Source organism: Flagellimonas halotolerans, from assembly GCF_035818535.1.
Lineage (GTDB): Bacteria > Bacteroidota > Bacteroidia > Flavobacteriales > Flavobacteriaceae > Flagellimonas > Flagellimonas halotolerans.
The window spans coordinates 56,434-106,510 of record NZ_JAYKYV010000011.1; the positions used below are offsets into that span (position 1 = coordinate 56,434).

At 41.2% G+C, this 50,077-nt stretch carries 41 protein-coding genes and 1 tRNA gene (1 of these 42 cut by a window edge); 15 read left to right on the top strand and 27 right to left on the bottom strand.

The features are described 5' to 3' along the window. The 5 genes from gcvP to VM932_RS12675 form a co-directional block, all read left to right on the top strand. A protein-coding gene (gene gcvP, locus VM932_RS12655) for an aminomethyl-transferring glycine dehydrogenase (RefSeq protein ID WP_326279167.1) crosses the window boundary here: on the top strand, positions 1 to 480 show its final stretch. Its footprint begins 2,373 nt before the window's first position; the window shows 480 of its 2,853 coding nt (coding positions 2,374–2,853); its start codon lies beyond the left edge, outside the window; the stop codon is at positions 478 to 480. A 168-nt stretch (positions 481 to 648) separates the two neighbouring features. Continuing rightward, a complete protein-coding gene (locus VM932_RS12660; protein WP_326279127.1) occupies positions 649 to 1,707 on the top strand; it encodes a 3-oxoacyl-ACP synthase III family protein in 1,059 nt (352 codons plus the stop codon). Positions 1,708 to 1,813: 106 nt separating this feature from the next. Beyond that, on the top strand, positions 1,814 to 2,338 hold the full coding sequence (locus tag VM932_RS12665; RefSeq protein WP_326279128.1) for a class I SAM-dependent methyltransferase: 525 nt from the start codon (positions 1,814 to 1,816) through the stop codon (positions 2,336 to 2,338). Positions 2,339 to 2,530: 192 nt separating this feature from the next. Next, positions 2,531 to 3,376: a glycosyltransferase family 2 protein gene (locus VM932_RS12670; RefSeq protein WP_326279129.1), complete on the top strand. Its 846-nt coding sequence runs from the start codon at positions 2,531 to 2,533 to the stop codon at positions 3,374 to 3,376. 146 nt (positions 3,377 to 3,522) lie between these two features. Beyond that, positions 3,523 to 3,960 (top strand): hypothetical protein, encoded by a 438-nt coding sequence (locus VM932_RS12675; protein ID WP_326279130.1) that lies wholly within the window; start codon positions 3,523 to 3,525, stop codon positions 3,958 to 3,960. Positions 3,961 to 4,300: 340 nt separating this feature from the next. Here VM932_RS12675 and pafA read toward each other — a convergent pair whose 3' ends face one another. Then, complete coding sequence (gene pafA, locus VM932_RS12680) at positions 4,301 to 5,971, bottom strand: alkaline phosphatase PafA (RefSeq protein WP_326279131.1); 1,671 nt, start codon at positions 5,969 to 5,971, stop codon at positions 4,301 to 4,303. A gap of 117 nt (positions 5,972 to 6,088) precedes the next feature. On the opposite strand from pafA, the gene VM932_RS12685 reads away from it, so the two are divergent. Together VM932_RS12685 and VM932_RS12690 are read left to right on the top strand one after the other, a co-directional pair. After that, the gene (locus VM932_RS12685; protein ID WP_163626185.1) at positions 6,089 to 6,826 is read left to right on the top strand and encodes an MlaE family ABC transporter permease; all 738 of its coding nucleotides are present in this window, start codon (positions 6,089 to 6,091) and stop codon (positions 6,824 to 6,826) included. Then, positions 6,826 to 7,593, top strand: coding sequence for an ABC transporter ATP-binding protein (locus VM932_RS12690; RefSeq protein WP_326279132.1), 768 nt, complete (start codon positions 6,826 to 6,828; stop codon positions 7,591 to 7,593). The genes VM932_RS12685 and VM932_RS12690 overlap by 1 nt, the downstream gene beginning before the upstream one ends. Positions 7,594 to 7,769: 176 nt before the next feature. Here VM932_RS12690 and VM932_RS12695 read toward each other — a convergent pair whose 3' ends face one another. From VM932_RS12695 to porV, 9 genes are all read right to left on the bottom strand, one after another. After that, a complete protein-coding gene (locus VM932_RS12695) occupies positions 7,770 to 9,227 on the bottom strand; it encodes a DUF389 domain-containing protein (protein ID WP_326279133.1) in 1,458 nt (485 codons plus the stop codon). 3 nt (positions 9,228 to 9,230) lie between these two features. Continuing rightward, a complete protein-coding gene (locus tag VM932_RS12700; protein WP_326279134.1) occupies positions 9,231 to 10,310 on the bottom strand; it encodes a mannose-1-phosphate guanylyltransferase in 1,080 nt (359 codons plus the stop codon). A 105-nt stretch (positions 10,311 to 10,415) separates the two neighbouring features. Next, a complete protein-coding gene (locus VM932_RS12705; protein WP_326279135.1) occupies positions 10,416 to 11,015 on the bottom strand; it encodes a SprT-like domain-containing protein in 600 nt (199 codons plus the stop codon). A 48-nt stretch (positions 11,016 to 11,063) separates the two neighbouring features. Beyond that, the gene (locus VM932_RS12710; RefSeq protein ID WP_326279136.1) at positions 11,064 to 11,741 is read right to left on the bottom strand and encodes an SDR family NAD(P)-dependent oxidoreductase; all 678 of its coding nucleotides are present in this window, start codon (positions 11,739 to 11,741) and stop codon (positions 11,064 to 11,066) included. A gap of 90 nt (positions 11,742 to 11,831) precedes the next feature. Further along, complete coding sequence (locus VM932_RS12715; RefSeq protein ID WP_326279137.1) at positions 11,832 to 12,821, bottom strand: M20/M25/M40 family metallo-hydrolase; 990 nt, start codon at positions 12,819 to 12,821, stop codon at positions 11,832 to 11,834. 111 nt (positions 12,822 to 12,932) lie between these two features. Next, positions 12,933 to 14,573: a pyruvate dehydrogenase complex dihydrolipoamide acetyltransferase gene (locus tag VM932_RS12720; protein WP_326279138.1), complete on the bottom strand. Its 1,641-nt coding sequence runs from the start codon at positions 14,571 to 14,573 to the stop codon at positions 12,933 to 12,935. A gap of 4 nt (positions 14,574 to 14,577) precedes the next feature. Beyond that, a complete protein-coding gene (gene pdhA / locus VM932_RS12725) occupies positions 14,578 to 15,576 on the bottom strand; it encodes a pyruvate dehydrogenase (acetyl-transferring) E1 component subunit alpha (RefSeq protein ID WP_326279139.1) in 999 nt (332 codons plus the stop codon). A gap of 81 nt (positions 15,577 to 15,657) precedes the next feature. Further along, a complete protein-coding gene (gene cdd / locus VM932_RS12730; protein WP_326279140.1) occupies positions 15,658 to 16,149 on the bottom strand; it encodes a cytidine deaminase in 492 nt (163 codons plus the stop codon). Between the two features lie 75 nt (positions 16,150 to 16,224). Continuing rightward, positions 16,225 to 17,370, bottom strand: a complete 1,146-nt coding sequence (gene porV / locus VM932_RS12735) for a type IX secretion system outer membrane channel protein PorV (protein WP_326279141.1) — start codon at positions 17,368 to 17,370, stop codon at positions 16,225 to 16,227. Between the two features lie 365 nt (positions 17,371 to 17,735). Between porV and gldJ the strand changes: the two genes are divergently transcribed. After that, the gene (gldJ, locus tag VM932_RS12740) at positions 17,736 to 19,385 is read left to right on the top strand and encodes a gliding motility lipoprotein GldJ (RefSeq protein WP_326279142.1); all 1,650 of its coding nucleotides are present in this window, start codon (positions 17,736 to 17,738) and stop codon (positions 19,383 to 19,385) included. 65 nt (positions 19,386 to 19,450) lie between these two features. Continuing rightward, positions 19,451 to 20,725 carry a UDP-N-acetylmuramoyl-tripeptide--D-alanyl-D-alanine ligase gene (locus tag VM932_RS12745; protein WP_326279143.1) on the top strand — a complete coding sequence of 425 codons (1,275 nt, stop codon included), beginning with the start codon at positions 19,451 to 19,453 and terminating at the stop codon, positions 20,723 to 20,725. A 12-nt stretch (positions 20,726 to 20,737) separates the two neighbouring features. On the opposite strand, the gene VM932_RS12750 is transcribed toward VM932_RS12745, so the two are convergent. Both VM932_RS12750 and VM932_RS12755 read right to left on the bottom strand, forming a co-directional pair. Continuing rightward, positions 20,738 to 20,812 (bottom strand) — tRNA-Val (locus VM932_RS12750). Positions 20,813 to 20,840: 28 nt separating this feature from the next. Then, entirely contained in the window at positions 20,841 to 21,254 is a 414-nt protein-coding gene (locus tag VM932_RS12755) for a 6-pyruvoyl trahydropterin synthase family protein (protein ID WP_326279144.1), read from the bottom strand. Between the two features lie 163 nt (positions 21,255 to 21,417). On the opposite strand from VM932_RS12755, the gene VM932_RS12760 reads away from it, so the two are divergent. Further along, on the top strand, positions 21,418 to 22,101 hold the full coding sequence (locus tag VM932_RS12760; RefSeq protein WP_326279145.1) for a metal-dependent hydrolase: 684 nt from the start codon (positions 21,418 to 21,420) through the stop codon (positions 22,099 to 22,101). Positions 22,102 to 22,642: 541 nt separating this feature from the next. On the opposite strand, the gene VM932_RS12765 is transcribed toward VM932_RS12760, so the two are convergent. From VM932_RS12765 to VM932_RS12805, 9 genes are all read right to left on the bottom strand, one after another. Continuing rightward, complete coding sequence (locus VM932_RS12765; RefSeq protein ID WP_326279146.1) at positions 22,643 to 23,878, bottom strand: MFS transporter; 1,236 nt, start codon at positions 23,876 to 23,878, stop codon at positions 22,643 to 22,645. Between the two features lie 184 nt (positions 23,879 to 24,062). Beyond that, positions 24,063 to 26,627 carry a phosphoenolpyruvate synthase gene (ppsA, locus tag VM932_RS12770; RefSeq protein WP_326279147.1) on the bottom strand — a complete coding sequence of 855 codons (2,565 nt, stop codon included), beginning with the start codon at positions 26,625 to 26,627 and terminating at the stop codon, positions 24,063 to 24,065. Positions 26,628 to 26,655: 28 nt separating this feature from the next. After that, on the bottom strand, positions 26,656 to 27,804 hold the full coding sequence (locus VM932_RS12775) for an alpha-hydroxy acid oxidase (protein WP_326279148.1): 1,149 nt from the start codon (positions 27,802 to 27,804) through the stop codon (positions 26,656 to 26,658). Positions 27,805 to 27,814: 10 nt separating this feature from the next. Next, the gene (locus tag VM932_RS12780) at positions 27,815 to 28,669 is read right to left on the bottom strand and encodes a fumarylacetoacetate hydrolase family protein (RefSeq protein WP_326279149.1); all 855 of its coding nucleotides are present in this window, start codon (positions 28,667 to 28,669) and stop codon (positions 27,815 to 27,817) included. Positions 28,670 to 28,719: 50 nt separating this feature from the next. Continuing rightward, on the bottom strand, positions 28,720 to 29,532 hold the full coding sequence (locus VM932_RS12785; protein WP_428979749.1) for an SDR family NAD(P)-dependent oxidoreductase: 813 nt from the start codon (positions 29,530 to 29,532) through the stop codon (positions 28,720 to 28,722). 60 nt (positions 29,533 to 29,592) lie between these two features. After that, entirely contained in the window at positions 29,593 to 31,332 is a 1,740-nt protein-coding gene (locus VM932_RS12790) for a PQQ-dependent sugar dehydrogenase (protein WP_326279151.1), read from the bottom strand. Positions 31,333 to 31,867: 535 nt separating this feature from the next. After that, a complete protein-coding gene (locus VM932_RS12795) occupies positions 31,868 to 33,442 on the bottom strand; it encodes a RagB/SusD family nutrient uptake outer membrane protein (protein WP_293168103.1) in 1,575 nt (524 codons plus the stop codon). 12 nt (positions 33,443 to 33,454) lie between these two features. After that, positions 33,455 to 36,832 (bottom strand): TonB-dependent receptor, encoded by a 3,378-nt coding sequence (locus tag VM932_RS12800; RefSeq protein WP_326279152.1) that lies wholly within the window; start codon positions 36,830 to 36,832, stop codon positions 33,455 to 33,457. Positions 36,833 to 37,012: 180 nt separating this feature from the next. Beyond that, positions 37,013 to 38,167, bottom strand: coding sequence for a FecR family protein (locus tag VM932_RS12805; RefSeq protein ID WP_326279153.1), 1,155 nt, complete (start codon positions 38,165 to 38,167; stop codon positions 37,013 to 37,015). Positions 38,168 to 38,309: 142 nt separating this feature from the next. Between VM932_RS12805 and VM932_RS12810 the strand changes: the two genes are divergently transcribed. After that, the gene (locus VM932_RS12810) at positions 38,310 to 38,867 is read left to right on the top strand and encodes an RNA polymerase sigma factor (RefSeq protein WP_326279154.1); all 558 of its coding nucleotides are present in this window, start codon (positions 38,310 to 38,312) and stop codon (positions 38,865 to 38,867) included. Between the two features lie 246 nt (positions 38,868 to 39,113). Here the strand turns inward: VM932_RS12810 and VM932_RS12815 are convergent, their stop codons facing one another. The 6 genes from VM932_RS12815 to VM932_RS12840 form a co-directional block, all read right to left on the bottom strand. Further along, complete coding sequence (locus tag VM932_RS12815) at positions 39,114 to 40,112, bottom strand: PKD domain-containing protein (protein WP_326279155.1); 999 nt, start codon at positions 40,110 to 40,112, stop codon at positions 39,114 to 39,116. A gap of 224 nt (positions 40,113 to 40,336) precedes the next feature. After that, positions 40,337 to 41,272 carry an SMP-30/gluconolactonase/LRE family protein gene (locus VM932_RS12820; protein ID WP_326279156.1) on the bottom strand — a complete coding sequence of 312 codons (936 nt, stop codon included), beginning with the start codon at positions 41,270 to 41,272 and terminating at the stop codon, positions 40,337 to 40,339. A 33-nt stretch (positions 41,273 to 41,305) separates the two neighbouring features. Then, positions 41,306 to 42,448: a lactonase family protein gene (locus VM932_RS12825; protein WP_326279157.1), complete on the bottom strand. Its 1,143-nt coding sequence runs from the start codon at positions 42,446 to 42,448 to the stop codon at positions 41,306 to 41,308. A 256-nt stretch (positions 42,449 to 42,704) separates the two neighbouring features. Continuing rightward, positions 42,705 to 43,418: a ThuA domain-containing protein gene (locus VM932_RS12830; protein WP_326279158.1), complete on the bottom strand. Its 714-nt coding sequence runs from the start codon at positions 43,416 to 43,418 to the stop codon at positions 42,705 to 42,707. Between the two features lie 387 nt (positions 43,419 to 43,805). After that, a complete protein-coding gene (locus VM932_RS12835; protein ID WP_326279159.1) occupies positions 43,806 to 45,008 on the bottom strand; it encodes a serine hydrolase domain-containing protein in 1,203 nt (400 codons plus the stop codon). Between the two features lie 46 nt (positions 45,009 to 45,054). Further along, positions 45,055 to 45,861, bottom strand: coding sequence for a ThuA domain-containing protein (locus VM932_RS12840; protein WP_326279160.1), 807 nt, complete (start codon positions 45,859 to 45,861; stop codon positions 45,055 to 45,057). A 284-nt stretch (positions 45,862 to 46,145) separates the two neighbouring features. Here VM932_RS12840 and VM932_RS12845 point away from each other — a divergent pair, with 284 nt between their 5' ends. The 4 genes from VM932_RS12845 (at position 46,146) to istB (ending at position 49,869) form a co-directional block, all read left to right on the top strand. Continuing rightward, complete coding sequence (locus tag VM932_RS12845) at positions 46,146 to 46,715, top strand: Crp/Fnr family transcriptional regulator (RefSeq protein ID WP_326279161.1); 570 nt, start codon at positions 46,146 to 46,148, stop codon at positions 46,713 to 46,715. A 116-nt stretch (positions 46,716 to 46,831) separates the two neighbouring features. Next, positions 46,832 to 47,320 (top strand): cupin domain-containing protein, encoded by a 489-nt coding sequence (locus VM932_RS12850; RefSeq protein ID WP_326279162.1) that lies wholly within the window; start codon positions 46,832 to 46,834, stop codon positions 47,318 to 47,320. A gap of 242 nt (positions 47,321 to 47,562) precedes the next feature. Further along, positions 47,563 to 49,107 carry an IS21 family transposase gene (gene istA, locus VM932_RS12855; RefSeq protein WP_326279163.1) on the top strand — a complete coding sequence of 515 codons (1,545 nt, stop codon included), beginning with the start codon at positions 47,563 to 47,565 and terminating at the stop codon, positions 49,105 to 49,107. A gap of 24 nt (positions 49,108 to 49,131) precedes the next feature. After that, positions 49,132 to 49,869 carry an IS21-like element helper ATPase IstB gene (istB, locus tag VM932_RS12860; RefSeq protein WP_326279164.1) on the top strand — a complete coding sequence of 246 codons (738 nt, stop codon included), beginning with the start codon at positions 49,132 to 49,134 and terminating at the stop codon, positions 49,867 to 49,869. Positions 49,870 to 50,077 lie beyond the last annotated feature (208 nt).

Here is a 50,077-nt window from a genome sequence, read left to right on the forward strand (position 1 = left end):
TTTGATGTACTTTATACCGGCGAGCGTGGACGTGCGGCCCACGAAATGATCATTGACTGCAGACCTTTTAAAGCCAATGGAATTGAAGTGACCGATATTGCCAAACGTCTTATTGATTACGGATTCCATGCACCAACCGTTTCTTTTCCCGTTGCTGGCACAATGATGATAGAGCCCACCGAAAGTGAAAGTCGTGCAGAGTTGGACCGTTTTTGTGATGCCTTGCTATCCATCAGAACAGAGATTGATGAAGCTTCTGCCGACGAAACGGATAATGTTTTGAAAAATGCTCCGCATACCTTGGGTATGTTAACAAGTGATGCCTGGGGCCATCCGTACAGTAGGGAAAAAGCCGCCTTTCCATTGCCTTATGTGGCCGAAAATAAGTTTTGGCCCAGCATTAGAAGAACTGATGAAGCATTTGGGGATCGTAATTTGATGTGCACTTGTGCGCCTATAGAAGATTACATAGAAGCCTGAAAACCATTATAAACATTAGAAAAAAGCCTTGGTTCCAAAATAAGACCAAGGCTTTTTTCATATCCTGCAATATATAAGGTATCTTTTGAACATTGTACTATTTATTATGCATGCATAGCATTGTTGACTATATATCTTAACTTGTTATGATTAAAACCTCCAGATAAGATGAAAATTGGCATTACAGGTACCGGAAGCTATATTCCATCCATTGTAACCAAAAACGAAGATTTTTTGCATCATAAGTTTATGGAGACCGATGGATCTCCATTTGAACAACAGAACAATGTAATCATTGAAAAGTTTAAGGCCATAACAGGCATCGCCAACCGAAGGTATGCCAAACCCGATTTAAAAACTTCGGACATCGGTTTTTTGGCGGCTGAAGAAGCCATTGGCAATGCTGGGATTGATAAAGAAGAACTTGATTACATCATATTTGCCCACAATTTTGGTGACCTCACTCCTGGAAAAATCCAAGGGGACACTTTACCCAGTCTAGCAACCCGTGTGAAGCGTTTGTTGCGTATCAAAAATCCTAAATGTGTGGCCTACGACCTAATTTTTGGTTGCCCAGGATGGATTGAGGGTATGATTCAGGCTACCGCATTCATCAAAAGTGGTATGGCCAAAAAATGTTTGGTAATCGGCGGGGAAACCCTTTCCAGAGTAGTGGATCAACACGACCGTGATAGTATGATTTTCTCCGATGGCGCCGGAGCTGCCATTTTAGAGGCCAATTCGTCAAACGGTGAAATATTGTCCCATGCCTCGGCAACTTACGCCAACGAAGAGGCCTATTATCTATATTTTGATAAATCCAACAGCTCCGAAGCGTGCAAGGATACCCGGTACATAAAAATGCAAGGACGTAAAATATATGAGTTTGCCTGTATCAACGTACCCAATGCGATGGCTTCTTGTTTAGACGATAGTAGGGTTAGCATAGATGATGTCAAAAAAGTCTTCATTCATCAAGCCAATGAAAAAATGGATCAGGCCATCATCAAAAGATTTTATAAAATCTATGGGAAAACGGTTCCCGAAAATGTAATGCCCATGAGTATTCAAGATTTGGGCAATAGTTCCGTAGCCACCGTCCCTACCCTTTACGATATGGTACTTAAAGGCAAACTGCCCGAACATGAAGTGAAAAAAGGAGATGTTGTTATATTTGCGAGTGTTGGTGCAGGAATGAACATCAACGCTATTGTTTACAGATGTTGAAATGTTTGGAAAACATGTTCCAGTATCAAGTTCAAACTCAAGTATCAAACCCAATAACATAAAAACTAATTTGGGATATATGATTTGTTTTTTGGAATTTTAGCGCATGTACGAAAACAACTTTCCCAACAAACGCTACAAGCACACCTTGGCGTTTCTGCAAAAGCATATCGATATTTCTGAATCTATTTTGGATCTTGGGGTAGAGAATCCCTTTGCTGAAATAATGAAATCCAATGGATATAATGTAGAAAACACCTCGGGTGAAGATTTGGATATAGATTTTCAAAACGTTGCACAATCAGATGCTGATGTGGTGACCGCTTTTGAAATATTTGAGCATTTGGTGGCCCCCTTTAATGTTTTGAAAGCGATAAAAGCCGAAAAATTGGTAGCGAGCATTCCCATGCGATTATGGTTTTCACCGGCATACCGAAGCAAGACCGACCCTTGGGACCGTCATTATCACGAATTTGAAGATTGGCAATTTGATTGGCTTTTGGATAAAGCGGGTTGGACCATAAAAGACTCCGCCAAATGGACGAACCCGACCAAAAAAATTGGGGTGCGGCCCATACTCCGGTATTTCACAAACCGATATTACATTGTTTATGCTGAACGTGTGCGATAGAAAGATAAAGGGTAAAGGGCCAAAAGGTAAATAAAGTACAAGTTCAAGCATCAAGTGCAAAAACAAAGAGAAAAGAAAGAAGAGCAAAGAATCAAGACACAAGACTTCGTCCATCGTGCTTCGGACATCAGACATCTAAAACTAGACCAAACTTCTTTGGGATAAGTGACCATATTTTTGGAATTTTAGCAAATGCGAATCAGTATCGTTATTCCCGCGCACAATGAGGCTGCTTTTTTAAAAGATTGCCTGGATTCTTTTGTGGCTCAAACCTATTTGCCCAATGAAATTATTGTGGTGGACGACAATTCTTCGGACGATACTTTTAAAATTGCCCAAAGCTATGCGCAAAAATACAACTGGATCAAAGTTTTGCAACGCAACTCAACTGATAAGCATGTTCCCGGAAAAAAAGTAATTGACACCTTTAATTTTGGTTTGGAACACACCTTGGAATACGACTTCATCGGAAAGTTTGATGCCGATATCATCCTGCCAAACAACTACTTTGAGCTTATAGTCAATCAATTTAAGGCCAATTGGAAACTGGGCATGTGCTCAGGGCTTTTATACATCAAAAAAGCGGGTGATTGGGTGTATGAAAACATTGCGGACAAAAACCATATTCGAGGCCCCATAAAATTATATCGCAAAGCCTGTTTCAACAAAATTGGCAGATTACGCCCTGATGTAGGCTGGGACACCGTGGATACCCTTTTGGCAAAATACCACGACTTTGATACCTTAACCCTACCCGAACTAAAGGTAAAACACCTCCGCCCTACCGGACATGGTTACAGTTCCAAAAATCATCAAACCAAAGGCGTGGCCATGTATAAAATGCGTTACGGGATTGTTCTCACCAAAATAGCCGCTTTAAAAATGGCTTGGCAGACCAAAAACCCAGGTTTGTACTTCCAAGCAGTTTTTGGGTACTTCAAAGCATTCTTCCAAAAACAACCTCGGTATGTTTCCAAGCAAGAGGGAAAATTCATCAGGAGCTATCGTTGGAAGGGCATTTGGTCTAAATTTTCATAAAAACTAACTGTACACCTTCATCCATCAATTGAAAACGGGCCTTCGTCAATCAACAAGGCTTTGCTATAGGTGAAACTAGTATTTTGTTGGCGCAAAAGAATTTGCATAAAGTAAATCCATTTATAAACCAAACAATACTATAGCGTATGTATCCTTCTATCCCCAACCCAGTTGACTTAAAAAGAATATGCAAAGCTTATACGGCTTTGGAAGCCATTCTTATACTCAACCAAATGATAGGAAATAGCAGATACAAAAAAAATCACGACAACCCCAAGGGGGAGAATTTTTCTTTCTTCCTAGAATTCAATATGCACATGGGGATCGTTTTTGGTGAACAGGGAACCTGCATTGTTGGCTTCTATTACGATTGTGACCTTATCGACCGTTTTGAAGACGCCCATAAAGAAATCCTTAGGAAAGAGGAAGAACTCGAAAGAAAAAAACATAAATGGTGGATGTTTAAAAAATTTGAACCTAAACCCGTGTGGGATATTTTCTATAATGTGGATGATTTGTCCGTAGAGATTGAAAAATTGATGGAAGAACCCGTGATTGACCGAACATCATTTTGCGCTTGGTAGACCAAAACAGATACCAAGTGGCAAAAGGGGCGTATTACATGTTCCAAAGTTGAACTTGACGAAGATGTTTCCGAACTGGAAAATGGTTCAGATTTTTTCCTCCGCGATTTTGATGGGAACCCTGTTACGGTTAAAAATACTCTGAATAACGGTATTCAAAGAGATTTGGACCTGAAAACCATAGAAAAGGTTATCAATGGGGAAGCAATCACAAAAGAATTTGTTCCAAAAGCTAAACCCTGAACGCCAGGGTTTCGAAAAATTAAAATCTGATTTGGATGAAATTGGGTTTCCCCATAAACTATAATGGCCCGTTTACTTAATCTGCAAAATCATAAACTTAATCCAACACCTCCCCAATCGGATGTCCCGTAGTTCCACTTGGGAATGCAATTCCCAACAAAGCCGCAAGGGTCGGGGCAATATCTGGTATTTCGGTGCGATTTACGGTACTACCCTGCTTAATACCTTTTCCGTAAAACAATAAAGGCACATGAGTGTCATATATTTGGGCTGATCCATGGGTGGAACCTGTTCTGCTGTACGAAATGTACCCCACATTTGGCACAATAAGCACATCGCCCGAACGCTTTTGATTATAACCGTTCTGCAATATGTAAGGTATGCCTTCCAAATACTCGTTTTCCCACATTTGATGGGCCGTGTACACTTGACCTATTCCTTCGTAAGACAACAATTCTTTAGCGATATCCTCTTGGGCATCATCAAGGTCTATGTCTAAATTTGCCAAAATCTTATGGTCCAAAAACAATTGGTAATTGGAAAGATCTCGTACCACATCCGTTGTCCCATATTTATACTGAAGAAATTCGGCAAACTTTGTTTGCACACCCTTCATATCCAAATAACCTGCTGGAATCTTGGAATCCATCAAATAAGAAGGCACATTAATGGCAGCATGGTCGGCAGTCAGGAAAACGGTGTACGCCCCCTCACCCACTTTTTCGTCCAAAGTTGAAAAAATACGGGCCAAATCTTGATCCAGCCTTAAGTAGGTATCTTCTACCTCTTTGGAATTAACTCCATAAAAATGCCCCACATAATCGGTACTGGAAAAACTTATGGCCAAGAAATCCGTGATGGTGTCGCCCCCTAAATCCTCGCCTTCCAAAGCAGCCAACGCAAAATCTGTCGTGATGCTGTTTCCGTAAGGAGTAGCTCGCAACAGGCCAAACTGACCGTTGGTATCCCACAAGCTAGGTATATCGTGCGGGAAGGTGTTACTTGTCTCCCCTTTTTGCAAACCTTCATAATTATTGGCATCCAATCCGCTTTCCGCATAAGTTTCAATGGGTTTTAAGGTGTTCCAAGGTTTTTTATAGGCTTCAACCGCGTTTGAATTGTTGAAATCGGTCACCCATTGGGGTAAGGTTTCCATGTAGTAGGAACTGGTAATCCAGTTTCCCGTTGCCCCTCCTTCAAACCAATAGGCTGCATTGGCTGTGTGACCCACAGGTAACACTGCCCCTCTGTCTTTTAGTGCCACGCCTATTACCTTTCCTCTTTTTTGAGTGTGTAAGCGCAACTGATCGGTAATGGTGGTTGTAAGCATCCTGTGGGGGGACATTTGCCCTGCATCGGAGATCGTTCCTACGGATGTGTAACTATCATCCCCTGCACAATACACGTCTTGTCCAGATTCCTTATCGAACCAATCATTGCCAATAATACCGTGCATGGAAGGTGTTGTACCGGTATAAACCGATGCATGACCGGGCCCTGTACTTGTTGGGGCATAGTTAAAATGATTGTTTTTACAATTAAAGCCCTCGTTTACCAATCTTTTAAATCCTCCTTCTCCATATTGGTTCCAAAAACGGGTAAGGTAATCGTACCGCATTTGGTCCACTACAATGCCCACGACCAATTTTGGAGTTTGAGCAATGGGTTCTGGCTGTATTTCTGCATCGTTCTTTTTTCTTCGTTGTCCGTATGAAATACTGATGATGCACAATGCTAAGATGGAAACTATAAGGTTGGTCTTTTTCATGGTATGGATTTAATCAAATAACAGCAAAACTATTGATTTCTGTCGTTTAAAAATTTAAATGAAGGTTAAATGCTGCACAATATTCTTATTTTTATCAACTCAAGTCCAAAAAAACGCATGAAATACCTAGAAGCGATCGGGAAATACTTCATCATGATTTGGGAAGTATTTAAAAAACCTACCAAGTGGCGCATTATGAAAACCTTGATCTTCAAGGAAATTGATGAGCTTATCTATGGCGCCATGGGCATCATTATATTCATCTCATTTTTTATAGGTGGAGTTGTTACCATACAAACCGCACTAAACCTAACCAATCCTCTTTTACCGAAAAGTCTTATTGGATTTGCCGCAAGGCAATCCGTTATATTGGAGTTTGCTCCAACCTTTACCTCTATTATTATGGCGGGAAAAGTAGGCTCGTACATAACATCCAGCATAGGCACCATGAGGGTCACCGAACAAATCGATGCCCTTGAAGTAATGGGGATAAACTCTTTGAACTATCTGGTTTTCCCTAAGATTGTGGCTACCATGCTGTATCCCTTTGCAGTTGCAATCTCCATGTTTGTTGGTATTTTGGGCGGATGGGTGGCAGCTGTATTTGGAGGCTTTGCCCCAAGTGGTGATTTTATTCAGGGACTACAAATGGATTTTGATTCGTACCATGTAACCTATGCACTTATAAAATCAGTGGTTTTTGCCTTTGTGATCGCCACTGTTCCCTCTTTCCATGGTTTTTACATGACCGGGGGTGCTTTGGATGTAGGAAAGGCCAGTACCACATCCTTTGTTTGGACGAGCGTTGTTATTATTATTGTGAATTACATTTTAACACAATTGTTATTGGGCTAATGATCGAAGTAGAGAACATACATAAGTCATTTGGGGACAATCACGTTCTAAAAGGAATTTCCACATGTTTTGACAAAGGCAAGACCAACCTTATCATTGGACAGAGTGGTTCGGGAAAAACAGTATTCCTCAAATGCCTACTGGGTTTGTTTGAACCCGACCAGGGCAATATATGCTACAACGGACAATACTATTCCGACCTTTCGGCAAAGGAACGAAGAAACCTACGACAGGAAATGGGCATGGTGTTCCAAGGAAGCGCTCTTTTTGATTCCATGACCGTGGAGGGCAATGTGATGTTCCCCTTGGATATGTTCACCAATCAATCGCTGTCCGAAAAACAGGACAGGGTAGACTTTGTTCTGAAACGCGTTAATTTGGTAGATGCCCACAAAAGGTTACCTGCGGAAATTTCTGGGGGAATGCAAAAAAGGGTGGCCATCGCACGGGCCATTGTAATGAATCCCAAATATTTGTTCTGCGACGAACCCAACTCTGGGCTTGATCCCAAAACAGCTATTTTGATTGATAACCTTATCCATGAGATTACTCAGGAATACGACATTACCACAGTAATCAACACCCATGATATGAACTCCGTGATGGAAATCGGGGAAAAAATAATCTTCTTAAAAAACGGGCATAAAGAATGGGAAGGCACAAACAGGGAAATCTTTAAAACCGACAATGAAGCCGTAACTGATTTTGTCTACTCCTCGGAGCTCTTTAAAAAGGTTCGACAAATGTATATTGAAGAACGGAATTGATGCTTTGTTCTTAGGTTATTCAGTTATTGGAATTTGTGATGATGATTCAATAAGGAATGGCATATTGACTTTCGACAAGCTCATGTTCAAGGTTCAATTTTCAAAAATAAAAGATAGGAGTTATTGCTGACTGCCTATTGCAAACTGCCCACCGACTTCCGACTTATAAATAAAAACTACTCCACTTCCTTAATTACAAGGGTTGTGTCTTGAAGCCTCAATTTTAACCAAGCAAGCATTTTTTTGGTATCCGTCTCTATTTGTCCGGAACTTACCCCATTTTTCCAATCCACCTCAAAAACCGGAACTGTGTCCATTTTTTTAAAATCGGTACGCACTTGATAGGAAAAACCAAGTGTTTCAATATTTTCGTAATTAGCTTTGGCCTCTGCACTAATGTCTCGAAAAGGCACCTGTTTTCCTATATTTTTGGTCAAAGTAGTCAATTCTTCTTCGAGCATTCGGATTTGCTCATCCTTGTTCAACAATTCGGCCTTGTTCTTCTCGTACAACTCACTTACGTAGTTGAACTTTTCCTCTGAATCATCTTGCCCTCCCTGAATTATATGTAGCTCGGCATTTTTAAGTCGGTTATATTCATTTTTTTGGGTTCGCCATGTATTCACCACATTTTCAGGAACCGATTCATCGCCCATGAACACAACTTCTATCATTGATGTTCCATCATCCACATATTCCAATTTGGTAAGGTTATCCACATATCTTCCAGCACCCTCAAACTGGTACACTTCCACGGTATCTTGTAAAAAACTTTGTGCCTGCTTCATAAAAAGTGATTCTTGGAATACCTTATAAAAGGTAAATCCAGCAGGTATCATCACCAAAATTCCTGTAATGGAGGCCAAACGGGCAATTAATCTTCTGCGCTGCGAGTTGGCGTAGCGCACCATGGGAAACCGCAAAAACTTGATGACCAAAAAAGTGGCCAGACCAATAAAAATGGTATTGATAGTAAATAAGTACATGGCCCCCGCCGCATACCAGGGTTTACCAATGGCCAGACCAAAACCTACAGTACAAAGAGGCGGCATCAAAGCTGTTGCAATGGCCACACCAAATATAACACTGGCAATGGTGCCTTTTTTGGCCCGTGCAATCACAAGGGCAAGTCCACCAAAAAATGCAATCAGCACATCCCGAATATCTGGCTTGGTCCGTGCCAAAAGTTCGGACGATTCATCACGAAGCGGAAAAAGATAGAAGAACAAAAAAGCAGTGATGACACTCAAAACCACCATAACGGCAAAATTTTTGAGCGATCGTCGCAACGTATCTATATCATTTATGGCCAAGGACATCCCCATTCCCAAAATAGGGCCCATTAACGGGGAAATTAACATGGCTCCGATCACCACAGCGGTCGAGTTGGCATTCAACCCAACGGAAGCAATAAAAATGGAACATATCAAAATCCAAGAGGTATGCCCCTTGAAAGGAATATCGGCAATAATGGATTCTTTGGTAGCGCCTGGATCGGTATTGGAACGAATTTCCAACAAATCCGAAAGAAACTTCCGCATACTGCCCAAAAGTCCCTTAAGGTCCTTTTTTACTTCATCTCCGCTGTCCTGAGGTGGAGATGTTTCCTTATCTTTATTTTGATCTTCACTCATCTATTATGCAAACTGGTCCCCAAATTTATCTTTTACTTGGTTCAATACTTTTTTAATATCCTGTTGTTTGTTCTTGGGATAAATCAAAAGCACCTCTTCTTTATCCACAATAATATAATCTTCCAGACCATCCACCACTACAATTTTTCCTTTTGGTGAACGAATCATATTGCCTTTGGCATTTTCCAAGAGCACTTTGGCATTGACCACGGCGTTTTCCTCTCCGTCCTTGTCCAATTTATCGTACAGTGCTCCCCAAGTACCTAAATCGTTCCAATCAAAAGTTGCGGGCAAGGTGTAGATGGATTTGGATTGTTCCAATATAGCATAATCAATGGATATGTTTTCTGCCTTGGCATAATTTTCTTGGATAAAAGCTCTTTCATCTTCGGTATTATAATTGGAAATACCTTTGCCAAACAATTCATATTGACTTGGCTGATATTTTTTGAAAGCTTCAACAATGGTTTCCACGCTCCACATAAAAATACCCGCGTTCCAAAGAAAGTTGCCTTGTGCCAAAAATTTCTTTGCGGTCTCGTAATCTGGTTTTTCCCTAAACTGGGACACCTTTTTAAGGTTCTCGTCACTCCCTTTTTCAAATTCTATATAACCAAATCCAGTATTTGGAAATGTTGGCTTTATGCCCAAGGTGCAAAGTGCATTTTCCTTTTCACATTTATCAAAACAGCTTATTACATCCTTTTCAAAAGCGGTTTCATCTTCTATCCAGTGATCACTGGGTGCCACGATCATTACCGCATTGGGGTTCATTTTTTGAATCTTTAAGGAGGCATACAAAATACAGGGTGCCGTGTTGCGCATGGCAGGTTCCAAAACAACTTGGTTCTGCTTTACCTTTGGTAATTGCTCCAAAACCAAATCATTGTAACGTTCATTGGTCAAGATCAAAATGTTTTCGGTGGGGATAAACTTGTTTAAGCGATCAAATGTTTTTTGAATCAAGGTTTTGCCCGTCCCCAACATATCATGAAACTGTTTGGGGTTTGATGATGTACTCACAGGCCAAAATCGGGAACCAACGCCCCCTGCCATTAAAACTGCATAATAATTCTTGTTCATTATTTTATTTTCTGTCATTCCTGCGAACGCAGGAATCTATTCTGTTTTTTTACTAATGATTGTTAAGTCAACTTGCCACCTCTCGACTGCGCTCAAGATGACCTACTATTTTACCAATTCAACTTCCGCATTGGGTTGGAACAAATATAATCTCCCGGTGGACAACTCCACACATTCGTACCGTTTTACTTTTTTATTTCCTTTTTTGAACAGTCTACCGTTGTACAACCTAAAAACGCTACCTTTAGGCAATTCGTACACGTAACTGTGCTGCCTTTCCTCCACATCAAAAGCCTTTAGTGCTATGGACAATCTGGCATCGGTACTACTACTTGCCTTTGGGTTTTTAAAATGGTTTGCAATAATGGGCAACAATTGCGAGGGAAACACTTCTGGTTTAATAAAGGGCACCATTAAGTGCTGAAAGGTGCGTTTCCATTCCACACCATGCGGTTTTATTCGACGCCCGTATGTTTCAAAGGCCACCAAATGTGCAATTTCGTGAACAAGTGTAATTAAGAATCTGTATTTATTGAGCGAGGCATTGACCGTAATCTGGTGCAATCCGTTGGGCAACCTACGATAGTCGCCATGCCGAGTGACCCTGTGGCTTACAATCTTTAAATGCACCCCATGGGTCTTGATGAGCTCAAAACAGGGGGCTACGGCAAGCTCTGGAAGGTATTTTTGAAGGGTATTGTTCACTGGGATAAAGTTACAAGTTTATCCATAGACTTTCACCCCAAATTAAAACTAAGGCGTACTATTACTAACCTGCAACAACTTTCCATTATAGAGTTTCTGTCCGGTCAAGGCAAAATCCTTGATGTATGTAGCCATTTCCAATGCGGTTACAGGGGCTTTGTACCCAGGGAACGCCTCCTCTAGCATTTCAGTTTGTACTGCACCCAATGCCAGCACATTAAAACTTGGACCAGTTTCTTTATGTTCTTCGGCCAAGAGTTCGGTAAGGGTAATAACAGCTCCTTTACTGGAACTATAGGCGGACAATCCGGGAAATTTCATACTGCCTTGCACCCCACCCATGGAACTTACGGTCACCACATGTCCTTCCTTGCCCATCATGGGCAGTACGGCCTTGGTAATTTCGGCTACACCGAATACATTTACTTTGTAAACATTTTCAAACTCTTCCGATGTAGTTTCGGAAAAAGGTTTGTTCAGCAATCGTCCAGCATTGTTGATGAGCACATCCACTACATGCCATTGCCCCAAAAAATCGTTCATTTTTTCAAAGTCGGCCGGGTTGCCCAAATCAAAAGGAATGGAATGCACATTGGGCAAATTGAGATTTTTTACAGGCATGTCATTCCTTGATAAGGCCAAAACCTGATGCCCTTCCCTGGCAAAAAGCTTGACCAGTTCGAAACCGATTCCCCTACTTGTTCCTGTAATTATAATGTTTGCCATAATGTATTGTATTGAATGTCATTCCCGCATAAATGGGAATCCATATATTTCAGATTTTCCACCCTTGTTCAAGAGTTTCGAAATTACATTCTACTCATTTAATTTGATTTCTTGGTTCGGCGTATTGGCAATACTTTCAATTACCGGAATGGTTTTGTTAACCAAAGTAGCCATGTGAACGAAATCCATAAGATCGGGCTCATCACCTACTTTATGATAGTGGTTAAAGTTGGTAAAATCAAAAGTGCAAAACGTATGGGAGGGCACACCGAATTCTTCATGGAATGGATAATTGTCCGACCGTTGATAGAGGTTATACTCCTTTGCCGTAGGTAAAAAACCCACTAGCTTTTCTTCTGCATACGCATTGCTGATCTCTGCTAAATTGGACATATCATACCCCGTTATGTACATGAAATAATCTTTTCCTTTCAAAGGAACTCCTGTCATTTCAAAATTGAGCATGGTATACAGGTCCAAGTCCTTTTCCTTTAATTTTTTGGCCAAATGTTTGGACCCCAACAAACCTTTCTCTTCGGCACTGAACAAAGCAAAAATCAGACTACGTTCGTTGGTTTTTTGGGTTCCGAAGTAACGGGCCAATTCCAAAACCGTAGAAGTTCCCGAAGCATTATCGTTGGCCCCATTTGCAATATAGTCCCCATTTTCGGGTGCTATGGCACCAATATGGTCGTAATGCGCACCGATCAAGATGAATTCATCTTTTAAATCAGGGTCGTTGCCCTCAATTACCCCAACAATGTTGTAAGCTGTCTTTTTAAAATTTGATAAGGTATCGCGATAGGTTTCAAAATACGGTTTGAGTCCGTAAGACTTAAAATAGTTCTCAATATATTTTGCTGCCATTTCAATACCTTCACTCCCTGCTTCTCGCCCTTTAAGGTCGTTGGAAGCCAAATAATTCATCATCTCCCCTATTCGCTCTGCATCGGTAAATGTGTTGTTTGACGCTGTGCTCTTTGATGATTCAGTAGTTTCAACAGTTGCAGTTTGAGTTAGCTGCGTAGATCCGCAGCCTACTACAAAAATTGACGCCAGAGTATAAAACAGTATTTTCATTTGTGTTGCTTTTTGAATTTTTTAAAGATAAAAAAAGCATCCCGAAAAGGATGCTTTTGATTTATGTTATTGAATGTCCCCTTCGACTGCGCTCAGGGTGGTATTTTAAAACTACGCTAACATGGTCACAGGATTTTCCATGTATGCCCTCAATGTTTGAAGGAACTGAGCTCCTGTGGCGCCATCAACTGTTCTGTGATCACAAGCCAAAGTAATCTTCATAGTGCTGCCTGGCACAATCTCGCCATTTTTCACTACTGGTTTATCCACAATAGCTCCAACGGACAAAATTGCTGAATTTGGCTGATTGATGATGGAAGTGAATTCCAAGATACCGAACATTCCCAAGTTGGATACGGTAAAGGTGCTCCCTTCCATTTCATCTGGCTTTATTTTCTTGTTTCTAGCTCTTCCTGCCAAATCTTTGACGGCGGTTCCAAGTTGGGTCAAACTCAATTGGTCGGCAAATTTGATTACGGGAACCACAAGACCTTCATCTACAGCTACTGCCACACCCATGTGAACATGATGCTTGTAAACCGTAGTATCTCCGTTCCAGGATGTATTTACCTGCGGATGCTTTTTAAGTGCCATGGCACAGGCCTTCAATACCATATCGTTGAAAGATACCTTGGTATCGGGCAAATTGTTGATTTGTGCACGTGAAGCCTTTGCATTGTCCATATCCACCTCTATGGTAAGATAATAGTGCGGTGCGGAGAATTTGGATTCACCCAAACGCTTGGCAATCACCTTACGCATGGTGGAGTTTTTAACCTCCTCTATGCTTTCTTCGCCAACAGGCAAAGCAACAGGCGCTACTGCAGGAGTTGCCTCTGTTTTATCCGCTGAAATAGCTGCTTTAGTAGCTGGCGTAAAGTTCTCTATGTCTTTTTTTACGATTCTCCCGTTATCTCCTGTTCCTTTTACATCGGCTAAGTTTATGCCTTTTTCTTCGGCAATCTTTTTGGCCAATGGTGAAGCAAAAATGCGCTGTCCATCTTGTAAAGTTGAAGTGGCCTCTTCTTTTTTGGAAGTTTCCTCAGCCTTTGGGGCTTCTTCTTTGGTTGCTTCAGGTTTTGAAGTGCTCTTGGAAGAACCACCTCCCGCCTGTGCTTTCAACACAGCATCAACATCGGTTCCTTCTGGGCCAATAATGGCCAATAATGAATCAACCGGGGCGCCTTCGCCTTCTTGAATACCGATATGCAACAGGGTTCCGGAGTAGAACGATTCAAATTCCATAGTGGCTTTATCGGTCTCGATCTCAGCCAATATATCCCCTTCTTCCACTTCGTCGCCAACACTTTTTAACCAGCTGGCCACGGTTCCTTCTTCCATGGTATCGCTCAATCGCGGCATGGTCACGATTTCCACTCCTTCAGGAATATCGGCTGGCGCACTCTCCGGAGCTGAACTTTCTTCGGCTTCAGCTTTGGGTTCAGAAGCATCTTCTTTCGCCGCCGCCTCGGACGAACTGCCAGAACCGTTCAATAGACCAGAAATATCTTCTCCTTCCTCTCCGATTATGGCCAAAAGTGAATCAACCGGGGCTCCTTCACCTTCCTGTATTCCGATATGGAGCAAAGTCCCTTCATGAAAAGATTCAAATTCCATGGTGGCTTTGTCCGTTTCGATTTCAGCCAATATATCTCCTTCTTCGACTTTGTCCCCTACGTTCTTGAGCCATTTTGCCACGGTTCCTTCTTCCATGGTATCGCTCAATCTAGGCATGTTGATTACTTCTGCCATCTAATTATAATTTATGTTGTAAAAATGGATAGTCTTCTTGCTCGTAAACCGTGTCGTACAATTGTTCCTTTGGTGGAAAATCTGAATCTTCAGCAAATTTCTCGCACTCTTTTACCAAGTCCTTCACCTTTTTGTCGATTTTCTTAAGGTCATCTTCAGATGCGTATCCTTTCTCTAGGATAACATCTTTTACCTGAGTAATCGGATCTATCTTTTTATACTCTTCTACTTCTTCTTTTGTTCTGTAATGTTGGGCATCCGACATGGAATGCCCACGATACCTATATGTCTTCATTTCCAAGAAAGTAGGCCCGCCTCCTGTTCTTGCTCGCTCAATGGCCTTGTCCATCTCTTTGGCAACTATCGCAGGATCCATTCCATCTACGGGACCACATGGCATTTCATAACCGAGTCCCAACTTCCAGATATCGGTGGAGTGAGATGTACGGGCTACGGATGTTCCCATGGCATAACCGTTGTTCTCACAAATAAAAACTACGGGCAATTGCCACAGCATGGCCAAGTTAAAGGCTTCGTGAAGGGATCCTTGCCTTACGGCGCCATCACCCATATAACAAAGGGTCACGGAATCCCTTTTAAAATATTTATCCGCAAATGCCAAACCAGCTCCCAAAGGGATTTGCCCTCCAACGATACCGTGTCCACCATAAAAGCGGTGTTCTTTGGAGAAAATATGCATGGAACCGCCCATACCTTTGGAGGTTCCTGTTACTTTTCCATAAAGTTCAGCCATCACTTTTTTTGGATCCACGCCCATACCTATTGGCTGAACATGGTTTCGGTAAGCGGTGATCATACGATCCTTTTCCAAGTCCATTGCATGCAATGCACCTGCTAGAACTGCTTCTTGACCATTGTACAGGTGTAGAAACCCTCTAACTTTTTGCTGAATATATACGGCGGCAAGTTTATCCTCGAACTTTCTCCAGAAAAACATGTCCTCGTACCATTTAAGATAAACTTCTTTGGTAATTTTTTTCATCTATAGTAGTATTAAATGAATTTCCCCTGTAGTAGGGAAGAGCAAAAATACATATATATCTGTTTTGGAAAAAGAATTGAATTAAGAATCGCCCAAAAATGAGCTATTGAATGCCAAAGGCAAAATATCGGCCATGGAACTACATTTGTATATCGGGCCTTTTTCCGACCTTAACAACAACGAAATTGGAGTATTCTGCTTTTGTTCGTATTCTATAATAGACTGTCTGCAATTGCCGCAAGGAGCTGCTGGAACCCCTACCTCATGTTTAGAGGACGAAGCGCTAATGGCAATGGATTTTACGGCCACCCCAGGATATTTGGCGCCTGCATGGAAAATGGCCACACGTTCGGCACAAAGGCCCGAAGGGTACGATGCATTTTCTTGGTTGTTGCCAATGACCACTTCCCCGTTTTCCAACAATACCGCCGCACCCACTTTAAACTTAGAATAGGGCGCGTAGGCATTCTCTCTGGCCTTCGCAGCGTCCCGTAACAATTTTTGGTCGTTTTGTGACAACTCGTTTTCATTCTCATAAATGAGCAGTTCAAAACCAATTTTCTTTCTTTCCATCTAAACTTGGGTGTATTCAAAAATAAAAAAACCTGCCCAAGGGACAGGTTTTTTCCTATTTATTTTTATGCTTTCTTAATCATTGTAAAATTCTTCTCCCAAGTTAAAAGTGAGCGAGAATCGCAAGGTGTTTTCCAATGGGTTTCTAACCTGTGAGGTTGAGAACAAATAGGAAAGATCTATTTGGGCTGATTTAAACATAAAGCCAGCTCCGAGCGTAAAGAACTTACGGGAACCTTTTTCTTCACTTTCATTAAAATAACCACTCCGCAACATAAAAGCTTCTCTGAACCTATATTCTGCGCCAAGTGCCCATGTTACTTCTTTAAGTTCTTCCCCGAATCCATCCGGTGCATCGCCGAAAGACTCAAAGACTCCCTTGAAAAACCCTATTTGCTGGTATTCATTGTTATCATCCGAATCAATATCCCCATCTCCATCAAAATCTCTTGGCGTGGGCACCAAAAGTTTATTGAACTCTGTATTGATGGCCAGCACATTGTCTTGGTCAAAGATAAAATCAAATCCACCACCAAACTTTAGGTTGGTGGGCAAAAAGTTTTCCTGTCCGCCTTCATCATATTGTATGGAACCGCCCAAGTTGGATATATTAAACCCAGCTCTCCATCGTCCATCAAAATTACTATAAGCTATTTCCGGAGATCGGTAAAAACCCGATACATCTACTGCAAAGGCATTGGCCGCCTGAGAATCTTGTATACCATCTTGAAACCTGAGATTGGAACTGATAAATCTACCTGCCACGGCCATGGAAAAGGTTTGGCTCAATTTTAAGGAATAAGAACCATCCAAGGCAAATTCGTTGGGTTTCACCAAAGTGGCCTGCTGATCAAATGTTTGCCTCAATTCAATCTCTCCCAGACCAAAGTAACGTATACTAAAGGCGAAAGCACTCCTATCATTTAATTTGTTGTAAAAGTTGGCATTTAATAAGGACACATCGTTTACAATGCTTTCCAAATATGGGGTATAGCTAACTCCAATACCCATTTTTTGAGTGGCAAAGGCATATTTTGCAGCGTTCCATTGTTGGGAATACACATCAAAAGAAGTGACAACGCCCATATCTCCCATACCGGAAGCCCGTGCATCGGCAGCAATCGTCAAAAATGGTACGGCCGTTGTGATCGCCCTTTCTTGCTGAGCGTTTATCCATGGAGCTACGGTAAGCAACACCACTAGTACAAACAACTTTCTCATTATAAGTATTTAGCGTTTAGTAAAGTTCATGATCCAAAACATACTATCTCTGGATATATTAAATGTAAACGTTGATTTCCTAAAATTCTTGTAACTAAAAAGTATATTTTTTTAAATATTTGGTCATATCCAATCAAAATAGGAGTTAAATCGTTAAAAGCAAAGGTTTCCATACTAATTTAACCCCTTCTCCGTTACAGAAGTGTAGCATGTACCAATTATCACATTGCTAGAAATATTTGATGAGCACAAAATATAATGGCAAAAACACCGTTTTAATGCCATTGAAGGATTTTAAAAATCAAAACAAGTCGAAGTTACTGAGGGCATATAGCCCTGAGTTTTAAAGTACTCAAGCCCAAATTATGAAAAAACACTTAATTAAAGTTGTACTTTCTTGCGCCGTAGTGATGGGAGGTTTTTCCAGTTGCAAAAATTCCTCTTCATCCAAGAACGTCTCCAGAGCCACCGGTTGGAAAATTAATGCCAAAGAAGGGGGATTTCAATACAATTCGGATTTTAAGGAGCAAGAAACTCCTCCAGGAACCGTATTTGTAGAGGGAGGAACGTTTACCAAAGGTAAGGTTCAAGACGACATAATGCACGATTGGAACAACACCCCGACCCAACAACACGTGCAATCCTTCTATATGGATGAAACCGAAGTGACCAACGTAATGTACTTGGAGTACTTGGATTACCTCAAAGAAGTTTATCCTCCGGACAATCCCAATTACGCCAATATATATAAAGGCGCACTACCAGACACCTTGGTTTGGAGAAACCGATTGGGCTTTAACGAAACAATGACCAACAACTATCTAAGACACCCTGCCTATGCAGAATATCCCGTTGTGGGTGTTAATTGGGTACAAGCTACCCAATATGCCGAATGGAGAACGGATAGGGTCAACGAAGTAATGCTGGAAAGAGAAGGGTATTTGGCCGAAGATTCCAAATACAAAGTTCTAAACGGCGAAATTGAGGGCACTTTTAGCACCGAGGCTTATTTAAACAATCCAGAATCTGTTTATGGTGGTGAAATAGATTCCCTGCAAGGAAAACAAAAGAAAGACTCCATCAATGCATTTGCCAAAAGAAGTAGCGGCATAATAATGCCAGCCTACAGGCTACCCACCGAAACCGAATGGGAATATGCTGCCCAAGCTCTTGTTGGAACCAGAGAATACAACAACTACAGAGGTAGAAAAAAATATCCATGGGAAGGTGATTACACCCGTAACGGACAACGAGTAGGCCGAGGAGATCAATTGGCCAACTTTAAGCAAGGTAAAGGTGATTACGGCGGTATTGCCGGATGGTCCGACGATGGTGCCGATATTACCGGAGAGGTCAAATCCTACAAGCCCAACGATTTTGGACTATACGACATGGCCGGAAACGTAAACGAATGGGTGGCCGATGTGTACCGTCCTATTGTTGATGACGAAATAAGTGATTTCAATTACTTCCGAGGAAACGTTTTCATGAAAAAAGCTATTGGCGAAGATGGAAAAGTAGAAATATTGAGAGATGAAATAGTTTATGACACTTTGCCCAATGGTAAAATTGTAGCCATCAATCTTCCAGGAGAAATCAAGGAAGTTCCAGTTACCGAAGAAGAAACGTATTTAAGGACCAATTTTGATAAAAGTGACAACCGTGGCTTTAGAGATGGTGACCCAGGCTCTTCAAGGTTCTTTAGCCGTTTCAGTGATGAAGAGGACAACCAAAAAATGTATGATGCGCCGAAACATTCGGTAGAACGAAACGAAGAAGGTGAATTGGTTCGTCAATATGATGAGTCAAACTTTAGAACCTCATTGATCAACAACGAGGTCCGTGTGTACAAAGGCGGATCATGGAGAGATCGAGCTTATTGGTTAGATCCTGCCCAGCGTAGATACTTGCCACAATATATGGCAACAGACGATATTGGCTTTAGATGCGCCATGTCCAGAGTTGGATCTAAATCCAGAACCAAAAAAACGGTACGCCATAAAAAAGCGAGATAAAAAACTTCTTGAGTATTTTAAAAAGCCCCAACCAAAAGGTCGGGGCTTTTTTTTATCTTCGATTTATGATAATGAAAGCGTTGCACGCTCTATTTTTGGAGCACCCCACAATATGTACAGACACTCGTAAAATCACCGAAAACTGTCTGTTTTTTGCCCTAAAAGGGCCAAATTTTAATGGAAATGCCTTTGCACAAGAAGCTTTGGACAAGGGTGCAGCCTATGCCATTATTGATCAGGAAGAATTTAAAACTTCGGACAGACTGCTTCTAGTTGACGATGTCTTGGATATTCTGCAACAGTTGTCTACCTATCACAGGAACTATTCCAAAGCAAAAGTAATATCGCTAACGGGAAGTAACGGGAAAACCACGACCAAGGAACTCATTAGTGCGGTAATCTCGAAAAAATACAAGACTATTGCCACCAAGGGCAACCTCAACAATCATATTGGAGTTCCCTTGACCCTTTTATCCATTAAGGAAGATACCGAAATGGCGATTGTGGAAATGGGTGCCAACCATATCGGCGAAATCGGTTTTTTAAGCACTATCGCCCAGCCCGATTTTGGATACATCACCAACTTTGGCAAAGCCCATTTGGAAGGTTTTGGCGGCGCAGAAGGAGTAATCAAAGGCAAAAGTGAGCTTTACGATTATCTTAAGACCAACGATAAATACATCTTTTTAAATGCAGATGATGACATTCAGAAAGAAAAATTGAGCACTTACACCAAAAAGATGGGCTTTAGTACAAATGACCATCACTATTATAACATTAAATTTCTTGGCGTTGACCCTTATGTTCTATTAGAAATGGAAGGAATACAAATAACCACTCAACTGGTAGGCAAGTACAACTTTCCCAATTGTTGTGCGGCAATCCTAATGGGCAAATACTTTAATGTACCTTTGGAAGACATTAAATCGGCCATTGAAAGGTATCAACCACAGAACAATAGATCACAGATACTTTCCAAAAACGGTTTTGATATTGTACTTGATGCGTACAATGCCAACCCCACCAGCATGAAAGCCGCTCTGGAAAATTTTAGTTTGATGAATGCCGACCGCAAAACCCTTATTCTTGGTGATATGTTTGAGCTTGGCAATACCGCTTCTGAAGAGCATCAAGCTATTGCCGAACTTGCAAAAGAATTGGGTTTTGACGATGCCTATCTGGTCGGGGGAAATTTCCATGACACTAACACTACACTGAATAAGTTCAAGTCTTTTGAAGATTTAAAAGTGCATCTTTCAAAAAAACCTTTAAAAAAAGGAGCTTTACTCATTAAAGGTTCACGCGGAATGGCATTGGAAAGAGTTCTGGATTTTTTATAAGAAGAAAAATTGTGGGATATACTGGATTCGAACCAGTGACCTCTGCCCTGTCAAGGCAGCGCTCTAAACCAACTGAGCTAATATCCCATTACAAAACGGGCTGCAATATCGGAAATTAATCCCAATCTCCATACTCTGCCGAGTTCTTTGATGTCTCGTGCAAGGTAATATGCAACATTTGCCCCTTTTTAAGTTTTGGTTTTAGAATATCATATATAACTTTTACGAAATACTCCGTTGTGGGCAGTAAATTTTCAAACTCCGGACAATCTTGGTTCAGGTTCTTATGATCAAACCTGTCCTCCACCTCATCTTTAATCAATGCACCCAGTTCTGCGAGATCCATTACAAAACCAGTATCAGGATCAACCTCGCCCTTTATCCTTACCTCAAGATCAAAGTTATGACCATGAAAACTAGGGCTGTTGCATTTACCAAACACCTCAATGTTCTTGTCCTTGCTCCATTTGGGATTATGAAGCCTGTGAGCTGCATTAAAATGGGCTTTTCTACAAATCGTGGCAATCATACTGCAAATTTAAGTTCTTTTTCTTCAATCGTATTTTATTGATTCAAAAAAATTATGCAAAAGGATCTTCAAGATTTCCATTTCGAATTGAAATTGACCAGTGTTCTTGTTAACTTTATAAAATAGGCCAAAAGCCTTCAACTTTACACATAAAATATACACTATGAAAATTACCTATTTAGGGCATGCGACCTTTTTAGTTGAGATGAACGGGAAGAATATTTTATTCGACCCTTTTATTACTGGAAATGAAATGGCCTCCGATATCAATATTGATGACCTTAAGGTCGATTATATTTTTGTGACCCACGGGCACCAAGACCATGTTCTGGATGTGGAAGCCATAGCTGAAAACAATCCTAAAGCATTGTTGATATCCAATTTTGAGGTGGTTAGTTGGTTTGCCAACAAAGGTATTAACGGACATGGCATGAACCATGGTGGTAAGTTCGAATTTGACTTTGGCACCGCCAAATACGTGAATGCCATCCACTCCAGCATGCTGCCCGATGGAAGCAATGGCGGCAATCCAGGGGGATTTGTACTCTGGGACGATTCAAAATGCATTTACATTGCCGGGGACACTGCCTTGACCAAGGATATGGAACTGATTCCTAAAACCTGCCCAAAATTGGATATTGCAATTTTACCAATTGGAGACAATTTTACCATGGGTTACGAAGACGCAACCATTGCCAGCGATTTTATTGAGTGCAACCAAGTAATAGGATGCCATTACGACACCTTTCCTCCTATTAAAATTGATAAAACCAAGGCAGTTGCATATTTCGTGAAAAAAGGAAAGAAATTGATACTTCCGGATATTGGGGAACCCATTAGCATTTAAAACAAAAAAAGCCTCCGAGAAGTCGGAGGCTTTTTTTGGTGGGCGCTGAGGGATTCGAACCTAATTCGCCAACCCTTATGTTTATTACGTTTTTCCTTGCCTATGTTTTTGTTACTAACCGAATTACAGACCACTTTTGGCAATCTTACTTCGTAGATGCCAAATTTAACTATAAAATATTAAACAAACATATATGGATAAAACGGTTCGTTTTGTGCCAGTGATTTCGGTCTGTTACCGAAATAGCCAATATATACCAAACTAAACACTAAAATGCGTCGGGATGACTGGAAGAAAGTAATATTCACAATATTCTAACAATCAATATTTTAAACTAATTTCCTCAACTGATTAACCGAACTCTAAACTGCATTCAAAACGGTACATTCAGAGGCAAAACTTATGTGTGTTTTGCAAAACAAATTTAATAAAACTTGAACCTGAATTGGCTTAACAAAGCGCTAATTTTTCAATTCAAATACAACCATAAATGAAAAGTGCCATTATTTGTATAGAGAAACCCAAGAAAATTAATTTTCCGCTAGAGGCTTTGGCTTTGCTTTATTTTTTTTACCCAAATAAAAAGAATTATAAACAATACAATTAAAATGGCTGGGAATATGGTCATATTTTGCATAGTGGCCTGACCTGCAACCAACTCCAGTTCATCACCAGTAATTCCTTTTACTTTTGCTATTGCCCTGTTCGAATCAATCCAAGCACCTATAATCGGCTGAAAGAAGGAACCAGCGACCATTCCAACCGAACCGATAACCGACAAACCTATGGCGCCGCTTTTCGGGATTTTTTCAGCCACAAACCCTAGCATATTAGGCCAAAAGTATGCGATTCCAAAAGCATAAATGATAGCTGCCACATAGGCCATGCTTCCTGTTTGGGTACTGAATAAAAATATACCAATAAGCGTCAAAACACTAGCTGCCAAGAAAACACCGGTTTGGTCCAACTTTTTAACAACAGCTCCTCCAAAGTACCTAACAACTGCCATTAGTCCGGTTACCAAAGCTAAAATCAGCATAGGTTCAGCACCGCTTCTTGCAAGTATCAATCCGACCCATTGTTGAGGCCCAAATTCTGAAGCCGCGGTTAGAGACATACATACCAACATAAAAATGAACAGTGGGGTTCCCATTGCTTTAAAATTATATGACAATGAAGCCTCTTCTTTTGTCTTTGCCTCTGGCCAAGGTTTTCCGTAAAATAAATAAGCATAGATAAGGGTAGGAACCAACAATATCCATATTTGAGATTGCCACCCAAACCCTCCGTCGGTCATGTATTTCGAAATCAAAGCCCCAATCACAATACCACCCGGAAACCACATATGAAAACGATTCATCATTTTAATTATGGTATTTCCTTTATATAAATCCGCAATCATTGGATTACAAGCAGCTTCTGTACATCCATTTCCGAAGCCGATCAACAAGGTGGAAATCAGTAGTCCAGCATAACTTCCAGAATAAATTGTCATAATAATTCCAATGGTATGTGCGAAAAAGGCAAACTGCATAATCAATTTTCCGCCGATTTTATTATATACCAACCCACCAATTATCATAGAAATGGGAAAGCCCAAGAACCACATGGAATTGATATACCCCAATTCCTCTCCTGAAAGGTTCAACTCCTCACCCAATTGAGGAAGAATACCCGCTCTTATGCTAAAGGAAAAAGCATTGGTGATTACTGCAAAACAACTTGCGTAAAATAAAATAAGTCTTGTATTTTTTGATTCAATATTTGATGCTCCCATGCATTTTAAATTTATTAACGGTTAATTTTAATTGTCGGTTTGTCTGTACACGAACAAACACTGGAAATTTCGATTATTTACGTAAGCCCTTCTTATGTGACGGTCGCTCATGTACAAGTTTCCATTGTGCTTAAATTGTATTTGAGTTTTGAAAAAACAAATCCATATACCCTAGATTTTTCTTTCACAGTTTACTTTCTATTTCCTTTACCACTTTCAAAGTTTTTAACATAGAATCCGGGGTAACTGAAATAGTATCTATCCCTTCCTCAATAAGGAACTTTGAGAAATCTGGAAAGTCCGAAGGTCCTTGACCACAAATACCTACTTTGGTCTTGTGCTTCTTGGCCGAGACTATCAACAATTTTATCATATCTTTAATAGCGGGATTGCGCTCATCATATAAATGAGCTACCAAACTGGAGTCACGATCAAGGCCTAGAACCAATTGAGTAAGATCGTTGGAACCAATGGAAAACCCATCAATCATTGGAGCAAATTCATCTGCCAATATCACGTTGGATGGCAATTCTGCCATTAAATAGATTTCCAATCCGCGCTCTCCCCGTTTGAGACCATTTTCTTCCATAATATCCAATACCTTGATCAATTCCTGAGGAGTCCTACAAAAAGGAATCATAATAGTTATATTTTCGAGTCCAAAATCGTCCCTTACCATTTTGAGAGCTTTACATTCCAGCACAAATGCCTCTTTAAAGGTCTCGGAATAATATCTTGAAGCCCCACGCCAACCGATCATCGGGTTTTCTTCCTTGGGCTCAAAATAATTTCCTCCCAACAGGTTGAAATACTCATTGGTCTTAAAATCAGATAATCTTGTAATTACACGATTTGGATAAAACGCTGCACCTATTTTTGCTATTCCCTGCGCCAATTTGTTTATGAAAAAGGCTTCCTCCGATTCGTAACCCTTCATTAGTTCTTCTATCGATGCGGAAAGTGAAGGGTCGTTGAGCCCCTTGTGTTTTAACAGTGCCAAAGGATGTACTTTTATATAATTGTTGATGATAAACTCCTCCCGGGCCAGACCTACGCCCCCATTGGGGATTTTTCTGTATTGGAAAGCCAATTCTGGTGACCCAATGTTCATTAAAATCGGAGTTTTTGTCTTGGGAAATTCTGAATAGGCTGTTTCGTGAAGTTTATAGTTTATTTTTCCTTTGTACACTTTTCCAACATTCCCTTCCGCACACGATACGGTAATGTTTTGCCCATTTTTTAGCAAACTCGTTGCATTCGAAGCGCCCACAATGGCGGGGACACCAATTTCACGCGCCACAATTGCAGCGTGGCAGGTTCTTCCACCTTTCTCTGTGATTATGGCTGAGGCCTTTTTCATCAATGGTTCCCAATCGGGATCTGTCATTTCGGTGACCAGGACATTTCCCTCCGTGAAATCCGTTTCGTCCGAACTGCCATCCCGCCCGTCCAAAGTAAAGATTCGATGTACTTTTCCTGTTCCAATTTTATCACCAACAGCAACACCGTCCAAGATAAGTTTGTCCTTTAACTGGTCCTCGTCCTCGATTTCATATTCCTTTATATTATCCGACTGTTCTTGTGAGTGAATGGTCTCCGGACGCGCCTGTACTATAAAAAGTTCGTTGGTGAGCCCGTCCACGGCCCATTCGATGTCCATAGGACACCATGAACCCCTGCGCGAACTATAGTGTTCTTCAATTTTTTGGACCCATTGCGCCAGTTGCATTACCTGCGTATCCTTTAAACAAAAGGTGTCTTGGATACTCTGTTCCACGGGGACCTGCCGAACCGTTTCAAATGGTTTGTTTCCATAAATCATTTTATGAGTCTTCCTGCCGAGCTTTTTGTCAATAATGGCATTAAAGCCTTTTTTCATGGTTGGCTTGAACACAATGAATTCATCCGGAGATATTTCACCCCCTACCACAAGTTCACCCAACCCATAGGCCCCATTAATCAAGATTACGTCTTTAAAGCCGCTCTCCGTGTCCAATGAAAAAGCAACGCCCGAAGCCCCCAAATCGGAACGTACCATTTTTTGGACGCAGACCGATAATTTGATCACAAAGTGATCAAAGCCCCGGGATGACCTATAGGAAATGGCCCGGTCCGTGTAAAGGGACGCAAAACAACTTCTTATTGCAGTCAACAACATTTCCCCTCCACGAATATTCAAGTAAGTGGATTGTTGCCCTGCAAAAGAAGCATCCGGTAGATCTTCAGCAGTTGCGGAGGAGCGTACAGCAATATCCGTGGCTTCTTGATTATAATCTGCGGATAAAATGTAATAAGACTCCAAAATCGATTTTTCAACTGAAACCGGGAATTTACCATTGGAAATCAATTTTCTGATATTGGATCCCGCTTTTCTAAGCTGAATTATATCAGATGTGTCCAGCCCTTCCAAAGCGTTATTTATTTTTTCCTTCAGATTATTTTCTGCAATAAAAGCATCATAAGCATCCACCGTTACTGCGAAACCACCGGGAACCCTAATATTTTGGGCCGTTAGCTTCTGGATCATTTCACCAAGGGAGGCGTTCTTACCCCCGACACTTGGCAGGTCGTCCATTCCGATTTCATCCAATCTTCGGATATACTTTTTATTGTTTTTCATAGCACTCATTACTTGTTTGGTTATTTGCGAAATCGTTATAGTTATTTGTTTGGAATTGGTCGTTTTTTTAAAATTGTCCTTCACATTACTTCTGGAATCAGGTCGGTCCACAACTTCCTTGTACGGCATATAATGGACAGACCTGAATTTTTCAATATTATTTTATCAAATGGTTGGGAAAATCCTCTATGTTTTCGCAGCAGATCTGTTCCATTACTTGTTGCAGCTCCATTTTCAACAGTGAAATGGTGTGGTCGCCCCCTTTGGCTCCAAGCGCCGCCACACCATACATAAAAGATCTGCCCAAAAAAGTAAAATCGGCTCCTGACGCCATTGTCCTGGCTATATCCGGACCCGACCGTATACCGCTGTCCATCATCACCTTTATTTGATTGCCATATTCCTTGGCTATCCGAACCAATGGTCTTATGGTCGATTCTCCTGCATCTAATTGTCTCCCTCCATGATTGGACACTATAATTCCATCTAGTCCTAATCGAATAGCTTTCTCCGCATCCGCTTCATTGGACACGCCCTTAAGCACCAATTTTCCTTTCCACATATCTCGGATAGGCTTTATTTTTTCCTCGTTTAACCTACCGGAAAAAGTTTGGTCCATAAATTTCCCCAATTGTTTGAGGTCAAGCCCTTTTGGTATATAAGGTTTTAGGGTCTCAAAATTTGGTTGTCCATGTACCAACGTCTTTAGGGCCCATTCCGGCCTGCCCAATATCTGCAAGATGTTCTTTACCGACATTTTAGGAGGCATGGCTAGACCATTGCGAATATCCCTTGGTCGAAACCCGAATGTTGGCACGTCGCATAGAATGACCAACACCGGACAGTCTGCAGCCGCTGCCCTATTGATAATATCATCCCTCAAGCTGTCTTCGGTGGGGTGGTACAGCTGGAACCATGCTCGGCCCTCGGTTAGTTCACCTATACGTTCAATACTGCTCGTGGTCACGGTACTAAGTATAAAAGGAATGTTATGCTCGAAGGCGGCCTTGGCCAAAATTTCCGGGGCATTGGGCCACATAAGTCCTTGTAATCCAACGGGGGCGATACCAAAAGGAGCATCATAAACATGACCAAACAATTCAGTTTTCATATCCGACCTGGTATGCTTGCTCAAATAGTAGGGCAAAAGTTCCACTTCCCTGATATCTGAGGTATTCTTGTGCAGGTTCACATCTTCATTACATCCACCATCCAGGTATTCAAAGGCGAAATTTGGAATTTTATTCTTTGCTCTTTCCCTTAGGTCGTAAACCGAAGGGTACTTTTTATTTATACTTAGATCCACCTTTTTGTTTTTAGTGATACTTTTTGGCAACCTGTTTTGAAGTTCCCAAACCTTCGATTCCCAATTCAACAACATCACCTGGTTTAAGGTATTTTGGTGGGTCAAAACCTAGTCCGACTCCGGCCGGGGTTCCAGTTGATATAATATCGCCCGGCAATAATGTCATGAATTGGCTGATATAGCTCACTACCTCTTGTACATTGAATATAAAATCCGATGTATTGCTTTTCTGTAGGGTCTCACCATTGAGTTTTAGCCATAGGTCTAGATTATTGGGGTCTTTTATTTCATCGGCAGTAGCGATAAAAGGCCCAATGGGGGCAAACGTATCACAGCCTTTTCCCTTACACCATTGCCCTTGTTTTTCTATTTGGAAAGCCCTCTCGCTATAGTCGTTGTGCAATACATACCCAGCTACATGATCCATGGCATCGGCTTCTTCCACATAACTTGCTTTTTTTCCTATAACCACTCCCAATTCAACTTCCCAGTCAGTTTTTTCACTGTTTTTTGGAATAACAACATCGTCATTGGGCCCAACGATTGCAGAAGTGGCCTTAAAGAATACCACGGGTTCTTTAGGGATTGCCATACCACTTTCTTCGGCGTGCTTGGCATAGTTGAGTCCCACACAGACGATTTTGGACGGGCGGACCAAGGGTGCTCCAAGCCGTTCACTCGGTAAGACAATGGGACTTTCATCCTGATTTCTATCCAACCAGCATGCCAGGCGTTTTATCCCTTCTGTCCCAAAGAAATTCTCGTCATAGTCTTCGCCAAATGCTGTAATGTCAATCCAAGTACCATCTTCTAATTGCACTCCGGGTTTCTCTTCCCCCTCTTTTCCAAATCGTATTAATTTCATTATTTATTAAAGTTTATGTTCTTATGTTTAACTTTCCGAACAGCCGTCTGTCAACTGTTCAATTTTATAAATCCACCGTCGATTGGAAAATCGGTCCCTGTAATAAAAGAGGCCTCATCCGAACACAGGTAAAGTGCCAGGTCTGCGACCTCTTCGGGTTTTCCCATTCGCCCAATAGGCTGTGTCTTGGACAGTTTGTCGAACATTTCCTCCTCCTTTCCTGGATAGTTTTTTTGGATGAATCCGTCTACGAAGGGAGTATGTATCCTCGCGGGCGAGATGCTGTTGCATCGAATTCCGTGTCCGATATAATCCTTGGCCACAGAATAGGTCATGGTCAATATTGCGCCCTTACTCATGGAATAGGCGAACCTATCCTGGATGCCTACGGTCGAAGCGATAGAGGCCATATTGATGATGACCCCTCCTTTTTCCTTGATTTTCGGAATAAGGGCGTGCATACAATTATATGGACCTTTTACATTTACGCTATAGATTTTGTCCAAATCTTCCGTGGAAGTGTTTTCAATATTTCCAATGTGGGCAATGCCCGCATTGTTTATAAGTATGGAAATTTCATGTTTTGCGGTGATTCGATCAATAACCTCGATGACCTGGGCCTGATCTACCACATTGCATTGGTATGCAAAAGCAGTTCCACTCTGTTCACTAATATATTTTACGGTGCTTTCAGCATTTTCGATACTTAGTTCCAGAATGTGAACCGTTGCCCCCTGTTTTGCGAAAGTGGTGGAAATAGCTTTCCCAATTCCGCTGCCGCCTCCCGTTATAATCGCATGCTTTCCTTCTAAACTGAATTTTATCACTTTTATATTTTTATTGTTTTTGAAAATTGAAAACATCGTTCAAATCCTTCATCGTCATCTAAAATCTCTTCCAGATGTTTATTTATACTTCAATTTCTAGTGTTGTTCTTCCTGTGTACCATTCCTAACCCTTGCCACTTCTCTCTCTTGAACTCCTCCAACATTTTCGTTTAAATTCATCCGGATGTACGTTAATACCTTAGCAATATCCTCGTCGCTCAAAAAGTCCATTTTTGGCATAACATCATCATATGTCTTTCCATTTACCGTTACAGGTCCTTCAAGGCCTTCCAATACCGCTTTTATCAATCTGGTTTTATCCCCAGTCACCCAGTCTGATCCTGCCAATGGGGGATAACGGCTCCCATCTCCTTTGCCATCTGCTTGGTGACAAGCAATGCAATAAGTATTATAAATTCTCTGACCCTCATCTGCCAAACGATAAGAAAGATTGTCATTGATTTCATGAGGATCCCTGATATGTGTCAGTGCTTTCCTCTCTTCCATCTTGCTTAACTGACTTTCACTAAAATCATCCTTATCACCTCTGTAAATGATTCGCCAAATTTTCCCTTTTCGGCTATCACTAACATACAATGAACCATCAGGTCCCATGGCAAGCCCCATAGGCCGATATTCAGCAGGTCCCATACCATCCTTATACGATTCTCCAATAAATCCATCAGCAAAAATTTCAAAGGATTTTGAAAATTCTCCATTTATATATGGCACAAAACATACAACAAAACCTCCTGTAGGATATGGAGCTCGACGACCACCACCATGAAAAGCTATAAAAGCCCCATTTTTATAACGATCTGGAAATTGATTTCCCGTGTAAAAGAAAAGATCATTTGGCGCCCAATGCCCAGGAAAACCGATAATGGGATTTGTTAGTTCACTCACTTTTACCTCTAAATCAACATCTCTGTATTCTGGAGACACCACTCTTTTATTTTGTATCTGATCATAATAATAATAAGGCCAGCCTCCATTGGCTCCTTCTTTAATTTCAAGAAATTCTTCAGCTGGCAACATTGCACTTTCCCATTCTGAATAAAGGGATGGCCATATTCTATGCATATCGTCCCTTCCATGTTCTAAAACGAATAAACTATTAGTGGTATGATTCCAGTCCATGGCAATTCCGTCTCTAAGTCCAGTTGCATATCTAACCCCATCTTGCTGAGTCTGATTGATTTTATCAGCATCAAACTTCCAAATGCCTGCATGCTTTTCCAGTTCGAGACAGGGATATTGACCTGGGCTAAGAGGAGTTCTATCTTCTTCTTGACAATTATCAGTTAATGACCCGAAATTGACATACATATTTCCATCGTCATCAAAGGCAAGAGTTTTAGCTATATGTGAAGTATAAATTTCATATTTGAGAACAACTTCCCTTTTGCTTTTCGGCACTAATGTACCAGGGGTTATTTTCTGCCTGTAAACAGCATCTTTAGTACTATAAAAAATGTACCCATTGTAAATCCTCATACTTGTTGGGCCATAACCTTCCTCTGCGGGATAATCCCCAAAATAGGCGATTTCATCTCCTTTACCGTCTCTGTTTGTATCTCTGATAGCTACATTGCCCGAATCTTGTTTAGCACTTGTAAGCTTAACATAAATATCTCCATTGTCATTCACGGCCAGATGCCGGGCATTGCCAATACTATCTACCACAACCAGAGCTTCAAACCTGTCTGGCAAGAAAAGTCCTCCATTGTCTATATCGCCTTCTGGCAGGTTTGATTCCTGATCACAGCCCGTAAGGAAAACAAGTGTTATGGAAATCCATAATAGTTTGGAGAAGTATATTTTTAATGATGACATTTATAATATTTTTATTTATAGATTATTGGTGAATATTTTAGTGGTTTCTCTTGCCCTTACGCTCAATAAATGTGAAATCATCTATTGTACTTAACTATAAGTTTTAGGTAGACAATCATTCCTAAATCTATCCTATTTACTTCTCTTTTATTCCTACCCCTTAATGAGTTTAAAAAAAAATTCTGGAGACAAATTCTCAAATAAAGACATAGAAAGGGTTGCCCCCTTTACGGAAGTTATTGCACATGACGGTATGCTATTGGTAAAAAATAGAGGTTGCTTATGTAAGTGCTGAATATTCCAAAACCACAATATTTTAGATAGCTATATCATAGGAACCTTATGTCCATGAATAAAAAAAAACAGGTTGACTTAACAGAGTGAATACAATTTATCATTCTGAAATTCAAAAGTCATAAAATTGATGCGATAATTTTATCGTGCTCCACTTTTAACCGAGAGTGTTTCTCTCGACATTTTGTTACATCAACCTGTTCTACTGCAACTAAACTAAAACAACAATGGACTATGTGATTTATATTCCAAAATTGGTATCAAGCTCTCCTTGTGGAATTGGAAAAAAGTAATGGCTTGCATTAACTGGTTGAGTTCCGTATTTAGCCTGAAACTCAGGGTTTAGAGTTTCTTCCAGTATTCCCCATCTTTTAAGATCTCTGAATCTTGAACCTTCGCCCATTAACTCAATTTCCCTTTCACGTTTCAAAAGCTCAAACACCTCACTATCAGAATAATTCGCCGCGTTGTACTCAAAGATGCCGAAACGTCTACGAACCCTATTAATAAAATCGACACATCCTGGCGCATTTCCTTGCATAAGCTGGATTTCAGCCCTCATAAGCAAGACATCAGCATACCTCATGATCCTAACGTTATTACCCGAAGCGGCACCACCTGCACCCGGACCAGTTTCATCAGGTCTGGTCTCTCTATTGTTTTTCTTTTTCCAGAAATATTGTAAGCCTTCAAAGTCATATGGACGATTCGGATTTTCTGGACAATAATCACACCATGTATCATCTCCTGCCACACCTCCATAAAAGGTTTCCGCTCCTCTTGGGTCAATAAATTCTGCACCAGACTCATCATCGTAGATAAAAACCTCAGTCTTCTCTGGCTGGAATTTCCAGTTAGGCCATCCGTTCCAACTATGTAATTGTTGCATCATATTGTTCAAAAACGGAGCTGAACCACCTTCTACATTGCTAAACATTGCGGAACTACCACCTTGACCTGCATATGTACATTGGAACTCAAAGACACTTTCAATGTTATTTTCATTGATTTCCCCAAAATTGTACAGATAATCCTCAGCAGGTAATAAATCATAATGCCCTTCCAATTTAGCCAATTCAATTTCTGCTTCTGGAAGTCTATCATTATACAAGTATAATTTACCAAGTAAACCTGTCGCCGAGCCTTTGGTCGCCCGGCCCAGTTCGGTGTCGGGAATATCTCCAACCTCTTTTAAAAGCGATTGGGCTATTTTTAAATCACTTTCGGCCACGGCCCAAACATCTTCGGCACTACTCAGTGGAGCATCAACATTCTCAGATTGATCAAAGCTCAACCTGAGTGGTACATCCCCCCATAAATTAGCTAAATTAAAATAGGCCCAGCCTCTCAAAAAATAAGCTTCGCCCCGTGATCGAATCACTAAGTCATTGGAATCATTTTCTGCCAAATAAGCATCAGCTGAATCAATGACCAAGTTGGACCTCAAAATCATCATATAATACATTCTCCAAAGGTTTTCAACTGTGCGGTTGAATTGATTATGCTGATACGCCCTCATTTGAATAATTGGAACTTCGTGGTAACTCCCTAAAGCTCCGGCAGTCGCCTCTGTTTCATTGCCCAATACGTCCCAAATTTCAGGCCATTGGTAGCTTCCTATCCAATGTTGAAAAAATGCCGCATAGGCTGCATTGGTGCCCTGAACAATTTGATCTGGAGTTTTGAAATATGTCTCTAGTGTAAATTGTTCCGGATTACTCAGTTCTAAAACTTCCTCGTCACATGAAGAAAAGGTTAAAAAGAAAAGGACGAATACCCCTATCATTTTAAACTTGATGTTTGTTATCGTTTTCATATATATATTTTTTTAAAGACTTATTTGAATTCCTAAAACAACTGTCCTTGCTGCAGGAGGAGTAAATTGATTTACCCCACGCACAAGGTTTTCCCCACCAATTTCTGGGTTGAATCCATCGTATTTTGTAAGCGTTAGCAAATTTTCGCCACTTGCATATAACCTAAATCTGGACATTCCGAATTTGGTTGTAAGTTCATCAGAAAAAGTGTAGCCTAGAGACATAAGCTTCAACCTAAGATAACCAGCATCCTGGACCATGAGAGTAGATGGTCTTGTGTTTGCGACTGCGTCCCCACTTAGAGCCCTTGGCTGTACACCGTTGCCTGGCTCAGACTCACTTCTCCATCTATTGAGCACAATGGTCTCCTGATTCAAGATCCTAACTCCTGCACGATTCCATTTATAACCTTCGTCGTAAATGTCAACATTTGCTGCTCCTTGCCAGAACATATTAAAATCAAATTGCCCAATATTTAAACTGGCATTTAACCCAAAGAGATGCTTAGGAATCGGGTTCCCGATCATGGTGCGATCATCTCCATCAATTTTTCCATCACCGCTTAAGTCTCTAAATCTAACATCCCCCGCACTGGTAGAGGCTTCTTGGAAATAATCGTGGCCATTTGCTACTGCGTCGGCATTTGCAGCATCAATTTCTGCTTGTGTCATATAAATACCGTCTGCTTCGTATCCATAGAAATATCCTATTGGCCTGCCCTTTTCTGTTCTTGAAACTCCTGAAAGAAATGGTTGTCCAAGCCCTAAACCAGTAACCACATTTTCCTGAAATGTATAATTAGCACTGATGTCATAGCTTATCTTTTCTCCTATATCCCCTCTTTTACCAAGTAAAAATTCAAACCCTTTGTTGCTAACAGATGCTGCATTTACAATGGCATTTCCATCGATGGTTCCCCCATCCTGCCCCGATCCATATCCTAAGGACAATGGACTAGGTACTGCAAAGAGTATATCATCAGTTTGCTTCTCAAAATACTCGACAGTACCAGTAAGGGTATTGTTGAACAGTCCGAAATCCACACCAACAGTCAACGATTCCGTAGTTTCCCATTTGATTTCAGGGGAGGCATTTTGCACCACCGAGGCACCTTGTTGATATTCCTGATTAGTGCCCAATGGATATCCCACACCTTGAGAGAATACTGAAGATAGATAGCGGTATTGCCCAATGGCATCGTTACCCGATTTACCCCAACCAGCTCTCAATTTCAACTGATTGATCACTTCATTGTCTCTTAAAAAAGACTCCTCGTCCAGTTTCCAGGCTAGGGACAAAGAAGGGAACTTACCCCATCTATTGTTCGGTGAAAAGTTAGGCGAAGCATCTGCTCGCATATTAATAGTCATAAGGTATTTACTCTTAAAACCATAATTTATCCTTCCAAAATATGATAGTCTTGAATCAATAAAAAGATCTTGGGTGGGTTGCATTGGACTACCTGCCACACTAAGTAATTTTATTTCGTTTGTGGCGTATCCAGTAGCACCTATGCCTATTCCTCCACCTTGAACACCATCTTGCCAAGTATTACCCAACAAAGCTGAAATATTATGGTCACCAAACTGTTTTGTATAATTAAGATAGGACTCCACTATTGGTGAATAGAAATAAGAACTGCTTTCCAACATCGTATTCACATTATGGCTCCCTGCAGAAACATATTCATCTTGCCATTGGAAAAATCGCTCAAAATCGCCCTTCAAACCTGCTTGGATCGTGTAACTAAACCCCTTAAAAGGTTTAATTTTTAAATTAAGCTGTGCCTGGTAAGCCAACGTATTGGTCTCGGGATTTACTTTGTTTGGGATAGTCAAGGGATTGGATACATCTGAAGCGTCATTAATCCTATCCACATCCGTATAACCTCCTATTTGATTCTCATCATAAATTTCTTTGTATGGCATATATCCCAACATATTGCGATAACTAGGGCTTGCCCCTTTAATTGTTTTATAACTAAGTGCCGCATTGACGTTCAAATCGAGCCATGGCTTTATTTCAAAACTATTCTTGGTCCTGAGATATGATGCTTTGTTAGAGGAACCAATTATAATGTTCTCGTCGTCACGATGGCTGACCCCAAAATAATAGGTCGCTTTCTCCGTACCTCCTGAAAAGCTAGCGTTTACCTCCGAACTATGACCTGTTTGAAAAATTAGGTCTTGCCAGTCATTTCTATCAATCCTCACTTCATCTGTAAGTAATTTAGGAGGAATGTTCTGTCCAGCATTGTTAAGAGCATCATGCACATAATCTATATATTGGTTCGCATTCAACACATCTCTTTTATTGGTAGTTGATTTTAAACCACTCCAAAAATTCACATTTACCTTCATGGCTCCCTCACGACCACTTTTGGTAGTTACCAATATTACTCCATTAGCTCCACGTGATCCGTAAATTGCGGTGGATGATGCATCCTTCAACACCTCAATGTTCTCAATATCATTAGGGTTAACCGTAGATAAATCTCCTCCAAGGAAACCATCTATAACCACTAGCGGGTCCGTATTGTTAAACGTAGTTATACCACGGATACGAATTTTACCGCCCGTCGCATCCACACCTGGTGCACGTCCTTGTATAAGTCCTGCTACGCTTGTTGCTTGACGGTCTCCCAAGTCTTCTGATGAGATTGAGGCAACCGCTCCTGTAAGGTCACTTTTTTGAACAGAACCATAACCAACGACTACAATTTCGTCCATGGCCACTGCACTTTCCGCCAACATAATCGATAAAGTAGTCTGGCCATTAAGAGCTATTTCTTGGGTCGAATATCCTATGTAAGAAGATACCAGTGTCGCATTTGCATCCGATACATTAATGGAAAAATTACCATCAAAATCGGTCTGTACACCATTTGTGGTTCCCTTTTCAAGGATACTTGCACCAGCAAGGGGAATTCCGTCTGGATCAGTTATGGTTCCCGTAACTGTGAACTGAACCATCGTGTTCATAACTGGCACAGGATTTATAACCGGCTTCTTAGCGTTTTTCGCCTTTTGATCCCGCCATAAAACAACTTGGGTGCCCTTTACCTTATAATTGGTTTCGGTATTCAAGAATAACCGATTGAGTACTTTTTCAATATGTTCCTTCTGTATATGAAGGGATAGTTTTCTTTGAAGGTTTACATGTTCAGTATTATAAACGAAGTTAAACTTTGTTTTTGATTCAATGTCATCTAAAATTTCCTGTACAGAAACATTTTCAACGTTCAATGTGACCTTTGTCTTTTGGGCATAACTGTCATTAGCGTGTAATCCAACCAATGCAGTAAACAATAACAATACGGTCAATTTCATTTTTAAGTCAAATTTCAACAAAGTTGCACTCAACTCGGAGTGGTTGAAGATTTTTTTCATAATTTTAAAAAGTTATTTGGTGGTTTAGCATAATAATTTGCCATACCGCTTTTTTTAACCGGAAAATGTTAGCGCATTTTCCGGTTTAGTTTTTTTGGAAAGCGAATGACGATTCTGAATTTTCAAATCATAGGCATTGCAGTTATTTGTTTGGTTATACTTTAGTTTTATTTTTAACTTTTAGTTTATCGTCACTTTATTGTTTTCAACTGTAAAATCAATGTCGTGGATATCCTTAAAATACCCTAAAACCTCTTCAATTTCCATTCTATCAAAGCGCGCATTGAATACCTCCTCCCCAAGTTCAACATTGTTGTTGACAATTTCTATATTATAGTGACGTTCAAGTTTTTTTAGAATTTTATTAAAGGTCAACTCCCTATACACAAGACTCCCCTGTCTCCATGAAGTATAGAGACTTGTGTCTACTTCTTCAACCAACACATCTTTTGATTTAGGGTCAAAAGACCCTTTTTGCCCAGGGACTAGTTCAACTAAATCCTGAGACTGATTTTTTCCTGCCATATTTACGGCTCCTTCAACCAACACAACATCGATATTCTCATCCTCTTCATACGCCGAAATATTAAATTCCGTACCGAGCACTTTCACATCCAACTCATCAACGTTGACCACGAATGGATTAGCGGTGTTTTTGGTAACATCGAAATAAGCATTCCCAGTAAGAAATACTTTCCTAGGCCCCTCTTCTAAAAAGTTTACTGGGTATTTTAAAGAACTTCCTGCATTTAATTGAACCCTAGTGCCATCGGATAATTCTACTTGAAAAGTTTTTCCATTGGGTACCAACAAAGTATTATATACTAAGACTTCGTTTTCAGTTACTTTGGAATATCGTATCAAACCTTGGTTTTGGACATAAACAACATTTCCTTCCCTATCCCGATATTCCTTATTTCCACTAACATCTATGGACTGAACGATTCCATTGTTCAACTCCAAAGTAATAGTATCTTCTTTTGGGACAAGTACATATTGTTCTTCCGTGGAGAAAAAGCCTTGTTGATAAATCAATCCCAGTGCCATCAAAACGATAACAGCAGCAGCATACTTCATCCAATCTGGGAAAAGTCTCTTAATCGGTTTGGTCTTATCATCAATTCTATTGTTTACCTTGCTATAGGCTTCATCAAGATTGTTCTTTAATGTGGCCAAATTCAAATCATGATAGTCTCGAACATAAGCTTCAAGAATTTTCTGATTGTTTGGATCCTCCAACCAATCTTGTAATTCCATAATCTCTTTTTCTGAAATCGTTCCAAGTAAAAGCTTTGTTATATTTTTTTTCATTATACTAGATGAAGATTCTTTCAAGTTCTTTTTAAGTTTTTAAATTGCATTCGATTACGCAATACATAATTAATACTGCTAAAAAAAGTTAAACCCTTAAAAAAAACCAAATAAATTTTTCAATTTCACACTGAACCTAGCTAACTAAACAAACTTAAAATCGAAAATGACGGAAATTGAAGCGGTGGCTGCCATGAAAAGCGGCGACCAAATGGCTTTTAAGTATTTATTTAATTTGTTCTATGATCGTCTTGTTGCATATATTACTACATACACACATGACAAAATAGAATCTGAGGAAATTGTACAACAGGCATTCATTAGTTTTTGGGAAAATAAATCAAAGTTAGACGAGACAAAATCCCCGAAATCATACCTCTATGCCATTGTCTACAATAAATTTATAAATTCCATTAAGAAAAGTAAAAAGCAAAATGAACTTTTAAATCAAATATGGGAACGTGCGCTTTCCGACAGAATCGAAGAGGATACAGATGCCTTGCAATTGCGTATTCAAAAAATGAAAAAGGTGATTGAAGAGTTACCTCCAAAGTGCAAGGAAATCATAATAATGAATAAAATACAAGGTATTAAGTACAAAGATATTGCAGACCAACTAGGAATCTCTGTAAAAACAGTAGAGTCACAAATGCGCATTGCTTTTACCAAAATACGGGAAGCGTTTAAGGAGAACGATCCGTTATTATTTTTACTTTTTAAATAACCATGACAAAGGCTTTATGCATTTCCATGATGTCAATATTGAGGACGATTTTATGACATTATCCCAATCACGCATATCTTGCTTGGAATCGAAAAATCCATATGAGCATAGTATAATCGTATTTTATGAAGTGATTTAAATAATCTAGGGTAATAAACCAATATCAACCCCAGATTTCCGGTTAATGATTTGCTCTATTAGTTCTAAAATCAGTTAGCCAAGGACAATTTTGAAATTCCCATAAGTCTAGCGAATCATCACCTCCCAATATCGGGTGCGTTTGGAACTGCCATCGGGGCCTTTCACCTCTAGGGTAATGACCGTGCGCATATTTTTGTCCTCAAACCTATAAATTGGGTCTTGTTCCGAGGAGCTATCCCCATTGCCAAAATCCCATGTCCATTGGTCAATTTTTCCAACAGATTCATCTTTAAAGGCCACTATTCCCTTCTCCTCATCAATAACCTCGAACGTCCATGCGGCTTTGATTGGTTCCAGAAACTGGTCTTCCAATGGCATTAATTTAAAGGCGCATAAAAACGAGGCATTGCTCACCATCCTAACGGTATGGGCAAGATTCGCATGACCTTCCCTATCACCCCCATCAAAGTCCAATATGGACCATGAGAGCCCAATGACCTTATTCTCCCTAAGTTTTGACTTAACAGCTCTTTGAGGTCCGTTGTAGGGTGCATAATCATAAGGTGTGATCCAGCCCTCCAGCTGTAATGTTCCACTTTCGCCGTGTTCAAAATCGAAATCATAAGCGTAGTTGGCCCTAGGAAATTCGGAAATCCATGGTTGACTTCCCCACACCAATACCCATGCATTGTTTACTGGCGGGGTGTAGATATGGTAATTTTGAGCATGTACTCCGCTAAAATTTAAATGGTTTTCGGTATAGGCATCCGTTTGGGGATCCCACTTCAATTCGTCTTGGTCGTACATGGGGTTCTTAATAAAAGGACCACCTGAAAGATCTCCATCCACCACAAGTTCAAATATATCGTTCAAATAACCCTTTGGGTTAAAACGCTCAAAGTCCCAAAAATCATCATAAGCTTCATATTTAAAATAAATACGGCTCATACCCTTTACCCATCCTATGGTAACCTTTACGTCAAGGTCCTCGGGCGGAATGTCAGCTCCCATTCCATCTTCTGTATCATTTAACAAATCGGTACCATAAACGTAATCTTCAGGAACTATTTCCCAATCGCTCATATCCCCATCAATTCTTGGCATTTGGTCTTTAGGGAATTGAAAAATCTGAAATATCCTCCCATCCCTTGAGGTTTTATAAGATGGTGTGGATTGACCCATTGATTCTGATATTGTTCCCAAGAAACAGCAAAAGAAAAATATCCATGGCTTGTGGAATATACTGTAATGTAAGTTCTTATGATTTTTCATAACCTTTATGTTCTATCTTCTATTTAAAAATTTGGAAAGAATTTCCATTACATCATTTACTTGTTGATATCAACTTCGTAAACCTTGCCTGCCAACATATCAGGTAGGAGTAGCCGACCTTTGTCTTCCTCCAAATAAAAATCTGCAGCAGATTGCAGGCCATCCATTAATACGGTCGATTCTTCAGTTTTTCCATCTATTTTCCAAACTGCACCCGCTGCCCAACTACTTACGTAATAATTGCCCTTACTATCTTGTCCCACCGCATCGGCACCTCTAAACAGCCCTTTAAGCGGTGTTAGTTCTCCATCCTTTTTTACTAAAAAATTACCCAGGAAAAATGCACCTACCATAATATCGCCATTGTTGTCGACCCCTACACCATTCGGGTTCAACATTAGTGACGAGGTGTTTTGTGCTATGGATACTTGACCATCTAAATCTACATGGTAAATACGTCCCAATTGTGGGACCAATTTTGCTTTTTCACTATCGAGTGGCCATAGTTCATTATTTTCATCGCGCATATATTTGGTTGCTCCCATATCCGTAACATAAATACCATTGTTCTCAGCATCCACTGCAACATCATTTAAATACAGAACTTCTTCGGGAAAATCTTCTTTATCAATAAAAATGGTCGCATTGCCATCTTTATCAACTTTCCAGATACGGGTCAGATCCGAAAAGTATAAATGATCTTTTAGATGAACGATACCTTTGGGCTCATTAAAACCCTCGGCAAATACTTTTGTGCCATTGGTAAAAATTTCAACTACTTCACCATCACCTTCTTCGCCTCCGTTCATTACAGTTACGTAGTAATTTCCGGCAAACCCTTTTGTAATACTTTCTGGTTTTACCCCGACTTCTACTGGAAATTGAATGTCTGATTGTGAAGTACACCCCGATATCAATACCATCGTAACTGGCAGTATATAGCGAGTAACTTGGTTTAGGCCAAATCTGGTCAAGAATGACATTTTTTTCATTATTGATTGGTTTTTATGATTTAATTTTCATCTTCAAATCACTGCTACGTCGGCGGCGCAAGGAACGCTCTGAACATCAACAAGTTTAAGTGCACCGGAAGCGGGGTTAATTCGGAAACATTCGACCCGATCGGCATCTTGACTTGCTACCAACAGGAAATTACCGGTTGGATCCATGGTAAGGTTTCGGGCGTTCGAGTTATCCGCTAGTTGACATCGACCCGAAAAGGTTAATTTGCCATTTTCTTTACCTACGTGAAAAATGGCGATACTTTGATCTACCCTGCATATATAATAGTAATACGACCCATCTGCCGATAAGCATCCCTCAGCCCCCCAATATTCAGATCTGCCTAGATTTTCCGGGTGGTCACGCGCCACAAAATCTTCCGGATAACAGGACACGGTCTGCACTGGAACGAGTCCTTTGGTATCATCAACAGAACATACTTCTACAGTCCCATTAAGTTCGCAATTAACGTATGCCATCCGCAACGATGGATGAAATTTGATTCCTCGTGGCCCTGAACCAGATGTTAGTTTTACATTACCCTTTGGTTCCAACATTCCTGTTTTTGTGTCGAGAATGTATTGATGAACCTGATCTGTACCCAAATCGGTAGCATATACCATATTTGTTTTAGGGTCACCAAGAATACCATGTGGGTGGGGCATTGATTGCCGAACTGGGTCCGGTCCCGAACCAGAATGATCTGGTGTTGATGTGACTTCACCAATTTTCCCTGTATCGGGATAGAATGGTAGTACTGAGATGCCACCTTCCCAATATCTTGTTACTAACAAAAAACGTCCCGTACGATCAAAGGCAGCACATGTATTGCCCCTACCACCAGTGGACTGCGTAGACACCTTCTCAAGTTCACCATTGGGCTGAATTTTGTATGCTGTTACGAAACCAACGCCTTCACCTACCCCTGTATGATGGGAAAGCTCGTGTGTGGCTATTAGAAATTGTCCGTTCGGGTGAATCTCTAACCACGTGGGCGAATCTTGCTTTGTAGTATTGCCCGCTTTAATAAAAGTACCCTCTGAACTGTTAAAGGAGAATGATGAAATTCCTTCTCCAGGTTTCTTTGACCCCACCCAGGGTAGCTGTCCTGGCTCATATCCCGTATAACTCCCAACGAAAAGATAGGTTTCTTTGGTTTCCCTCATTTTCTTATATATAGGTTTAGTGTTACTAAAAATAAATTATCATCCGATTGCTACATCTTCTCCATTCCAAATTATAAATCATTGTTCCTACATAAATTTTCATCAAATAGCAGTTATACCAATTCTTGGTTATCCTATTATTCACGTAGGAGACCATTGAAAAAATATTTGTGAAAAATATGTGGCCGATCGAACACGGATAAATACCCAAAGTGAATTTCATCCACTTTACTCTCGGTAACTTATTGTTACAATATCAGCTCTGTCTCAACAACCAGCGAACAGCATTTTGCTTCAACTTACGGTACATGGGGTTCCAATGTGCAGTAAGAAGGTGACCTGGTGCCAAGTAACAAACCCGTCCTTTCCCATATTCATATGCCCAAGCTGCAGGAACAGTAGTACCCTGATCTTTACCCTTGTAAGAATAACGAAGACCATCTTCATTCACTGATTCCATAAGGATGTGTTCTGGATCCTTGTCGTACTCCATATAATGCTGCTCATCGGTAACCACAAAATCGGTAATCCCCTCCATGATCGGATGGTCTGATCTTTTCACCCTAACCTTAAAGGTTCGAATGGGTGGATGGCCCGCATAAGCAGCTCCAAGAACGTCACGAATGTCGGTATTGGTGCTCGCCAGATCCGTAACATTGTGGAAAAACAGGACCGAACCACCGTTTTCGACGAAATCACGGACGGCCTTGCCTTGGCTGGGTTGTATCCAAGCCTTCATTTCGCCCGATGTGGGCTCCAGAGGAGGATCACTGACAACAGCGACCTCATCAATGCCCTTGCCAAAATTATTGTTGAAGGTTGACGGAACCATTTTGTCACCTCCGCCAATGGGTCCATTGCCTTCAGGAAAAATACGGCCGTCACGATGAATAATAAGCATCTGGTAACCTTGCAGTGTCTCAGCGTTGAGAGATGTGTAGTCGTCGGTCATCTTAACTGATATGCCCATATCCTTAACAATGTCGCGAGTCAGTGCCGTACGTACTATATCAGCGTTGTGATAGTGATCGCCCATCAGAGCAAATATTGTGGCTTTCTCCGATATTTTCTCCGGAGCTTTCTCAGAGGCCTTCTCCGGTGCCTGGGCACAAGCTATAGGGGTGGCCAATACGACTCCAGCTGTTAATCCTGCCATCGACGAGATGGCTGAGCGTCTCGTGACATTTTTTTTGGGTAAAGATGATTTTGGTTTCATACCAGATATTGTTTTAAGTTATCTAATTTGTTTATGTATTTCCCAGTTTTTGGGCAACTTGCGTTATTTTAAATATAGAATTACTTTGTTTTTATATATTAATCGGTATTGCGCTGCAATATCCTACAGGGAAAAACGTCTTTATTCCTCTCCTATGGAACCGTGTGTTTGAATTGCTGAAAAAATAAATCTGCGCACAAAATCATGCAGCAAATCGGGTACGAAAAATGTATCCCTCGTAGCATCGGTTGCATCGGCTGTTGTCACCACTAAAAGATCCAATTCCGGATATACACCAATATATTGTCCACGGTGCCCATAGGCGAAGTACCCGTGTACTTCTTGTTCCCCTCGGGCTGTATTCACTTTATCTGGGCGTCTACGGACCCAGTTCAGGTATCCGTAACCTTTCTGCCTATCAAATTCTACATGGTATTTCGACGCCTCTTTAACCCAGTCTTCAGGCATCAATTGTTTATCTTCCCAACGTCCATCACGGAGCAATAGGTAACCGAGGCGTGCCATATCCCTAGCAGTCATGTGGAGGCCGTTTCCTCCTTCTGGAATACCATCAGGCCCCTTTCTCCATTCACTAATATCAATGCCCAACTGTTCAAAGAGATACTTTTCCGCCATAGTGGAAACATCCGAAACATTCCCATCAACACCCTGTTTCGCTTTCCTGTCCAAAATTGCTGTTAGTAAGCTTGGTGCGTAGTTACTGTACTCAAAGGTGGTTCCTGGAGTCAATTTGGGCTCTGCTTTAAGAAGTAGACCAATATTCATGAATTCCTTTCTGCTTTCCACACCCGAACGGTGCGTCAGCACATTTTTTAGGGTTAAATCCGCCAACTTTGGGTGAATCTGATATTCAGGCAGTAAGTCGGCTACACGTTCATCAACACTCTTAATCCATTCTTGTTTTATCGCAACGCCCAATAATGTGGCCACAAATGTTTTGGTAACCGAAAATATATGATTGTTAGTATCCACAGTTTGCCCGTTGAAGTACGACTCTGACACCAATTGTCCGTTCCTAATTACCAGCAAGCTGTAACCGCTAGGAAAAAGATGTGGATAGACCTTTTCCGCTATTTTCAATGCTGTGCTGTCCATTTCTACTGCTTCTGGGCTAGCTTCCGACCAAGCGACCGTTGGCCATGGCCCCAAAGCTTCTTGCTTTTGTTCCTGAGCAACACCTTTATCAAAACAAATCAAGATTAAAAGGAAACATAGCCCTATATACAAACCCGAACTTCTTGCGTGATCGGAAGCACCCAAAGGACGATTCTGACAACCATTACGTTTCTTCAGTATTTTCCCAGTTCTATTTTCCTGTATCATCCTTATCCCTTTTTCTTTTATGGACATGATCTGCCATACTTCTATTTTACTTGTCTTCGGATTGCTTCGTTAGCCACCTTACGGAATTACGAATCAATCTCACCATCATTGGGTGTCCCAATGCCTCTGGCGTGTGTCCGGGAGCTAGGTAAACAAACCTGCCTTTTCCTATTTCGCGCCACCAACCGGCCGGAGCAGCTTTGTTGGCGTCCGAGATATTTCTCAACAACAACTGATCTGGTTCTCCGTAGTATTTGCTCATGTGCTGTTCGTCGTAGGTTCTAAAGTCCTCAACGCCAGCTGTAATTGGATGGTTCTTATCCTCGACTCGAATCATAAACTCCTCGGGCGCCGGATGACCGCCATAGTTTCCTCCGAAAACCTCGTAGTAAAGTCCATCTGGTGGGTAAATACCATGCGAATTATGCAACGCCAGAAATCCACCACCGTTATTTACAAAATCGTAGATAGCTTGTTGCTGCTCATCAGTCATCCACATTACCTGCGAGCCTTGCTCATAACCGTTCGGCCATATTTGCCCATCCTTTAAGAAAATCAGAAGGTCTACATTCTTTAGGGCTTCTGTCGTAAGTGCCTCGTGGTTTTCTATGTAAACTACAGGTATGTTCTCAAGCGCCAATGGACCCATTAGACCATTGCGAACATGTACGGGAGAGTGATATCGGTCTCCAATCACCGCTAGAGCATAGGGCCTATCGGCCGACGAATAAACATCTGAGGTATTCTGAATCTGAGCGGATAGCACGGTTGATAGGCTAAACGCCATAGCAAAAAGAATAAGAAATCGAGTGGCTCCCTTACTTCGTTTTAACGAAGGTGGTATTGGTTTCATACGTTGATAGATTTTATCATTGGTTATTGGTTAATTTATTATTGTTTATGTGCACTTTTGAAGTTGATTTTAGTTATGCAATACATAATTTATACTGTATTAAATTGCAAAACCCTTAAGGAATGCTTTAAAAAAAGGTGAAATCTGCACCCATGTGTTTAGAAACGATTCAACTAATTCGTCATCTACAAAAATTAACCAATAAATCATTTTCCTTTTAGCTAATACATTAATCTTTAATTTTGATAGTCAATTACCCAACGCTGGATTTACCGATATAAGCAATGAATCAACTCATATTTAACATTCAAAGAACTTTTAAGGCCACCGAAGAAGAGTTGTCCGCCCTCACATCGGCCATGAAAGAGGAACACCTCAGTAGAAATGGGGTTTTTCTTAAATCGGGTGAGGTGTGCAAAAGGTTGGCCTTTATTTCAGAGGGATCGATGCGCTTGTTCTATGACTCACCAGACAAGGAGGTCTGTAACGATTTTTTCTTCGAAAACTCCATGGTCGGGTCTTTGGCGAGTTTTTTGTCACAAACCCCTTCCTTGGTCAATATCGCTGCCATAGAGAATTGTAAGTTTTTTGTGTTGCGCCGTGATGATGTTTTGAATTTGGTCTCAAAACACAAATCCCTGAAAAAAATGGCGGACATTATAGTGCAGGAACAACTATTGAGGGCTGAAAAAAGAGAATCCGCTTTGCTCAGTGTAAATCCAGAAGAACGATTTAAGAACCTGATGGAGGAACATCCCAAAATTTTCAAAAGAATCCCACTTAGATATGTAGCTAGCTATCTGGGTATAACCCCTGAGACTCTTAGCCGATACCGGACAAAATTTTTGGTCTGATCTTTCTTGATTTGAATCAATTGGAAAGATGGAGCTCTTCCATTTCTTTGTCTAGGCATTCATTCAACAACAGATGAAACTTGATGTTGCCCGAATGAGAAAAAAAATAAAAAGAAATGGAATCACAACCAAAAAATGAACAGTTACTGATACTGACCGATGTCATCAAAGTTTTGGTGAGCAATACCGAAACCGAAAACAAGTATGCCATATTTGAGGAAAACGTACCGCCCTTGGGTGGCCCACCACCCCACACACATCCTGATGAGGAAGTGTTCTACATTCTGGAAGGGGAATTCGAATTTGTCAGGAACGACCTGAACAATCCTTTCAGGGCACTTCCGGGAAGTGTTGTCCACGTAGCATCCAACGAAGTGCACACATTCAAGAACGTAGGTGAAACTCCCGGAAAGATGATCGTCCTGCTCACTCCCGGCAATCTACTCAATTATTTCAGGGCCATTGGGGACTCGCTAAAAAATAACGCTGATTACCCGGATTTGAAAAAAGTTCCAGACTTTTCAAAATTGAATGTCGAGAAGGCGTTCAAACATGCAGCTGAGCACAACGTTCAATTTATTGTGCCCAAAATAGCCGAAAACTGATTATCTTACTATTATTTTTCATTGGGATGATAGTTGTTGACCTTATAAGAAATGACGCTGGGGAGATATATGCCAAATTGAGCTACGATGGAAACGCCGGACATAGTATACCACCCTCGCCGGGTTAAAGTGACCATAGCTGGCCGGACGAAAGTGACCCACTCCCGCCGGACGAAAGTGACCCACCTTTAGATTAGATCTATCCGTAAAAAGTCTAAGTGCTTTTTTTGTTAAAAAGCACCATGGCGAACAAGCAGATAGATATGCGAAAAACAAAACTGATTTACAAACTGTACACCTCCGGTACGAGCAAGCGTGGGATAAGCCAACAATTGGGCATATCCCGTGTCACGGTCAGGAAGTACATCGAATTCTTCAGGCGGTACCGTTTTACCGCCTACGAAGTGGAGAAGATGACCCTAGAGGAACTCCACAACCTTTTTAAGGACGGGCAAAAGCGCAAGAGCCAACGTTTGCTGACCTTAAGGCAGTACTTTCCCTATTTTGACAAAGAGCTTCGCAAGACCGGGGTGACCAGACAATTGTTATGGGAAGAATATTATGCCAAGCACCCCGATGGCTTCAAGCTCTCACAGTTCAAGTATTGGTACGCCGAATGGCGCAAGGAGACCTCTCCGGTAATGCACATGGAGCACAAGGCCGGCGACAAGCTCTTTATAGACTTCACGGGAAAGAAACTCCATATTGTTGACAGGGACACCGGTGAACTGAAGGAACTGGAGGTGTTCGTGCGTATACTCGGTAGCAGCCAATACACTTATGTAGAGGCCTGTGCAAGCCAAAAACTGGAGGACTTCATCCGCTGCACCGAGAACGCACTATGGTTCTACGGCGGCGTACCAAAGGCCTTGGTGCCCGACAACCTTAAGTCGGCGGTTACCAAGAGCAGCCGTTACGAGCCCAAGGTCAACGAGGTGTTCGCCGACTTTGCCGAACACTACGAAACGGCAGTACTGCCCACACGTACCTATAGGCCAAGGGACAAGGCCATAGTGGAGAACGCAGTGAAGATAATCTACACCAGGGTGTTCGCCCCTTTACGGAACCAGGTCTTCCATGGCATGACCGATATCAACAGCGCGATAAGGGAACTGTTGGAAAAACACAACGCAATGTCGTTCAGGGGAAGGGAATATTCCAGATGTTCGCTTTTTATGGAAATCGAGAAAGGCGAACTGATGCCTTTACCGGCGAAACGCTATGAGGTAAAACGCTATGCCCAGGGCACCGTACACAAGAACAGCCATATTTATTTTGGGAAGGACAAGCATTATTACAGCGTGCCCTACAGGCATATGGGCAAACAGGTCAAGCCGGTCTATACCGACAGTATCGTCGAGATCTACCATAAGCACGAAAGGCTCGCCGTACATACAAGGGACAGGAAGAAATACGGCTATACCACCTTGGCCGACCATATGCCCTCGCACCATCGTTTCATAAGCGAGTGGAGCAGTGAAAAGTTCATCGATTGGGCAAGCGATATCGGCGGACACTGTAAAGGGTACATCATAGCCATCCTGGAGAAGAAGCAACACCCGGAACAATCCTATAAGTCCTGTCTGGGCGTGCTCCACCTTGCCAAAAAGTACGGAAGGGAGCGTCTTGAGAATGCGTGCAAACGTGCCTCGGAATATGGTGCGTACAATTACAATATGGTCGAGCGCATCCTGAAAAAGGGGTGGGACCAGATCGATGAAGGTATCGACGGGGATATGGAAATGCCCGAGCACAACAACATAAGGGGAGGAAAATACTACGAATAGGAACAATACTTAAAAACAGAACATATGAACGAAAAAACAATGCAATTGATGAAAGAAATGAGGCTCTATGGAATGCACAGGGCCTTCACCACAACAATGGAAACCGGCGGTCCGTCCACCGGTTACACCAACGATGAACTGATCGCCTATCTCGTCCAGTGCGAATGGGACGACCGTCATAACCGTAGGATAGAGCGATTGACCAAGTCCGCAAGGTTCAGGTATACGGCCGTCATGGAGGCTATAGACTACCGACCGTCGCGCCAACTGGACAAGAATCTGGTCCGGCGGTTAGGTTCCTGCGGGTTCATCCAAAAAAGGGAGAACATACTTATTACCGGTAGTACCGGTGTGGGCAAAAGTTACCTGGCCTCGGCCATCGGCCACCAGGCCTGCTCCATGGGGTCAAAAGTGATGTACTTCAATACTGCAAAGCTCTTTACCCTGCTCAAGACATCAAAGGCCGACGGTTCCTATCCAAAACAGATAAACAAACTTGAAAAACAGGACTTGCTCATCTTGGATGACTTCGGCCTTAAACCATTGGACAACATCAATGGGCATGCACTTATGGAGATCATCGAGGACAGGCACGGCAAAAAATCCACTATAATAGCATCACAATTGCCCGTATCAAAATGGCACGACATTATCGGGGAGAAAACACTGGCCGATGCCATTCTCGACCGTTTGGTGCATACAGCTCACAGAATAGATATAAAAGGAGAATCAATGAGAAGAAAATTGAAAAATAAAAACTAAGTTTAACCCAAGGATAGATCAAATCTGGGCAGTCCATTTGCCATGGTCAGTTTCATCCGGCGAAAGTGGGTCAGTTTACCCGGCTTATCCAATTTAGCTTAACAACAATTTTTGCATAAACACAACAAGGATCAATCTCAAAAGTTGTGTGTAAATTGAATTTATAGTTTGAACTTTGTTTTAAAAACTGACTGTATTGGATCCATAC

Excerpts from the sequence above, each read along its gene's own strand:
- VM932_RS12710 (WP_326279136.1), bottom strand. The coding sequence starts at position 11,741 with ATGGCAAACATTATAATTACAGGAACAAGTAGGGGAATCGGTTTCGAA.
- VM932_RS12780 (WP_326279149.1), bottom strand. The coding sequence starts at position 28,669 with ATGAAATTAATACGATTTGGAAAAGAGGGGGAAGAGAAACCCGGAGTG.
- VM932_RS12795 (WP_293168103.1), bottom strand. The coding sequence starts at position 33,442 with ATGAAAACGATAACAAACATCAAGTTTAAAATGATAGGGGTATTCGTC.
- ppsA (WP_326279147.1), bottom strand. The coding sequence starts at position 26,627 with ATGCCGTACAAGGAAGTTGTGGACCGACCTGATTCCAGAAGTAATGTG.
- istA (WP_326279163.1), top strand. The coding sequence starts at position 47,563 with ATGGCGAACAAGCAGATAGATATGCGAAAAACAAAACTGATTTACAAA.
- VM932_RS12800 (WP_326279152.1), bottom strand. The coding sequence starts at position 36,832 with ATGAAAAAAATCTTCAACCACTCCGAGTTGAGTGCAACTTTGTTGAAA.
- VM932_RS12765 (WP_326279146.1), bottom strand. The coding sequence starts at position 23,878 with ATGGGAGCATCAAATATTGAATCAAAAAATACAAGACTTATTTTATTT.
- istB (WP_326279164.1), top strand. The coding sequence starts at position 49,132 with ATGAACGAAAAAACAATGCAATTGATGAAAGAAATGAGGCTCTATGGA.
- VM932_RS12690 (WP_326279132.1), top strand. The coding sequence starts at position 6,826 with ATGATCGAAGTAGAGAACATACATAAGTCATTTGGGGACAATCACGTT.
- VM932_RS12815 (WP_326279155.1), bottom strand. The coding sequence starts at position 40,112 with ATGCCAAGAATTGATGGGGATATGAGCGATTGGGAAATAGTTCCTGAA.
- VM932_RS12695 (WP_326279133.1), bottom strand. The coding sequence starts at position 9,227 with ATGAGTGAAGATCAAAATAAAGATAAGGAAACATCTCCACCTCAGGAC.
- porV (WP_326279141.1), bottom strand. The coding sequence starts at position 17,370 with ATGAGAAAGTTGTTTGTACTAGTGGTGTTGCTTACCGTAGCTCCATGG.
- pdhA (WP_326279139.1), bottom strand. The coding sequence starts at position 15,576 with ATGAAAAAAATTACCAAAGAAGTTTATCTTAAATGGTACGAGGACATG.
- VM932_RS12840 (WP_326279160.1), bottom strand. The coding sequence starts at position 45,861 with ATGAAACCAATACCACCTTCGTTAAAACGAAGTAAGGGAGCCACTCGA.
- VM932_RS12835 (WP_326279159.1), bottom strand. The coding sequence starts at position 45,008 with ATGATACAGGAAAATAGAACTGGGAAAATACTGAAGAAACGTAATGGT.
- VM932_RS12675 (WP_326279130.1), top strand. The coding sequence starts at position 3,523 with ATGTATCCTTCTATCCCCAACCCAGTTGACTTAAAAAGAATATGCAAA.
- VM932_RS12715 (WP_326279137.1), bottom strand. The coding sequence starts at position 12,821 with ATGAAAATACTGTTTTATACTCTGGCGTCAATTTTTGTAGTAGGCTGC.
- VM932_RS12790 (WP_326279151.1), bottom strand. The coding sequence starts at position 31,332 with ATGTCATCATTAAAAATATACTTCTCCAAACTATTATGGATTTCCATA.
- gldJ (WP_326279142.1), top strand. The coding sequence starts at position 17,736 with ATGAAAAAACACTTAATTAAAGTTGTACTTTCTTGCGCCGTAGTGATG.
- VM932_RS12845 (WP_326279161.1), top strand. The coding sequence starts at position 46,146 with ATGAATCAACTCATATTTAACATTCAAAGAACTTTTAAGGCCACCGAA.
- VM932_RS12850 (WP_326279162.1), top strand. The coding sequence starts at position 46,832 with ATGGAATCACAACCAAAAAATGAACAGTTACTGATACTGACCGATGTC.
- VM932_RS12825 (WP_326279157.1), bottom strand. The coding sequence starts at position 42,448 with ATGAGGGAAACCAAAGAAACCTATCTTTTCGTTGGGAGTTATACGGGA.
- VM932_RS12810 (WP_326279154.1), top strand. The coding sequence starts at position 38,310 with ATGACGGAAATTGAAGCGGTGGCTGCCATGAAAAGCGGCGACCAAATG.
- VM932_RS12820 (WP_326279156.1), bottom strand. The coding sequence starts at position 41,272 with ATGAAAAAAATGTCATTCTTGACCAGATTTGGCCTAAACCAAGTTACT.
- VM932_RS12685 (WP_163626185.1), top strand. The coding sequence starts at position 6,089 with ATGAAATACCTAGAAGCGATCGGGAAATACTTCATCATGATTTGGGAA.
- VM932_RS12755 (WP_326279144.1), bottom strand. The coding sequence starts at position 21,254 with ATGATTGCCACGATTTGTAGAAAAGCCCATTTTAATGCAGCTCACAGG.
- VM932_RS12700 (WP_326279134.1), bottom strand. The coding sequence starts at position 10,310 with ATGAACAAGAATTATTATGCAGTTTTAATGGCAGGGGGCGTTGGTTCC.
- VM932_RS12665 (WP_326279128.1), top strand. The coding sequence starts at position 1,814 with ATGTACGAAAACAACTTTCCCAACAAACGCTACAAGCACACCTTGGCG.
- cdd (WP_326279140.1), bottom strand. The coding sequence starts at position 16,149 with ATGGAAAGAAAGAAAATTGGTTTTGAACTGCTCATTTATGAGAATGAA.
- VM932_RS12785 (WP_428979749.1), bottom strand. The coding sequence starts at position 29,532 with ATGTTTTCAATTTTCAAAAACAATAAAAATATAAAAGTGATAAAATTC.
- VM932_RS12670 (WP_326279129.1), top strand. The coding sequence starts at position 2,531 with ATGCGAATCAGTATCGTTATTCCCGCGCACAATGAGGCTGCTTTTTTA.
- VM932_RS12660 (WP_326279127.1), top strand. The coding sequence starts at position 649 with ATGAAAATTGGCATTACAGGTACCGGAAGCTATATTCCATCCATTGTA.
- VM932_RS12830 (WP_326279158.1), bottom strand. The coding sequence starts at position 43,418 with ATGGGCATATCAGTTAAGATGACCGACGACTACACATCTCTCAACGCT.
- VM932_RS12745 (WP_326279143.1), top strand. The coding sequence starts at position 19,451 with ATGATAATGAAAGCGTTGCACGCTCTATTTTTGGAGCACCCCACAATA.
- VM932_RS12760 (WP_326279145.1), top strand. The coding sequence starts at position 21,418 with ATGAAAATTACCTATTTAGGGCATGCGACCTTTTTAGTTGAGATGAAC.
- pafA (WP_326279131.1), bottom strand. The coding sequence starts at position 5,971 with ATGAAAAAGACCAACCTTATAGTTTCCATCTTAGCATTGTGCATCATC.
- VM932_RS12720 (WP_326279138.1), bottom strand. The coding sequence starts at position 14,573 with ATGGCAGAAGTAATCAACATGCCTAGATTGAGCGATACCATGGAAGAA.